Origin of the sequence: Planococcus sp. PAMC 21323 (assembly GCF_000785555.1) — a bacterium.
Lineage (GTDB): Bacteria > Bacillota > Bacilli > Bacillales_A > Planococcaceae > Planococcus.
Window position 1 is genome coordinate 2,075,892 of sequence record NZ_CP009129.1, and the last position, 57,671, is coordinate 2,133,562.

The following is a 57,671-nucleotide window of genomic DNA, read 5'->3' on the forward strand; positions in this document are numbered from 1 at the left end:
GACGACAGCTGCAGTAAACTGCAAAAACACCATTGCCATAAAAAACAAAACAAGTAGAAAGCCGAGTACCCATTTCAAATTTTTAAAATCGTCGTCATGGCGCATCCAGATCATCTAAAATGCCTCTACCGGTGAAGAAACTGAATTTACAATATCACGTAAAACTGCTAAAGGCTCATGAATGAGCATGCCTTCAGCTGTTAGCATTAATCGGTGGACAGCTACCGGTTCTACTATGTATTTAACGTCATCTGGTGTAACAAAATTTCGCCCTTCTATAAATGCTCTCCCTTGCGCTGCATGAACAAGTGCTAAAGCGGCTCTTGAGCTTAGTCCAAGTTCAATTGATGGATGTTCACGCGTCGCTCGGACTAGCGATAATATGTACGTTTCAATGTCTTTATGTACTGCTACTCGACCTGCATCTAAATGCCATTGTTGAACATCTTCAACCGAAGCAACGGGAAGAATTTGTTTTTTATGAGATACGTTATCTCGAAAATTTTGGATAATCAAGAGCTCTTCTTCATATTCCGGATAACCAATTTCTAGTCGAAATAAAAAACGGTCTAGTTGTGCTGCAGGAAGCGGAAAAGTTCCTTGTTGTGACTCGACAGGATTTTGCGTTGCAATGACAATAAATGGGTTTGGCAATTGCAATGTATCGCCATCGATCGTTGCTTGCTTCTCTTCCATTGACTCTAAAAGACTTGATTGTGTTCGCGGCGTGGCTCGATTGATCTCATCAGCTAACAATAAATTAGTTTGTACAGGACCAGCCCGAAGTTCAAATTCTTGTGTTTTCGGATTAAAAAAGCGAATGCCTGTCACGTCTGACGGCAAAACATCCGGTGTAAATTGAATGCGTTGAAACTGACCTGCAAAAGATCCTGCAAATGCTTTAGCCATCCATGTTTTGCCTGAACCTGGCACACTTTCAAGCAACACATGCCCCCCTTGAATTAAAGCAATTAACATAAAGTCAATTTCCTTTTCTCTGCCCACTACTAATTGATTTAATTGATCTTTAACTTTTGTTAATTTTTCCACATATTCTCCCCATTTCCCATTTTGCTTATTATTTTGATGGTTCTACCGTATATGTGTAAATGGTTTTACCATGATGGTACGCTGTTCCACGAAAATGCTTGAAATCCTCACGCGCTATTAAAACTGTACGAAAATCCAAAAAATCTTCTTTTGGGATTGTAATGGATTCGATCGTTCCATTTTTTAACTCTTCTAGTTGTTGATTGTAATCAGTCATAAATTGTTCTCCTTTTGCCTTAGTATTGATAAGTTCTTCTGTTATAATACTAAACGAATGATATAAATTGATGATATAAAAATAAACAGTCTATAAAAACCTGTTCTAGGCACTAGTATACAGCAACAAAACGACTTAGACATCTTTGTCAATATTTGTCTCCATGGTTTTAAATTTAGGAGGATTTACATGATTAACTTTTTTAAGCGGCATCCTTTGATTTTGATGCTGCCGTTAGCTTTCTTTTTATATGATCTAGCCTTTGAAAACACTGCGATCTTTTGGTATATGTACACATTTGCGACGTTGATCCTTATGTCTCTCGCTATCATATTCGTCAAAATTTCCGACGAGCTTACTACTTGGAAATCTTTAATTTTCGGCATATTGTTTGGCTCGATTTTATACGGTCTTTTTGTTGTAGGTTATCAATTATTGCTTTTGACCCCATTTAATGCAGCCGGCTCGATTGATACATTTCTTTCTAGATTTTCTCCTGTTTCGATTTGGCATTATTTACTCTTAATGTTTATTATCGTTCCAGGTGAAGAAATTTTTTGGAGAGGGTTAGTTCAACAAAAATTAAAACAATATACTTCTACCCCCATCTCTATTTTAGTTAGCTCATTTTTATTTGGTTTAGCGCTTGCATTAGGTGGATTTTGGTCAGGGGCTTTAGCTGGAATCGTTGCCAGCTTGATTTTAGGATTTCTTTACGAATGGAAAAAAAGCTTACCGGCTATTATTGTTGCTCATCTGGTCATGATTGTTTTGCTGTTCCTAATTATGCCATTATCTGTTTAAAGTGAAACATTCCTCCCATCTGGACGTCTACTAGATAAACCAGCTTAAGGGAGGAGTTTTTTTATGAGAAAGAACTTATTTTTAGTATCATCCGTTTTGATGATTAGTTTGTTATTAGCAGCTTGTTTATCTCCTGAAGAAGAGGGAGTTTCTGAGCCTGTAGAATCTACAGATCCAGCTCCCACAGAAGAGCCGTCAACTCCTGATGAAGGCGAATCGTCAGAACAACCTGAACCAACAGGCACATTGACACAAAGTGATAGTCAAAATTATGAACTTTATGTTCAAGATGGCTACGAACTCACTGCAGAAGAACCAAATAAAGATATTCTGTATGTAGCAGACAACACAGGTGTATCTATGCGAATTGAAACCTTCTCACTTGAAGAAGCTGACTATGACTTTATAGTAGATTCAATGATGCAAGGGTTAGCAGCTGTAAACCCTGATCAAGAGCCTGATGAAATCACAGATTTCAATCACTCTGCCGCTACACAGACTATAGCTTATAACGTGCCAAGTACTGAAGGCACTGTCACTGGGATTGTTTATGAACTAGAAAATCTTATCGTCCGCTTGACCATTTTTGACGACAGCACAGTAAATGCGACCGAAGATTTTATTGCTATGAGTAAAACTATACAAGCAATTCAGTAGATAAATATGTAAAAGGCCTTCCGGAATTTCCGGAAGGCCTTTCTAATTAATAGGATAAATCTTTAATCGACAAACCTAGCTTTTTCATTAATTCGATAGCTTGGTCTTTTTCTTCGCTTGTTAAAGCTTCTGTTAGATCATGTAGTTTTTTTTCATGTTCAGGAAAAACTTTTGCCATAAATTCTTTACCAGATTCCGATATTTCAGCATACGTGATACGTCGGTCGCTTGGGCTGTTGACGCGTGTAATGTATCCTCTTTTTTCAAGTTTATCAATCACATACGTAATTGACCCGCTTGCTAAAAGAATTTTCCCACCTATTTTCTGTAACGGTTGTTTACCTTTATGATATAACAGCTCCAAGACAGCAAATTCAGTAGGATTTACTCCACTTGTTTGAAAAAACTGATTAGTCTGTTCTGTAATGGCTTTATGTGCGCGTGATAGTACAATAAATAATTTTAGCGATTGTTTAATATCTTCGTCCATTCAAATCACTCTTTCTACTGCTAAAGTTGTATTACACTAATTATAGTCTTTTTTCGTATATATGACATCTTTTAGGAGTTAGCCAATGATTACGCGTTCTTTTGGATAATGGAATTTGGTCGGATCTGTTTTCCCACCAATTGTGAATAAGAAAGAAATTAAACCTACGCGACCAACAAACATCAATGCCATTATAATGAACTTCCCGATTTCTGATAAATCACTTGTGATGCCTAGAGACATTCCACATGTTCCAAAAGCGGAAGTGATTTCAAATATAATTTCAACGATTGTAGCAGTTGGTTCAGTAATGAGTAGTGCTAACGTAGATGCAAAGACGATGAAAAATGCTAAAAAGATAACGGCGAACGATCGGAAGACATCGATTAACTCGATTTCTCGATTAAATATTTGAATCGTATTTTTTCCTCGTGCAAAGTTAATTAAAAATAAAATTGCAATCGCAAAAGTTGTTGTTCGAATTCCTCCACCTGCTGAACTTGGTGAAGCACCTACAAACATTAATGCACTCATGAAAGCATTTGTAGCATCGCTAAATTGTGTAATATCAACTGTTACAAGCCCACCTGAACGCGATGAAACTGAATGAAAAATTGATGCAAACATAGATTCATGCCACGTCATTCCTTTAAACGCTTTTACAGATTCTAATAGGAAGATACCGATAGCTCCAACAGCTAACAAAACAGCAAATATAGTTGTTGTAATTTTAGTAAACAAAGAAAAACGGAAATATTTTTGCTTGTTGGAGATAAATTCTTTTACCTCAATTAAAACTGGAAAACCTATGGCACCTAGAATAATGAGAATCATATTGATAATTTGAACAAAATAATCATTAAAATAGGGCATTAATGATTCGCCCGTAATATCAAATCCTCCATTAGTCGTAGCTGTTATTGAGCCAAAAACTCCGTGAAGCAGGGCTTCTTGGAATGTAGGGAAATATTGAGTAAAGTAAATTGTTAGTATAACCGCTCCAACTGCTTCAATTAATAACATGATTTTTACAATTTCACGAATAAGTTTGACGACACCTGACATGCTCGATTGGTTATGGTCGACCATAATGAGCTGGCGTTCTCGCAGTCCAATACGCTTGCCAAAAAGAAGCCAGATAAACGTACCGATTGACATAATTCCAATGCCGCCTAGCTGCAGCACAATCATTAAGACGATAATACCAAAAACAGTATACGTATCAACAACATTAATAACAGTCAATCCTGTCACACTAACAGCACTCACTGCAGTAAATAAGCTGTCGATTAAAGGGATTGTCATCCCCGGTTTATGGACATTTGGTAACCTCAGTAATAAGAAGGAAACAGCAATTGCCACAAAATAATACGAAACAATTGCCTGTGCAGGTGTGAGATTCCGTACTTTTTGAAATGATTTATTCATAAGACATTGATTCCCTTCGGCGTTTTACTCTCTTCTCATTCTATGAAAAGAATCAACAAAAAGAAAGAGAAATCGATAATCTAACTAAAATAGATTTTCGATTTCTCTCTTTTCTGCTTTATTGTAAGCTTTACATGTTGACGATAAATTTTTGTGCGCATCATCAACACCTAGTTTTCTTCACTTTTACTGTTATGACTTTCTTCCTTCTGATCTTTATTTCGCTCTTTACCTTTTATATCGGATAGGCTGTCTTTAGTCGAGTCGCCTTTTTGTATGTCTTTTTTTAAAGCTTTATTTTCTTTTTGCTCTATCTTTTTCTCTTTCTTATTAACCTTTATTTCTTTTTGATCTTTCTGTATTTCTTTTTCTTCTTTCTTGACCTCTTTTTCTAAATCTTTGTCATCTTTCTTAATCTCTTTCTCTATATCTTTTTCTTCTTTCTTGATGAGCTTGTTTTCTGAATTTGCCTTTGTTGGTTCTACTTTTTTCTGTGGCTTTATTAGAGTTGATTTTTCAGGGTTGTTTGATGACTCTTTGCTATTGCTTTTTTGTTTAGGTGTATTTTGAGGTTGTTTTTCTTTGAGTGATTTATCCTCTTTTTTCTCTCCTCTGAGATTAGAAGGTTCTTTAGATTTACTTTCCGTTTCTTCTTTCTTTTCTTTCATGCCTTTTGGTTCTTTTACTTGTAGAGGGATTGACTGCTTTTCTTGTTGCAATAATTGCTCTTTAGGTTCTACTTGATTCTTAACAGTTTCCGCTTTCTTAATCATTTGCCCAACTGGTATTTGATTTTCTTTCGCATGACGCCATTGTTCTTTTGTCGCTTGTTTCATTTGAATGGCAACTTGCTTGTTTTCAAGTTCGAGTGAAAGTGCCAAAATAATATTTTTTATCGTTTTTTCGGCTTTATAATTACCCTCTTCAACAGCAGTTATGGTAATGTCTCGCGTTTCATCCTTTACCGCTAAATGAAGAACACGGTTTAAAACCGTCGATAAGGAATCATTTTCCCAGTCCCCCATTTGATGAATCAAATCCCGACCATCATTATTTAATTCGCGAATAGATATCACTTTATAGTCCTTATCTATCCCAAGCTCAACCCCTGGATTAATCTGTACTTGTACATAACCATATGCTTCTTCTACAGGAAATACTAAAGCAGACATAAACAAAACAATCGCAGCAACAGCGGCTGTAATTGGAGCTAATGTGGGCAGTATACGAATAGCTGGTCTTTTTTCAAGCGGATAAAAAAAGGCTTCTTCTCCTATTGCTGGATTGCCTACAGGAGTTCCTTTTACAAATTGTCCATCTGACTTTAAAAAGATTGAGCGATTTTTTTTTGATTTAATACATATTCCAGATTGTTTTCGCATCAGTTTAACCGCCCTTTTAAATAGTCTTTCAGGAAATACAAATCACTCATTTGTAATAATGCCATTGCAATTATGTATTTCCGGTTTCGTTCAATTGTTTTACGAGATACCTTTACCAGGCATTCAATTTCTTTTATCGGCAATTTTTTTTTGTCTAATAAGTATTGTTTATACTCATCTGTTTCTGCCACTAACTGAGCGATTTGGATTGCTGTGATTCTCGCATCTAAGTGAGTGGGAGAAACTTTGACTAATATTTCAAATGATAAATTAAATTCTTGTAAAATTTCTTCATAACGTACGATTTCTTCGCGTCTTTTCTGGTTTTCTTGCTCGCTGCTATATGCAAAAGATGCGGCGTTGTCTGCGATGCCATTATGTTCTTCTGTCTCTGCTGCTGGCATAAAATCGTGACTAAATTCATCGCGCCGGCTTTCTTTTCGAATAAAATCGATTATACGTCTTCGAATGACCATATGAGCAAACGTTAAAAACGATGCATTGTTATTTTGGTCAAATTTGTGAATGGCTTCGTTAAATGCAGATAAGGCAATACTATATTCATCATCATGATCATCAATAAACCGCTTGCATACTTGGGATGCGGTTTTTTTCATAAAAGGTGAATAGTGAGAAAGTAAATCATGTAATGCCTGCTCATCGCCGTCTTGCACTTGCAGTACCATTGTTTCAGCATCAACTTTCTCGATACGTCCAAATTTCCAGCCCAATGTAGCTAACAGCACACCATTCACCCCTTTTCAAAGTCACTATCTATTTGATTGTAACTTTGCTTAGCAAATTTTAAAAGAGGGATGTTTTGCTTTCCTTACCATTATTCGCTTATAATATGATTCTTTTGTCCGTAATTACATAATTACTTTTGCACAGAAAAAAGATGCATTGAAATGAATTCAATGCACCCTTTGTTTCTTCTACTTTTAAGTTGTTATTTAGCTTCGTTTTCTTTAGCTTGTTCTTTATTTTGCTTAACTCCAAGAATTCCGCCAACAACAACAATTCCAAGTAATACAGACCAGAAAACTAGCGTCCAAGGTGTAGAATGTGGGAAGCTTTCAGGTAATATACCTACATTTTCATGAGATAAAGTCATAACCAATAACTTCACTCCAACCCATCCAACAATAACAAATGCTGCTGTTTCAAGTTGTGGATATTTTTCTAGTAATTGTACAAATTTATGTGCTGCAAATCGCATGATAATAACACCGATCAAACCACCAGCAAGCATGACCATAAACTGACCCGAGTTAATCCCACCAATATCCTTCATACCGAACACATCTAAATGTGGCAATGTAACGGCTAATGCTACGGCTGCAAGCATCGAATCAATTGCAAAAGCAATATCTGCTAATTCAACTTTCAACACGGTCATCCAGAAGCTAGAGCCTTTTTTCTTCGGCTTTTCATCCATACCTTCTAAACTTTCATCTGTATCGCCTTTACGTTGGTCATATATACTCTTAATCGAAATAAACAAGAGATATGCCGCACCAAGTGCTTGAATCTGCCAAATATTAACTAGTAGCGTAATCATGAATAACGCTGCGAAACGGAAAACAAATGCTCCTACTAATCCGTAAAACAAGGCTTTTTTCTGTTGCTCTTTCGGTAAGTGCTTAACCATTACCGCCATAACTACTGCATTATCTGCAGCTAATAATCCTTCAAGTCCTACTAAAACTAATAGAACCCAAGCATATTCCAATAATACTGCTTCCATTTTTCTTTCTCCTCCTGTTTTTTGCCAACAAAAAAGACCCTTGCCTAAATAAAGGCAAAGGTCTCGCTAAGCAAATTTCGTTTGCTATCACAACCGATGGCTACTAACCATGTATTGACGACTGTGAAATAGGTTTCCCTATAGCTACTCCCCCTTGACTGGAAGTCAAAGTGTATTGAGTTGTAATGTTAGTATAGCATCTTTTTAAATCATGGCATAGTTTAACGTATATTGATTTGAAAGTTTTTGTCATTTTTATGTACGTTATAAAACTCGACCATCGCTGGCATTGTTTCTAGGAAATCTGCACATCGAACGTTGCTACCCACTAAAAGCTGCTCTGCATTTTGCGTATCGAAATCTGCTGACCAAGTTAAATAATCCAAAGTTTCAATTTCAACACCTAATAACTTTCTTACAGGCGCAAGAGACAATGAGGCTTTGGCTACACTATGTGGTAGACGTCCTTTAGGACTTTTTCCCGTTATTAAAAAGACCATATTTCGATACACTTCTTCTACTGGGTGGGGATTGGGATCTGTTAAATGAACAGTTTGTCCTGCTGCCTCATCTAATTTACTAAGGTAAATAGAAGCGTCTAAAACATAGTCAACCGGCACAACATTTAAGTAAGATTGAGAACGTCCAACAAACGGGATGAACGGCAAAAACTTAACGCGTTCAATCAAATTAAGGAAAAAATAAGGTCCGTCAAACTTAATCGTTTCACCTGTAACTGAATGTCCGCGAACAATTCCTGGTCGAATAATCGTCACAGGCAGTGTTTGTTTTAAATCTTCGACCAATAATTCTGCTTCAAACTTTGTTTCTTCATAAAAATTCTTGAAAGCTTTTGGACGTTTTAAATCTGTCTCATAAATAATTCCTTCTCGATTTCCAGCTACATAAGCCGTACTAAAATAAACATAGCGTTCAAGATTTGGTAATTCTGACAAAAATTCATTAACAAAGCGTGTTCCTTCTACGTTCACTTGCCAAGCAAGATCTCGCGGAACAGCTAAATCATAAATAGCTGCCAAATGCCAAAAAACAATATTTTTACTTTTGAGATACACTTTATCTTGTTCATTTAATGCTAATCCTGACTCGGTGATGTCACCTTCAATTAAGTTGATTGCTCGACAATTCGTTTCTTTTTCTATCCGTCTTGCTTCTTTTTCTGCTTTTATTCTCTCTGAAGGTAAAATAATGGCGGAAATCATTTCGTGTTGTTGTGCATGCTTATAAATTAATTGACTAGCTATAAATCCTGGAAATCCAGTAAAAACGATTTCTTTCATATTTTCAACCCCTTTTATTCATCATACTAAATTTTCTGGTAATATACAGCAAAAAAAGTAAGCCCGAGGGCTTACTTTTTATTCATTCTTCTTGTTTGTCGATCAAAAAGGCTGTAGACAATTGGGACAACGTAAAGTGATAGTAAAGTTGAGCTGATCAATCCACCAATCACTGTAATTCCCATCGGTTGATTAATTTCAGTACCCTCTCCTATACCAATTGCTAAAGGCAGTAAGCCTAGTATAGTCGTTAATGCTGTCATCAAAATCGGACGTCTACGATCATGGACTGATGTAATAATTGCATCATAAGAGTCCATGCCATCTTCTTTTCGTTGATTGATATAATCAACTAAAACAATTCCATTATTGACGACTATCCCTACTAAAACGAGCAAACCAATAACAGCGGTAATGCTGACTGGAGTTTGCGTAACAAACAAAGCAATGGCTACACCGATTGCCATTAATGGTACGGTAAACATAATAACGAGTGGATATTTAAAAGATTCGAATTGTGCTGCCATCGCAATATAAACCAGCACGATAGCTAGTAAGACAGCTAGAAGCATATCGTTGATCGAGTTATCAAGCAGTTCTCGGTCTCCACCAAACGAAATTAATGTATTTTCATCCAAGTTTAAAGCTTCAAGTTCTGCATCTACTTTGTCTGACATATCACCTAAAGTAATATTCGACTGATGTTGTAATGTAAAGGACACACTGTCTGCCTGATTTACTCGCTGGATACTGACAGGACCTTGTGCGATTTTAATATCTGCTAGTTCCTGAAGCTCAACAAATTCTCCTGCAGGAGTTCTTAGCGATAAAGTACGAAGCTTTTCAAGGCTGTTTCTTTCTCCTTCTGCATATGCTACATAAACACTTAGAACTTCATCATCTTCCGTTAATACTTGACTAGCCAAAACGCCTCGCGTGATGTTATTGACTGTTTGCGCTATTTGAACCGGTGGCAAACCATATTCAGTTGCCGCGTCACGATCAATCGTCATTTGAATTTCGTCAATGGTTTCTTGACGATCATTCGTAAGTTCCGTTACTTCTGGGAGCTCTTCTAATGCCTCTTCAATAGATACGACTGCTTCGTCTAATCGTGAGCGATTCGTATCGGTTACTGTAAAGGATAAGCTATTTGGCGAAGATCCTGCAGCCGTTTGTAAGTCAAAGCTGACTAATGCAAGGTCTCCAACCGTTTCACGAACACGAGGTTGCACATCGTCTACAAAGTCAAAAATAGAGCGATCGCGATCTGCCAAATCAACTAGTTTCACATAAATTTCAGCGACGTTCGCTTGCCCAGACCCCTGTGCTATTCCTTGCTGTGTAGAGCCTACTAAACTAACGTATACATCTACATCTTCTTCAAGTTTTAATTCATCTTCTATCAAGTCAACCACTTCGTTAGTAGCTGTTCTAGAAGAACCATTTTCTAGTTCGACTGAAACACTAACAAAACCTTCATCTGTAGCTGGTATAAATTCTGTTCCTACTTGCATTACACCAAATGCTCCAACGATTAATAATACAAACGCTGTAAACAAAACAATAATTCGATTTCGTAGCGCCCAAACAACGGATCCTTCAAAAGCTTTAATGCTCTTTGACGTATCCTTTTTAACTTTCGGCTTGCTTCCTGGTTTACCTAGCATTCTAGAAGCCATCATCGGGATGACGGTTAATGCCACGGCTAAAGAAGCAAAAAGACTAAACGAAATTGTCAATGCAAATTCAAAGAAAATCTCTCCGATTAACCCTGATATAAAGATAACTGGGATGAATACGGCTACGGTTGTTAAGGTAGATGCGATGATTGCACCTGAAACTTCTTTAGCACCTTCTGATGCTGCTTTTTTGGAATTTTTGCCCATCGCTAAATGACGTTCAATATTTTCAATAACGACAATGGCATTATCGACTAGCATCCCAATTCCTAAAGCAAGTGCCCCTAATGTTAAAATGTTCAAAGCGAAATCTGCAAAAAACATCAATACAAACGTTACGATAACTGAATATGGAATTGCGACTCCGATAATAATTGGACTTCTGATACCTCGTAAGAAATAGAAAAGAACGAGCATCGCAAAAATCCCACCAAGCACTAATGTCTGGCCAATATTGCCAATGGCAAGTTTGACATAATCACCTTGGTCAAACAGAATATCGGCTTGTACGCCTTCAAAACGATCTTCACTCAAAAGTTCATCGAGTCGCTTCTGGAACGCATCCGATACATCTGCTGTATTTGCTTGGGACTCTTGCAGAGCTGACAATAACACAGCAGGCTCTTCGTTCGTTCGCGTTTCACTATTGCTTTGTCGTTCACTAATACCTACTTTTGCAACATCACCAATAGTTACGTTATCACCTTCTAGTGGATCAATTGTTAGGACTAAGTTCTGTATTTCTTCTATATTTGTTAACGTACTGATGATGCGCGTTGTTAAGTTGCGCCCATCTTCTGTTTCTATTGATTCTCCTGGCAATGAAATATTATTTGCTTGAATGAGTTGCACAACATCTGATTGCTGCAAGCCACGTTCTTCTAGAGCTGCTTGGTCTAGCTCGATTTGAATTTCCTCTATCAAAGAACCTGAAATGTTTACACTTGCGACGCCTTCTGTTTGACGGAGTTCTGTCTCTAACTCTTCTGCAATTACACGCACGTCTGCATTTGGATCACTCGAACGTAAAGATAATTGCAAAATCGGAAATTGTGCAGGGTCAAATTTCAAAAAACGCGGATCATTCGAATCATCAGGTATTGGCGTTTGATCGATTCTTTGCGCAATATCTGATTGGACATCATCGATATCTGTAGACCAATCAAATTCTAGAAGAATAAAATTTGATCCTTCCTGGCTATTTGATTGAATCGATTTAATCCCTGGTAATGTTGCTAAATTCGCTTCTAATGGCTTAGTTACTTTTTCACTTACTTCTGTAGAGCTAGCCCCTGGATAATTTGTTACCACTACACCAATCGGTGGATTAAGTTCTGGAATTAATGTAATTGGAATTCGTGTAAATGACACAACGCCTAAAATAATAACCAAAAACATGATAACGATAGTAAAGACAGGTCGCTTTATGGAAAAATCACTTATTTTCATTTTTTTCAAACCCTCTCTTTACTTTGTTCTTTAATCATAAGAAAAATCTCCTATAACCGCAAATTTAACAGAGCGTGTTCACCTACCTGGCAATTTTAAAAAAGAAAAAAACTGTAAACAAATCGAATTAATCGAGTTTGTCTACAGTCTGAATCCGCAAAAGTAGCGCTCTATTTTTATAAGAGACTATATAAGCGAATACCTGGATTTTTATCTTGGAACCAGCGTGTTGCAAACTCGTTCTCGAACAAGAAGACATAATTATCGAAACGATCGCGTACTAGCATCGAGCGTCCGCTAGACATCGATTCTTTCACATCTTCTTCATTCTCAATCCATCGTGCGATTTTGTTGCCTACTGGCTCCATGCGTACATCTACATTATATTCGTTTTTCATACGGTGTTCGAACACTTCAAATTGAAGTTGACCGACTGCACCAAGAATCACTTCTTCTAAATGCAATGTTTTGTAATATTGAATAGCGCCTTCTTGTACTAATTGAAGGATTCCTTTATGGAAATGTTTTTGTTTCATGACGTTTTTAGCTGTTACTTTCATAAACAGTTCTGGAGTAAATTGTGGCAAGCTCTCGAATTGGAATTTCTTCCCGCTCGTAATCGTGTCTCCGATTTGGTAATTCCCCACATCATGTAAACCGATTATGTCACCTGCTACTGCCTCATTAACCATTTCTCGATCGTCTGCTAAAAATTGAGTCGTCTGTGACAGTTTAATATTTTTCCCTGTACGCGCTAAAGTTACGTTCATCCCTCGTTCGAACTTACCCGAAACAATACGAACAAAAGCGATACGATCGCGATGGGCTGGATTCATATTGGCTTGGATTTTGAAAATAAATCCTGAAAACGGCATTTCAAGTGGGTCCACTATTTCTTCCTCTTGTGTAATACGTGGTTGCGGTGGTGGCGCAAATTGCAAATACGTCTCAAGGAATGTTTGTACACCAAAATTAGCTAATGCACTACCAAAGAAGACAGGTGTCAATTCCCCTCTTTTTACACGGTCATATGAAAACTCATTGCCCGCTTCGTCCAATAAATCAATATCATCCATTGCTTGTGTGTAATAAGATGTTTTCTTCATTTCATGATCTTCGATTAATCTGCCGTTATCGTCTAGTTCAAGGAATCGTTCTCCTTCTGAACGGAAAGGTTCTACACGTTTATTAAAACGATCATAAATCCCAAGGAATTCTTTCCCCATGCCTATTGGCCAGTTCATTGCGTAAGATTGTATTCCAAGTACTTCCTCAAGTTCTTCCATTAATTCTAATGGCTCTTTTCCTTGGCGGTCCATTTTGTTGATAAATGTAAAGATTGGTATACCGCGCATTTTACATACTTTAAATAATTTGACGGTTTGCGCTTCAATCCCTTTAGCAACATCGATAATCATAACTGCGCTGTCTACTGCCATTAATGTGCGATACGTATCTTCACTGAAATCTTGGTGTCCAGGTGTATCCAAAATATTGACACGGTGACCATCATAATCAAATTGCATAACGGAAGAAGTTACAGAAATCCCCCGTTGTTTCTCAATCTCCATCCAGTCAGAAGTTGCGAACTTGCCGCTTTTCTTCCCTTTAACTGTCCCGGCATCACGAATGGCTCCACCAAATAACAGTAATTTTTCTGTTAACGTTGTTTTACCAGCATCTGGGTGGGAGATGATGGCGAAAGTTCTTCTATTTTGAATTTCATTCTTTAATTGGTCTGACATGTTTATACGCTCCTTTAATCTACTCTCTTCATATTAGAGAAGGGGACTGAAAAAAACAAGGAATTTTAATAGCTGCAGAGAAAAAAGAAGCCATTAGAGGCTCCTTTTTACTGAAACTTTTTCATTGCTTGTTGTATTGCAATTTCTTTATCACTATGTGGATATTTCGTGTTCCCAATAATTTGGTAATCTTCATGCCCTTTTCCAGCAAGAATGATGATGTCACCAGCTTCAGCTTGCTCGACTGCATGCTCGACTGCTTTTGCGCGATCACCGATGCAAGCAAAATTACTGTGAGTCATGCCCGTTTTTAAATCTCCTAAAATACTGTCATATGTCTCATCACGTGGATCGTCTGTTGTCAAAACAACATAATCAGCAATTGATGCTTTTTCAGCCATGATCGGACGTTTCGTCTTATCACGATTGCCTCCTGTTCCCACTAAGAAAATAATCCGGTTTTTTTTGAAATCTCGAACGGCTTCAATCGCTTTTTCAATAGCATCAGGTGTATGAGCATAATCGATAAAAATAGATATCGGCGCTTCGACTTCTACTTTTTGCATACGTCCTTCTACTGGTGCAATTGTAGAAAGCGTCTTTAAAATTTCGTCAAGCTTATAGCCTTCTGCATATAAAGCTGCAATTGAAGCAAGCGCGTTCGATACATTAAACTCGCCAAGAAGTTTCATCGTTACTGGAAATTCGCCTTCTATACATTTCAGCGTAAAGCTCGTGCCCGTATGCATCAACTGAATGTCTTTTGCCTGAAACTGCGCATCATTTTGAATGCCGTAAGTATATACAGGGTGAGGTGTCATTTTCGCGATTTCATGAGACCAAGGATCATCGGCATTTAAAATCGCTTGCTTTTGATTGGCAAGATCTTGTCCAAGCTGTGAAAACAACAATGCTTTGGCATGACCATACTCTTCCATCGTTCCATGAAAATCTAGGTGGTCATGCGTCAAATTAGTAAAAATAGCGGTATCAAATTCCACTCCAGCTAAACGACCAAGAACTAAACCGTGAGATGAAACCTCCATTGTCATATGCGAACAATCTTCATCACGTGCACGTGCTATCATTTGTTGAGTTGTTAGCACATCGTTCGTTGTATTAGCTGATGGATGTAATTGTCCATTCAAATTAAAGCCAATTGTTCCCGTCAATGCTGATTTTTCTCCTAGCTCCATCAGCATTGAATGCAAAATACCTGCTACACTGGTTTTTCCATTTGTGCCGGTAACGCCTATCATATGCAACAGTTTAGAAGGATATCCGTAAAATTTAGCAGCTAATAGCCCCATTGTTCGCGAGGTACTTTCGACTTCTATCACTGTTGCATTATCGATGGTCATTGGCTTTTCAGTAATGATTAATGTTGCTCCTTGATTGGCTGCTTGTTGCGCAAAATCATGACCATCAACTGTATAACCCGTAATACAAATAAATGCTGAATCAGCTTTGATTTCACGAGAATCGATTATTAAATGTTCAATACGTTCTGGCAGTGGTCCTTTAATTTGTTTATAAGGAACTGACGCAAGTAATTCTTTGCTGTACATGAAAATCCTCTCCTAACTCTTATGAAACCAATGGAGACAATACATATGCATGAAGCAATGCTGCCGCCGCTTGTAATGAATCTATGTGTGTACGTTCATACGAATGGGAAGCTTCAATTCCCGGACCAAACAAGGCGTGCTTTATATCATGTCCTGCACTAATCGCTGCTGATGCATCTGAACCGTAATATGGGTATATATCTACTTTATAATCGATTGAATTTGTTTGTGCTAAAGCAATCAAATGACGAGTTAGGCCGTAATGGTAAGGGCCACTTGAATCTTTTGCACAAATAGAAACTGTGTATTCATCTGATTCTTGCCCATCCCCAATTGCGCCCATGTCGACAGCAATATACTCTTGCGTTTCTATGGGGATACTCGCATTACCACCATAACCAATTTCTTCATTATTGGAAATGTAAAAATGAGTAGTATGTGGCAATAGCTCTTTTGTTTCACTCAAGTGCTTTACTAATTGAAGCACTAAAGCAGTACTTGCTTTATCGTCTAAGTGGCGGGATTTAACGTAGCCAGACGCAGTTGATTCAAACCTTGGTTGAAACGAAACAAAATCTCCCACTTCTATACCCAAACCTTTTACGTCTTCTTTTGAAAAGGCTTTTTCATCTAAACGAACTTCCATGTTATCAGCATTGCGCTCAGCTGTACCTGCATCTTTATAAACATGAACTGTTGTTTGATGCAACAAGATTGTTCCTGAAACTGTTGACCCGTCTGCTTTATGTATAAGACAGTTTTCACCTTCGATGGCATTAAATTTAAAGCCACCCACTAAAGATAATTTCAAACGACCGCTCGGTTTAATTTCTTTTACCATTGCACCAAGCGTGTCAACATGCGCAGTCAGCAAACGATGTTGCTTTTGGTTTTCACCAGGGATCGTCGCAATAACTGCTCCTTTGTGTGTCGTCTTATATTCAACATTCCACTGTGCCAATAATTCGCTGATTTTTGACATCACGTCCATTGTGTATCCTGATGGACTTGGAATTTCTACTAGCTCTTTTAATAACTCCACTGTTTCGGTTTGATTCCATTGATAAGTCATCTATATCACTCCTAGGTTCTTTAATCATATCAAAATCATAGATGTTCGCACAGTCCCGACTTATAGTATTATAGTATAAGTTGGTCTGGAAATTATATTTCTAGGTGTTAACCAACATATCTTTTAACAAAAAACATGTGTATGTTGCTAATCCCAGCTTATTAATTTAATTTATATTGTTAAAATTATTGAGGTGTCAAATGGAAAGTAAACTTATCAACCGGAAAAGAAGTCAGCTATTTATCCATATATATGGAATCTTAAGTATTTTCCACTTTTTACTCAATCAAATAACGGATATAAACGCAGCTATTGTTTCTCCAATATTCGGAGTTTCCACATATTTGTTGCTACTTTTATTCATCACAAAAATGAACGAGCGCATGCTACAATATGCGATTCTATCTGCTATGAATGTGTACATATTTATTTTGAACTTCGAAGCTTCTGCTCCCATTACGCTTATTTATTTTGTTGTACCTATCATTATTTGTGCATTATATAACGAAACAAAACCCATCTTATTTCTTGGACTCATAACGGCAATTGAATTTGTACTTTTTTACACCATATATGATCGCTTTGTGCCAGGAGCTGTGCTTTCTTATACTCAATTATCCATTGTCGTTTTTGCTTTAAGTGTATTTTTACTTACTTTGCTTCATAGTATCTACTTTAGTCGTTATTGGAAACAATTAGAGAGTAAAAATGCCTCGATGGAGAAGGCTTTATTATCAAAAGAAGGCTATTTGCAGCTTTTTTTCGAAACCGCAAAAGATGCCATTGCTGTTTTTGATCGAGATGAAAACATTATCGCGGTCAACCCTGCTTTCGAAGAGCTATATGGTTGGACTTTAGAAGAATGTATAGGAAAAACCTTACCCATTTATTCACTAGAAAATACATTGGCGGTTAAAATGCGTGCACAACAAGTTCTTAGTGGAAAAAGCTACTCTTTATTAGAAACCGAAGATATACGAAAAGACGGCAGACGCTTTCACTCCCAAGTTACGTTGTCTCCTATTTTTGACGATTCAAAAAAAGTCATTGCAACTTCTATGATTTCTCGCGACATCAGCTACCAAAAAGAATCAGAAAAGCTAATTATACAAGCTGAAAAGTTAAAGCTAGCTGGTGAAATTGCGGCTGGGGTCGCTCATGAAATTAGAAACCCGATGACGGTTATCTCTGGATTTATTCAAATGATGCATCATGATCCGAAACACGCTTTTCCAGAGTATACGGAATTGATCCAGTCAGAGTTAGACCGGATTAACTTAATCATTAGTGAATTTTTGGTACTGGCTAAACCTCAAGCCGCAACTCTAAAAAACTTTAGTATCCAGAAAGCTTTGGATGATATTCTTCTATTATTTAGTTCTGAATTGAACATGAATGGCATCACACTAGTAAAAGACTGGGAAAAAGATTTTCAACTCAATGGTGAAGAGCATCATTTAAAACAAGTTTTCATTAACTTATTAAAAAATGCAGTAGAGTCGATTCAGGAGTCAGGAGAAGTTCGTGTTTCTTTAAAAGCAGAAGAGGGTGACATGTTTTCTATTTCTTTTGAAGATAGCGGAAAAGGTATTTCCAAAAATGATTTGGATGAGATTTTCGAACCTTTTTATACGACAAAAGCGAGCGGTACGGGATTGGGATTAATTGTGTCTCAAAAAATCATTCAAGAGCATAGTGGGAAGCTTTCCATCTCAAGCACAGAAGGTATTGGTACAGTTGCTACCGTTCTTTTAAAGCACAATGATTAATAAAAAGAAAGCGAGCAACCAAATGGTTGCTCGCTTTTTGTCGTTTATTTCAATACTGTTTTGACCCATTTTGCTTTATTTTTATAAGGTGGGAACAATAGATTTGTCGATAGTTTTGTCGACTTTTTCAAAATGGCTTTGGCGTGCGTAAACGTTTCAAAGCTTGTTTTCCCGTGGTAAGAGCTCATTCCAGATGTACCGACTCCACCAAATGGCAAGTACGCACTGCCCACATGAGAAACTGTATCGTTAATACAACCTCCACCGAATGGCAATTGGTCTAAGAAAAACTGTGTAGCACGTTCATTTTCCGAGAAAAAATACGCCGATAACGGTTTAGGTAATTTGCGAATTTGGTGCACTAATACCGGTAAATCGGTGTAACCAATAATCGGCAAAATCGGTCCAAAAATTTCATCTTCCATTGATGGGCTGTCCCATCCAATACGATCGAGTAAAACCGGTTCGATATACAAATCATCACGATCCATTTTGCCACCATAAACGATATGATTGCTTTCTTTTTGAACTATTTCTGCTAAACGGTCAAAATGTTGCGTGTTAACGATGCGACCATAATCGGGACTTTTTTGGGCGTCTTTCCCATAGAAGTTTTGTATTGTTTTTGTTAATTGTTTTATAAATTCGTCTTTTATTGACTCATGCACACAAATGTAATCAGGGGCTACACAAGTTTGTCCAGTATTCATCAATTTACCCCACGCAATTCGTTTTACAGCCAAATCAATATCTGCCGTTTGATCCACTATCGCTGGACTTTTACCACCAAGTTCTAATGTAATCGGTGTTAATCGTTCAGATGCAGCTTTCATGATAACTTTTCCTACATTGACGCTTCCTGTAAAGAAAATATAATCAAACGACGCATGGATCAATGCGGTTACTTCTTCTCTTTCTCCTTCAACTACACGAACATAGTAAGAAGGAAACGCTTCTTCCACGATGGTTCGGATAATTTTCGCTACGTGCGGTGTTGCTTCAGACGGTTTGACGATGGCACAGTTTCCACCCACAATCGCACCAATCAATGGCTCCATTACTAATTGAAACGGATAATTAAAAGGTCCAATGACTAAAACAGAACCATAGGGCTCACGGATAACAAAGCTTTTTGATGGCTGGAGATGAAGTGGTGTTTTAACAGACTCTGGCTTCATCCAATCTTCTAGATTTTTCACCATATGGCCAATGCTATCGAGAACAAATCCGACTTCTGTTGCATAAGCTTCAAATTCACTTTTTCCTAAGTCTTTTTTTAATGCATCGATTACATCTGCCTCGTATGCTTGAATAACACTTTTTAGTCGGTACAATTGCTCGATTCGGAAACTTGCTGGTTTCGTGTCCCCTGTATAATAATAATTGCGTTGTTCTTCAATCATGCGTTCTACATCAGTTGCAGTAAAGTTCATTGTCCAACCTCCTCTAAGTCTCTTTACTATACCCATCAAAACAACTTATACACCAAGTTAATGACTTTGACTTCTTTCTATTCAGCCAGTAAATGATCGATATAACGTTGAACAATCAATCCTTCTTCAAAATTAACTAACAACGTCGATTGTTCATTCATTTCCTCAAAAAGCGAAGGGACATCTTCAAAGTCTCTAATCAATTGACGGTCTTCCCCTTTTGTCGACTCGTAAAGAGTTGTCCAGTTTTCCAAAGTCAGCACGCCTTGTTCTCCATACACTTTAAACTGCAATAACTCTTTTTGACCAATGTCGCTAATCCCAGTCAAAAGGAACGGGATTTGTTCTTCCGTAACTCCATGAGCAATTATTGCCGTTTCACATTTATCCGTCTGTTTTGGATAAGTAATATGATGCGATGTAAATGATAGTTCCCCGAACAATCGATTCATTAATTGAAAATAGTGTGGGAAAACTTCACGAACAAATCCCCCTTGACTTCTTGAGCCTATCCATGGGTTTTGCTGCCAAAGTCTTGGCCAGTCTGGGAAAAAAGTTTGAAGTTCAATGCGGACAATTTTTCCAATATGTCCATTTTTGATTCGTTTGGACATTTCGCGAATAACCGGTTTATACATTAAAGGAAAGTGCATAGCCGTTTGTACTCGATTATTTTGCACAGACTCTACCATTGATTCGCCGCCTTCTACATTATGGGCTAACGGTTTCTCGCATAATATATTAATTCCTGCACTCGCTGCAAGCGCAGCAATTTCTGCATGGAAAGCGGGCGGGGTCGCAATATAAACCCAGTTAATATTTGAATGAAGTACATCTTCAATCGACTTTGCCATTGGGATGCCATAAGTCTGACTAATTTCTGTAAGTCGTTCGGTTTGTTCATCGTAAACGGTTTTTATTTCTACGCGGCTCTCTTCTTGTTGCAGTTGTTTAATAATGCGTTCTCCTATAATTCCCGCTCCAATAATACCAATTGAAATCATTCATTTTCTCCCCTTTAAATCTTTTCGATTTTTTCATAATGTTTGTTTATTAGTGTAACCTTTAGGGGTATAGCATAGTCAAACAATACCATTACAAGTTCGAGGAGGAACTTTTATGAATGAGCAGATCCATTGGTGGGAACCTATTTTTACAGGTGAATTAGAAGTTGGTGTCAATAAGGAAAAGCTCGAAAGCGTAACCGAAGAATCTCTTTTGTATTACACTGAAACTCAAGTGTCTTTAGAGTCTACACGTTAATTGATGCAGTTAATCCATATTCATCACACACTTACATAGCGACGTCTTTTCAATTAATGATTGAAAAGACGTTTTATTATGCAATAAAGCGCGATTGCCAGGTCAGATGATTATTCGTATAATGTAAGAACGAAAGCAGGGATTGCAATGAAATTAAAAATTATATTATTAGCTTTATTTTTTCTATCGGGCTGTGGAATGGTCGACTCCATCGACACACCTAACACAACAGATCAAATAGATGTCGAAGTGACGCAAGTCATTGACGGTGATACCATTAAAATTATGTATGAAGGGAACGAAGTAACCGTTCGCTATCTTCTAATGGATACACCGGAAACCAACCACCCAAGCTTAGGCGAACAACCGCTTGGCAAAGAAGCTACTGCAGAAAACAAACGAATCATTGAATCTGGTGATGTTTCTATTGAATTCGATGTCGGCGATCGCTTTGACGATTATGACCGATTGCTCGCTTATATTTATGTCGACGGTGAAAGTGTTCAAGAACAAATGATTAGCGCAGGCTTAGCCAGAGTTGCTTATGTATTCCCACCCAACACGCGTTACCTTGATCAATTTGAACAAGCAGAACAAATCGCTAAAGAAAACGATTTGGGCATTTGGCAATATGAAAATTATTCAACCGACCGTGGCTTTAATGCAGACGCATACGGACAAGAACCCGTTACTAATACGAATCCTTCTACTTCGGGACAACAAACAGGCGATTGCGATATTAAAGGCAATATCAACCGCAACGGCAATAAAATCTATCATTTGCCTAGTGATTCTTCCTACGAACAAACCAACCCTGAAGAATGGTTTTGCTCTGAACAAGATGCACAGGACGCGGGCTTTAGAGGCGTTGGACAGTAGACTGGCCTGCCTTTCTCTCTATTTTATATCGTATTGACTTTTTCTGTGGACGAGCTATAATTAAATTTGTCCTGGAAATTAAGGTCTGTTAGCTCAGCGGGAGAGCACTTCGTTGACATCGAAGGGGTCGCTGGTTCGATCCCAGTACAGACCATTGATTAATGCATTGTACTTTATTTGTTTTACGCAAAACTCCTCATTCTGCAAATTGCAGAATGAGGAGTTTTTTTATGAATCTAATCAATGATCACAATCGAAACCACTCGATCTATCGACAATCTATGTGTTGTTCCACCTTCTCTACATACAATTATGCGACTTCTTGCATCGATGCCTTCAATCGTCCCTCTATGCTCATATATTACTCCCGCTTTCCAACTTTGCATCACTACTTCACATTGACGCTTTAATGCAATGTCTAGTTCTTCTTGTAGTAGCTGCAGATCATCTTCTGTCAATTCAGGCTTTGCCACTAGTTCGTCTTTTGCATACCATTCTCGAATCATTTCAACATGCTCTGGCAACATTAATGCTGTCCATTTAATACGTCCACGATCTTTAACATCTCCTACAACCTTTAAATACTTATTGCGCTTCATTGGACTCATCTCCCTTATTCTTTATTGTGTCCGCCGATTAATTTGGTTCTTGCAATGGCAGTGCCTGCTTGTGTAGCAGAAATGCCCCGGTAGATTGCTGAATAGCCATATCGTTTTCGTATAGTGTCCATCGCTTCTCCAAGCTGTCTGTTTTCAAATTTCTTTTCATCAAAAAGACTCAACTGCATCGATGACTCTTCTTCCAAGTTGCTGATAGCCAGTGAAATCTGCCGCACCGGTTTGTTTTGAAAATGCTCGCGAAATAGACTTTGGCAGACACGGTACATCTCCATCGTGTCATTTGTTGCTTCGTCAATAGAGCGCGAACGGGAAAATCCTCCTCCAAAAGCTGTCTTGCTATAGGCAACACCCAAGTGGATGGTACGTCCTGCACGCCGAGCTTGACGCGTGCGCATTGCAACGTCTTCACACATTTCCAAGATAATCGTCATGATGTCTTGTTCTTCTATGTAATCCCGGTATAAAATTTGTCCTTTTCCATAACTAATTTGCCCTTCGACTAGGGGTGATCCCATATCCGAAAGATCGATGCCATTAGCATGTTGGTAAAGTTGATTGCCCATAATTCCAAATTGTGTTTCCAAAACAGTAACGTCGGCACACGCCAAATCGCCAACAGAAAAAATTCCCATGCTGTTTAAGGTTTTTTCTGTTCGAGATCCAATCCCCCACATTCGACTTAACGGCTGCACAGGCCATAACTTCTTCGGTACATCACTATAGCTCCAAAAAGCAAATCCTGTTTCTTTTCCTTCTAAATCTAATGACAATTTCGCTAGCAACATATTCGGACCTCCCCCTACTGAAGACGGCAGTTTAAAAGAGTCTAATAATTCTTGCTGAATGCGACGCATAGTAGATTCCGGTGGTCCCCACAGCTTTTCCGTACCTGTCAGTTCAATAAAACTTTCATCCACACTGTAAATATGAATCGATTCTTTGGGTACATAGCTTGCTAATAATTCGGTAATGTTCATAGATTTTTGTAAGTACAATTTCATTTTTGGCTCTACTAATAAAATATCTTGATGATCTGGAATTTCAAAAAGCCGAGTACCTGTCTTGACGCCAAAACGCTTTTTCATCATTGGCGATGCAGCCAGCACGACACTCCCTTTTCGTTCCTGATTCCCGACAACTGCAAGACAAACTTCTAGAGGGTTTAGTCCAAGCTCAACCGCCGAAACACTCGCGTAAAAGCCGCACATATCGATGCAGAAGATAGAAGCTTCCGGTAGTTCCTGCTTCCTCATCATACTCACCTCTCAAAAGGGAACGTTTGTTCTTATTTTATACCACGATTTGCCCATCGGCAATCCTTTTTGAAAAATAAAAAGTCTAAATCGAATAAATGAGCAAATTTTTCTTCATTCGCCAAAATTTCTAACAACTTTACATTTCCTGATGAACAAGATATGATGAATCTAGTAACAAGTTCGACATCCATCGTTCTTATGAGATTTCAACAATCAGTAGGAATTATTGGGTGCCAAACCCACTGCAAGCTTTAGGAACAAAGTTTGCTTTGAAAAAAGTCATCGCCTTCGGGTGATGACTTTTTTCATTTTACGTAAAAATTACAGAACGCAAAAAACCGGTCAGGCATTAGCCCGACCGGTTTTCTTTTTATTTATGCTTGTGCTGTTTTACTCGGTTTTTTATCACGTGCCATCCATTGGATACCAAACAAAATAACAAATAATATAGCCCCAATAATATCTGTCATGCCTTCTGGATAAATTAATGCAAGTCCAGTTGCAAATGTAATAATACGCTCGAACCAGTTAAGCTTACGATACCAATAACCGATCAACCCGGCACCAATTGCAACCATACCGGATAATGCGGTAATCAATACCCAAATTAATTCTGGCCAAGTTGTATCAATCATTAATAACGATGGAGATAAAACAAACATATACGGAATGATAAAGGCTGCTGCGGCTAATTTAGCGGCAGTAAAACCGGTCCGTATCGGCTCGCCGCCTGAAATACCTGATGCGGCAAATGCTGCAAGTGCAACAGGAGGTGTAATATCAGCAATAATCCCAAAGTAGAATACAAAGAGATGGGCTGATAATGCAACCACTAGTGGCACCGCTGCTCCAACTGGCTCATCTAACATCAACAGCGTAATAATAGCAGGTGCTGCGATTGTAGACGTAATAACGTAGTTGGCTGTTGTTGGCGATCCCATTCCTAGAACGATCGCTGCTAACATTGTGAAGAATAAAGTTAACAGGACATTGCCGCCTGATGCGGAAACCAATCCATTTGCCAAACTTAAACCAAGTCCAGTCTTTACGACGACCCCAACAATAATACCAGCTGCTGCGGTTGCTGCTGCCACAGCTAACGCCGTCCTTGCACCATCAACTAAAGCTAGAATCATATCTTTAAAACCAAGGCGCGTTTCTTTGTTAAAAGCACTAACAAAAATCGTTAATAATATTCCGTAAAGTGCCGCTTGCATTGTTGGCACACCAATCAATAAAAAGACGATGATGGCAAGAATTGGCGTCAATAAGTAGATTTTTTTCAATACTTCTTTACGATCCGGCATTTCTTCTGGCGAAAGCCCTTTCAAGCCAATGCGCTTGGCTTCAAAATGGGTCATAATCCAAACACCTGTAAAATACAACAGTGCTGGTATGGTTGCCGCTTTGGCAATTTCCCAATAAGTTACGCCTCCGATAAATTCTACCATCAAAAAGGCTGCTGCTCCCATGATTGGTGGCATTAATTGTCCACCTGTTGAGGCTGCTGCTTCTACCCCTCCGGCAAACTCTTTTTTATAACCTAACTTTTTCATCATCGGAATTGTATAAGAACCCGATGTAACAACGTTAGCAACCGAACTACCAGAGATTGTCCCTTGCAGCGCACTTGAGAAAATCGCTACTTTTGCAGGGCCCCCAACTAGGTTTCCGGCTAACGATACGGCCAAGTCATTGAAATACTGTCCAACTCCTGTTTTGACCAAAAACGATCCAAATAACAAGAAGGTGAATATGAAGGTAGCCGATACGCCGATTGGTGTTCCGAGTACTCCGTCTGTTGTATAGAACATCAATTGAACAAGTGATTCCAGATCCTGTCCTCTATGGCGCAAGAACCCTGGGAAATAAGGTCCAAAAAAAGCATACGTCAAAAACAAACTGGCAATAACCGTAATCGGCATACCAACTGCTCGCCTTGTCGCTTCTAACGTTAAAACAACCGCTAAAATACCGACGATCAAATCTAGTTCAGTAACACGTCCAAGACGGAAGACTAAATCATCGTACATAATCGGCCAATAAGCAGCTACACCAATCGATAATAGCGCCAATATATAATCATACCAAGCAACTTTATGGCGAGCTCCTTTACGTTTGCGAGCTGGGAATAATAGAAAGATTAAGGATAAGGCAAATCCTAAGTGAATCGATCGCTGAATATAAGCGGTATACTGTCCAAAGATTGCAGTATAGAGCTGGAATAAGGAAAAAGCTAATAATCCAAAAAAGACCACATGTTTTATTATTCCGCTTAAATCCCGTGTATTGGATTCAGGATCGTATTTCTGTAAAATTTCTTTTTGTTTTTCTTCTGAGATGTAAGACTCGTCCTCTGGCGGAAGCTTTTGCTGCGTGTGCTCTTCTGGAGGCAACTTATCGCTCATCAATTTTCACTCCTTTTCTTAATTGAAACAGGGATACATTTTCTACGCGAAACGTATAAGACTTCCCTCTTTCAAGCGTCTTTTTTAAATCTATCCGGTGTCCTTTAGTTTTGAATGATAAGTTCGCATCTACATCCCCAACAAATAAACGGAACTCCGGAATTTTTCTGGTCATATTTTTAATAAAGTATTTACCATCCTTTTCGACAAAGGTCTCGCCTTCTCCTGCATTTGAAGGCATACCGATATTAAAATCTTCATACTCAAGCTCTGTCATCATCAACTGTTCGTTTCCTACTATTTTGTAGCTTTCAATAACTTCTGATAAGTGAATCGAATGGGTATATATTAACTGGAAAAACTGACTTTCCACCGGAACATATGCCGCAATGTCTTCAGTCTCATTATCGATAAACACATAATATTTTTTGGAAGGGGTGAATGCGATTAAGGAGCTGATCAAGATGAGGGCAATGATTAAAAGAAGGATTTTTTGTATCCGGGTAAACCGCATATGCTATTCTCCTCCACCTAAAAAAATAAATAACTGACGACAAGCTTTCGCTTTATCGTCAGTTACTCGCTCATTCAATTAATTTACTTCGTCAAAATACTTTTGTGCTCCAGGGTGAATGTCAATGCCGATTCCATCAAGAGCTGTTTCTGATTTGATGAAATCTGCTTTTGCATGCTGGATTTGATCTGTGTTTTCATAGATTGCTTTTGTGATGTTGTAAACAAGATCTTCTGAAAGATCGTTTTGTACAACTAACATTGCTAAAACTGAAACCGTTGGAACTTCTTCAGTTAATCCGTAAATGCCAGACGGAACAGTATCATGCGCGTAGTAAGGATATTTCTCGATTAATTCATCGGCTTTATCCTTTTCTACAGGAACAATCACCACGTCTGAAGTAGCTCCAAGACTTTCAACCGCGCCTGTTGGCGTACCAGCAGTAATGAATGCTGCGTCAATTTGACCTGACTGCAAGCTTTCTTGTGACTCACCAAAGTCAAGGTTTTGTGCATCGATATCGTCCATTGACATACCATGAATTTCTAATAATTGTTCAGCGTTAATATAAGTTCCTGAACCAGGAGCACCAACTGAGATTTTCTTACCTGCTAAATCATCAAATGAAGCAATTCCTGAACTTGAAGTTGTAACTAATTGAATTGTTTCTGGATAAAGTGCACCGATCGCAGAAACTGTATCGATTACTTCGCCTTCAAACATATTCGATCCTTCAGACGCGTAAAATGCTGTATCGGTTTGAACAAATGCAATTTGCGCATCTCCATCAGCAAGTGCTGTCATGTTTGCAGCAGATGCCTGTGAAACTTCAGCAGTCGTATCTAAACCTGTTTCAGTTTCAATGATGTTGGCCATTGCGCCACCTAGTGGATAATAAGTTCCTGTCGTACCACCTGTTAGAATGCTAAGGAATTCTGGATCTGATGAAGCTCCACCTTCGCCTTCGCCTTCTTTAGCTGCGTCATCTCCGCAACCTGCTAAAAATACAGATCCTGCAAGAGTTACTGCCGCAAATAAACCAAATTTCTTGTTCAACATAAAGTGACCTCCCTTTTCTGTAATAACGTATAATGTTTCAACTTCATAATACCATTCCTTTCTGACTAGTTTCAATGCATTTCGCAAATACAACCGCTTACAGAAAGAACATTTAGAATACTTGTTTACGTATCCGTACCTTCAATATGAGATTCTGGAACTGTTTCTTCTGGAGCCAGGTCTTCAAATGTTTGACCTTGTTCTTCTAAATCCCTTGTCCGGTGAGCAATACGTGCTGATGCGCACGCAGCAATACTTGCTACTAAATCATCAAGAAACGTATGAACTTGTCCGCCAATTTTTGTATCTAGCTGATGGATAATTCCCGTCTTATTTTTATCTAGGTGACCAAATGTTGTTACTGCAATACTGCCGTAAGTTAACACTGCACCTAATCCAATCATTTCATCAACACCAAACAGACCTTCATCTGATCCGATAATCTGCTGAAGTGGACGGGATAATTTTCCCTGTTCTGCTAATTCATCTAATTCTATCCCCACTAGAAGGGCATGTTGCATTTCACGTTTACGTAAAACGCTTTCAACTGATTCAAGGCAATGTTCGATTTTCAATCCTTCGTTATAAGGCAATTGCATATCCAAGACGATTTTGGCTATGTCTTCATTTGTTACTCCTCTTCGTTCTAGTGCTTCGTGTGTCGCTTTAATAACGTCGTCCGAGTGAACTTGAAACTTTGCACCCTCCATATCAAAAACCCCTTTCAATAAAATAATCGCTGTGCTCTTGTCATTATACCTTGAACATTCATTATGGTACAATTTTCTTATAGAATCATAAAGGAGGCACGTACATGACTACTGGCAAGGTAGAAGATTTATCCATCTATAGCAAGGAACTTCAAGAAGATATGCAATTGCTCGTCTATCTTCCATCGAATTTTTCACCCTTGTATAAATACACGCTCGTCATTGCATCTGATGGCAAAGACTATTTTCAATTAGGACGAATTCCTCGAGTAGTTGACGAGTTATTAGAAAATCGAGAAATCGAAAACATCATCGTTGTCGGTGTTCCATACAAAAGTGTAGAAGACCGAAATAAAAAATACGAGCCTACTGGTGAACAACACAGCGCTTATCTACGGTTTCTAGCACATGAACTGGTGCCTTTCCTTGACGAAAAGTATCCGACTTATCAAGTAGGTATGGGACGTGCGTTAATCGGAGATTCCTTAGCGGCAACGGCATCATTAATGGCTGCTTTAAAATACCCAAACATTTTCGGTCGTGTGATTCTTCAATCACCAAAAGTTGGCGAAGACATGCTGACCGCAGTAGAAGCTTTTAAATCCGCCAATTCTTTTACGGTTTATCACGTTATCGGAAAAGAAGAAACAGCTGTAAAACTAGGGTCTGGCGAGACCGCAGATTTTCTCGAACCAAATCGCCAATTAAATAATTTAATGAAAAATAAAGGGTTTTCGGTCTTTTATGAAGAATTTGAAGGAGACCACACTTGGAAGCATTGGCAGCCCGATTTGAGACGTGCACTTATTCAGAACTTTGGCATGTAGAAGCTAAAATTGCTCCAAGGCACAAAAATGGTTATTACAGACAAGGAGGTCGTTTAGATGAAATATGGAGTAGCAGCATTTCCATCAAAAAAATTACAAGACATCGCAAACTCGTACCGTAAACGTTATGACCCGCATTATGAATTGATTACCCCTCATATGACATTAAAAGAACCATTTGAGGTGGATGCATCGGACGTTAAGGATATGGCAGCAGAAATGCAAAACATTGCAAAGCGCCACAAGCCTTTTAAATTACATGCGACACGTGTCAGTACATTTTCACCGGTCACTACTACCTTGTACTTTAAGGTAGAACCGAACGAAGATATTGTTTCTTTACACGAAGACTTGCATTCTGACTTTTTCGGCGGGATGCCAAAGCACTCTTTCGTGCCACATATTACAATTGGACAAAAATTGTCTGACACGGAGCACGCAGATGTTTATGGTCAATTGAAAATGGCTGGCATCGATCATGAAGAAGTTATTGACCGGATGCATTTACTTTACCAATTGGAAGATGGTTCATGGACAGTATACGAGACATTCCGTTTAACGGGAGATGATCAGTAAGTGTTTAAAGTGAAAATAGCTGAAAGCCAGTTGGAAAAAGAACAAGCTTTTGATGTTCGTAGAAAAGTATTCGTAGAAGAGCAGCGTGTTCCTATTCATATTGAAATGGATGAACACGATGACGATGCGATTCACTTTGTTGCTTATCAACTTGAACAACCAATTGCTGCCGGTCGTATTCGCGAAGTAGAGGTCGGTTTAGGCAAAGTAGAACGAGTATGTGTTCTTCCTGAATACCGCGGACAACATATTGGTGTCCTGATAATGAATGGTATGGAAGACTATGCTCAATCTAATGGCATTTTTAGGCTAAAATTAAATGCGCAGACCCATGCTCTTGCCTTTTATGAAAAGCTTGGTTATGAAGTTACATCGGAAGAATTTATGGATGCAGATATTCCCCATAAATCGATGGAAAAAGCCATTACAGTAGAGTAAAACAAAAACAGATCAGCCGATGTAAATTGGCTGATCTGTTTTTTTCATTTTTATAAAACGTGGTATCCGCTATCAACGTGAATTGTTTCTCCTGTGATTCCGCGAGACATATCACTAAATAGGAATGCTGCTGTATCGCCAACTTCTTCTGGTGTTGTGTTGCGACGCAATGGCGCTTTTTCTTCAATTTCACGTAAAATCGAGTTGAAATCACTAACACCTTTTGAAGACAACGTGCGAATTGGACCTGAAGAAATCGCATTCACACGAATATTGTGCTTGCCAAGGTCTGCTGCTAAATAACGCACCGACATTTCAAGAGATGCTTTTGCAACACCCATAACGTTGTAGTTTGGCATTACACGTTCGCCACCAATGTAAGTTAGTGCAACAATACTGCCGCCTTCTGCCATCAATGGTTTTGCATTTTTCGCAATGTTTGTTAGCGAGTATGCACTAATATTATGCGCCAACAAAAAGCCGTCTCGTGATGTATCTGAAAAATCGCCTGCTAATTCTTCGCCTTTTGCAAAAGCGATACAGTGTGCAAGTCCGTGAATCGTTCCTACTTGTTCTTTAATCGTCGTAAAGCATGTAGCGACTGCTTCATCGTTTGTTACGTCACACGGCAAAATCAGTTCATGGTTGCCATCTAATGTCGCAACTAAATCTCGCACCGACTTTTCAAAACGTTCACCTGCGTATGTAAAAATCAAATTAGCTCCCGATTGATCTAGCGAACGTGCGATTCCCCAAGCAATGCTACGTTTGTTTGCTACTCCCATAATGACAAAAGTCTTTCCTTTTAATGATATTGACATGTCCATTCCTCCTGCATACATAATTATTACCTGGTACTAATAATACCTCATAAAAAAGAAAAGTGCAATTTGCACTTTTCTAAAGTCGACTTAAAAATGTCGTAGCTAAACCTAAATAAATTAAAATTGAAATAATATCATTTAACGTTGTAATAAAAGGTCCTGAAGCAACAGCAGGGTCAATTTTCATCCGGTGAATTAATAATGGGATAAACGAACCCGCTAATGTCGCAACAAAAATAGAACTCATCACAGCTGTCCCAACGAGCATTCCGATAAGCAATTCACCTTTCCAAAAGTAAACCAAGCCTACAACAACAATTCCACAAACTACTCCCGTAATAAGACCCGTACCCGCTTCACGTAATAATAATTTCATTTTACTTTCTTCTTCAATATCTCCTGTCGCAATTCCTCGAACTGCTACAGCTAGAGCTTGCGTTCCACTATTACCCGCCATACCCGCAATAAGTGGGATAAACACAGCAAGTAACGCAACTTGATCTAAAGTTGCTTCAAACATGCCCATCAAGTTAGCCGTTAACATTCCTAAAAACGTCAGCAAAATTAACCACGGCAATCGTTTTTTAGCAGCTGTTAATGAACTTTTATCAAATGTATCCATATCAGATACGGCTGCGAGCTTCGAGTAATCATCTGAAGCTTCTTCTTCTAATACATCGATGATATCATCGACTGTAATAATCCCTAGCAAATGCTGTTGAAAATCAACAACCGGTAAAGCTAGGAAATCATAATCTTTAATCATACGAGCAACTTCTTCTTGGTCTTCACTAACCGAGACACTAACCACGCGCTCGTTCATGATGGCACTAATCAATGTGTCTTCTTCTGCAAGAATTAAATCTCTCAATGTAACAATACCTGAAAGTTTCTTTTCATCATCAACAACAAATACATAATAAATCGTTTCAGCATTTGGTGCAGCGTTACGAAGAATATTCATCGCCGAACGAACTGTTGAATTTTTAGGAATCGCAACAAATTCAGTGGTCATGATTGACCCGGCTGTATATTCCTCGTAATGAAGCAAGTCTTTAATTTGCTGAGCTGATTCTTTGTCCATAATGGTTAAATAGCTTGCAACTTGTTCTTTAGTTAATTCGTTTAAAACGTCAACCGCGTCATCTGTATACATATACGACAGTAAATCTGCAGCATAACGAGCATCCATTTCGCGGAATAAATCTTCGTAGTCGTCATCGTCTAATTCAATTGCTTCAAATAAATCTGCCATCTCTTTAGGAGAGAGATACTGATACAGCAATTGCCTTGTTTCGGAATCAGCCTTTTCATAAAAACTTGCTTGGTCGTATGGATGGTGTGATAGGAATTCTTCACGGAAATCTTTGACGTCTCCGCGTATAAGCATTTCAGCAAATAAAGCTTCGTTTAACTCTTCGTCCCGTACTACTTTTTCGTCCATCATGTATACTCCCTCCTTTCGAAGTTCTTCTAGGCTTGCTATAGTAGTCTATACGTTACACGATGGTTATGTATAGTAAATTTTTAAACAAAGAGGTGTGTAAGATGAAATTTGATATTATTGGAGATATTCATGGGTGTTATCAAGAGTTACTGCTACTCATCGAAAAATTAGGTTACCAAAAAAATGGACCGATTTTCGTTCATCCTGATAATAGGAACCTGGCTTTTGTTGGTGATGCAACAGACCGCGGTCCGGAATCATTAAATGTATTGCGCTTATTATTCGCATTACAAGACGAAGGCATTCTCTATTATTCTCCAGGAAATCATTGCAATAAACTTTACCGTTTTTTTAAAGGACATCAGGTTCAATTAGCTCACGGGCTAGAAATGACTGTAGCTGAATGGGAACAATTGCCTCAGGTGGAAAAACAGCAATTCAAAAAGCGCTACATCCAATTTTATGAGCAACTCCCGCATTACCAGCAGTTTGATAATGATTTAATCATTGCTCATGCTGGCCTAAAAGCCGAAATGATTGGACAACCACTGAGTAAAGGCATTGCCGTATTTGTACTATACGGCGATACTACAGGGAAATTCCACGCTAACGGTCGACCTGTCCGGCGCAATTGGGCTAAGTCTTATAAAGGGAACAAATGGGTTGTGTATGGCCATACACCAACTCCAGAGCCTTATATTATTAACAATACGGTTAATATCGATACCGGTTGTGTTTTTGGTGGTGCACTCAGCGCATTTCGTTTTCCCGAAAAAAACATCGTTTCTGTATCTTCTTTGCAACCCTATCAGCCTGATCGCTTTTATATTTACGATTAAACTAAAGATTGCATATCATCATTTAATGCTGAATGAAAAATAAGCGGTCTTCCTGAAACCGGATGAATCAACTCGAGTTCTGTGCAATGTAAAGCTTGACGATTCACCAAATCCCGTTTGCCGCCGTACAAATCGTCACCAACTAAAGGATGACCAATATGAGCTAAATGAACCCGTATCTGATGTGTCCTGCCCGTATTCAATTGCAATGATACGTGCGCGTATGCTTTAAGATTCTGAAGTACACGCACGTGCGTTTCTGCAAACTGTCCATCATCACGTACTTCTCGCTCGATAATGCTGTTGCTTTTCCGTCCGATCGGAGCCGTTATCGTAAATTCGGGTTTGTCGATTTGGCCATGAACTAGTGCTTCATACCGTCGTTTCATCTTTTTTTCTTGCTGTTGTTGAGAAATCATATGATGAATATGGCGGTTTTTTGCAATGCAAACAAGTCCCGAAGTATCTCGGTCAAGTCGAGTTGCAATATGCAAAGTAGAAGGAATTCCATTGTCATTAAAATGTTTTGCGACAATATTCGCTAAGCTGCCAAAAGGATGCTCGCGAGACGGAATGGTGTTTTGTAGCGGTGGCTTTTCCACTATGAGCAACACTTCATCCTCGTACACAATTTCTAAATGCCCATCTTCTGCAAGTAAGCCCTTGCCATGTTCCTCGTTCGGAAAAATAACGGTTACAGCATCGCCTTTTTCTAGGATATGCCTAACCGTCACTTCTTGATCATTAACTAAAATCTGACCACCGCCATATTTAACAGAGGCTAGCGTCCGTTTTGAAATACCCCAAGCTCCTAACGCTTCGCGCAGCATGCCTGGATATTCAGCGGTGTATGTTAATTGAAAAGGCTTCATCTTATTCACTCTGAGAGCTCACTGTCGATAAAGGAATCATGAACTCGCTGCCAGAATGGAAATGCACGGAAACGAGCAAAGCGAACTTTTTCGTCAGCCACTCTATATTCGATTGATTTTACGTCTTTATGAAGCAATTGCAGATGATCAACTGTTACCATAAAGTCAGGAGCTTTAACTGGTCGTAATGCACATCTGTGATGAGCAGGCAAAACTAATGGCGATCCAACTGTTCGGAAAACCCGGTTGTTAATAGATGCCATCTCCGTTAATTGCATAGCTTGTAATGATGGGTGAATAATTGCTCCGCCTAGTGCTTTATTATAAGCTGTACTGCCGGAAGGAGTTGACATGCACAGACCATCTCCTCTAAACCGTTCAAAATGACTTTCGTTTAAAAAGACATCCATTACCAAAGTAACGTCAGGTGATTTAACAGTAGACTCATTTAAAGCTAAGTAAACCGCAGGCTCGTCTAAGTTTTGATAGTGAATACTCACTTCTAGCAATGGATACTCGATAACTTCATATTCTTTCTTTGCGATAGACAAGACGAGTTTTTCAATTTCGATTGGTTTCCAATCGGCATAAAACCCTAAATGACCAGTATGTATTCCTACAAAGGCCACATCCGCTAGTTTTTCACTGTATTTATGGAAAGCGTGAAGTAAAGTTCCGTCCCCGCCAATCGACAACACAACGTCTGGAGATTCCTCATTCCATTCCATGCCAAAATCTTCTAAGTAATCCTTTGCAGTGGCCATCAATTCATTGGATAATTTGTCTGTCCTCGATATGATATGAAATTTCATCGCTCTGTTCGACCTCCCTCTCTATCGTTTCGAAAATGTGTTCCAGGTGAGTCTTTAAACTCAGTGAAATAAGCTTGCGCTTCTTGTATTTCATCCCGTATTTGAGACATTTCTTCGTCTAACTGGAATGCCGCTTCTGCAGCACGTTGAAGCCTATTTTTTATCTCTTCTGGAAAAACACCTTTATATTTATAATTCAAGGAATGCTCAATTGAAGCCCAAAAATTCATCGCTAATGTGCGGATTTGAATTTCAGCTAAAATTAACTGCTCGCCATTAATTGTTTGAACAGGATATTCCACAATCACATGATACGAGCGATAGCCGCTTTGTTTTTCGTTCGAAATATAATCTTTTTCTTCAACAATCCGCAAATCTTTTCGCTGCTTTAACAAGCCAACTACCGTCTCAATATCTCCAACAAACTGACACATCATTCGAATTCCTGCGATGTCTTGCAATTGATATGCTAGTTTTTCAGAAGGTTCAAATGAAATGCCTTTTTCTAATGTTTTATCATAAATACTAGCCAATGGTTTGACGCGTCCTGTCACAAATTCGATTGGTGAATTTGTGTTGTCATTTTCAAATTGACCTCGCATTCCTTTAAACTTTATCTTTAATTCATCTACTGCCTGTTTGTATGGCGCTAAAAACCGATTCCATTGACCCATCTCAAGTCCTCCTCACTTCTAGTAAGATCGTGAAGCAAGTGCCTCATGAAATGTTTGCTCTACCGCAGTACGAAATTCTTCGCCATAATTGTCATTACCTTCAATATTATCCACGAGCATCAGTAATTCCTCGTGGAACTCTGACAGTGGCATAATTTGTTTGCCCCATTTTAAAAGTGGAACGTTTTTCATTTCGAGCGCATTGGTCATCGCTGGCCATGTATGTATCGGAAATTGAACATATATATAATCCGTACCCGTGTCTAATAAATAAACAAATGCTTTTTTATCGGAATCTGTAAGCATTTGACCAGCTGCCTCAAGCGCCTCTGTCGGTTCATTTTCTTCGATGATAAACTCGATTTCATTATTCGTAATTTTAGTTGTATTTACTGCAACCAATTTATGCAAATCGAACCTTCCTTTCTAGCTTCTTAATAATGATATTTTACCACAGCTCTGTCATTCGTTGCAGTTTGCGCTGAACTATCCGATAATGAAATTACTAGAGAGGTGCTTCCAATGACAAAAGAACTCGAAATTGAATTTAAAAACATGTTAACCAAAAAAGAATATAGCCGTTTATTAGAGGATTTTTCCGATTCTCATAACGGACCTGTTACACAACACAACCATTACTTTGATACCCCTGATTTTCAATTAAAAAAACAGTTGAGTGCACTTCGTATTCGCAATAAAAACGAGCGCTTTGAATGCACATTAAAAATCCCTGCTCCTATCGGTCATTACGAAATTACTGATCCCTTAACTAAAGAACAGGCACAAAGCATGCTGACATTAACAAGCTTTGATGCAACGGAAGTATCAGAAGCCCTTTTGAAACTCGATGTTTCTCCTGAACAATTGGATCTTATTGGGACATTAACAACTCATCGCGTGGAATTTGAATTTCTTGGCGGCTTGTTGGTAATCGATCATTCCGAATACAACGGACAAGAAGATTTTGAGTTAGAATATGAAGTTACTGATGCTGAAACCGGTCACCAACATTTTCTAAACTTCTTGAAACATCAAGAAATTCCCGAACGTCCAGCTAACAAAAAAATAGCACGTTTTATGAATTCTGCCCTAAATTCTACTAAAGACCACTAGTTTTTTATCCTATTCTTCCCATGTCATCAATCGATTTGTTTGAGATATTCGAGATCCGTTGGTAGAATGAATTTACAGCTAAAGCAAAGGAGACACGATGATGACTGGAAAACCGATTATTCCGTACGATGAGATTGGTGCGGAAACATTATCACAGTTAGTCGACGCATTTTATGCTCGCGTAGCGGCACATCCAAAGCTGCAGCCTATTTTTCCAAATGACCTTTCAGAAACCGCCCGTAAACAAAAACAATTTTTAACTCAATATTTAGGTGGTCCGAATATTTATTCAGAAGAACATGGACACCCGAGACTAAGAGCTAGACATAACCCATTCGCTATCACACCAACCAGAGCTCAAGCTTGGTTAGAGTGTATGAGTGAAGCAATGGATGAAGTGGGACTAAGCGGGAAATTCCGTGAAACCTTATTCAACCGACTCGTTTTAACTGCCCATCACATGGTCAACGAGTCTGATAGTGAGGAGGAGTTGGAGTGAACAACTTAGATTTGGTTGAAGCAGTTCACGAACCTGTGAATACTTTCAAACCAATGGAACTGTATGTCTTTGTAGATCCCTTAAACCCAGATTGTTGGGAAATGCAGGGTGTCATCCGGAAATTGCAAATCGAATATGGTCATTATTTTTCTATGCGTATTGTACTAAGCACGCAATTATTAAATTTAAACAAAACCATTCTATCTGCAAATATAGATACTGAGAATTTGACTCATCCTGTCTTGCCTTCTGTTGCCATCAAAGCAGCAGAGCTTCAAGGAAAACGTTCAGGAAATCGTTTCTTGCACAAATTGCAGGAACATTTATTTCTTCAATCAAAAGATGTTTCTTCTTATAGCGTTTTGTTAGAAATCGCGGAAGAGGCAAATCTTGATCAAGAAGAGTTTAAATCGGACTTCCATTCTGTACATACCGCAAAAGCGTTCCAATGCGATTTACAGATTACCCGTGAAATGGAGATTAACGAAGTGCCGAGCATCGTCTTTTTTAACGAATGCATTGAAGATGAAGGTGTAAAAGTATCCGGACTTTATTCATACGATGTGTACCAAACGATTTTACAGGAGATGATGGGAGAAGAAAGCTTGAATCGTCAAACTCCACCTCCTTTAGATGATCTTTTCACCAAATATACGACAATGGCTACGAGAGAAATTGCTTCTATATATAATATTTCTGAACAAACAGCAGAGTGCGAACTGAAAAAACAAGTATTACAACAAAAAATAGAACGCATTTCCATGGCAAAGGAAACTTTATGGAAAGCAAAATAACCTATCTCCCAGTTTTGGGAGATAGGTTATTTTTTTATGGCTTATATATAGGGAGCAAATTGGCTTTCGACAGTATTTTTCGAATCTGGACAGTATCTTGCGTGATTTCGACAGTATTTGACCGATTCGGACAGTATCCGAGCCAACATGGACAGTATATCCAATAATTGGATAATCAACACAAAATGAAAGACGCCTTCCACGTCCGGAAGGCGTCTTTCTATATTACACAAAGGGGATGGGAGAAATGTTCACGCTCAAACAAAGGGGTGTATGTTTGTATGTGATTTATTTCACAACATAATCTTATCACGGAATAATAGTTAAATCAATAATTCACAAGTTGTTTCACAAATTTGTCATAATTGCTTATTCCTCTTACCTTCTTTCTCAACCAACAATTATCTTGGTATAACAAAAGAAACAACCTTAAGTAGGTTGTTTCTTTTGTTATACGCTTTAGTTATTCAATAAAAGCTTTTCTAGTTCATTTAATTTTTCTTCAAAAACCATACATGCTTCTTCAATTGCTTTCGACTGTGTCATGTCGACACCCGCTTTTTTCAACACTTCAATCGGATAATCTGAGCTTCCCGCTTTCAAAAACTCATTGATGTAACGATCGACTGCAGGTTGTCCTTCTTCAAGGATTCCTTTACTTAGTGCCGTCGCAGCACTAAACCCTGTTGCGTATTGGAAGACGTAATAATTATAGTAAAAGTGTGGAATACGTGCCCACTCCATCCCAATTTCTTCGTCGGACACTACATCAGGTCCATAATATTTTTGGTTTAGTTGATAATAAACTTCGGTTAAACGATCTGCTGTTAATGCTTCCCCGTCTTGGTCCATTTTGTGAATCAAGTGTTCGAACTCTGCAAACATTGTTTGGCGGAATACGGTTCCGCGGAAGCCATCTAACCAATTGTTTAATAAATAAATGCGCTCCTGGTCATCATCGGTAGCTTTTACCATGTATTCATTTAATAAAGCTTCATTTGTCGTTGATGCAACTTCTGCAACAAATATTGAATAATCACCATAAACATATGGCTGATTTTTTCGTGTGTAATAACTATGGACACTATGTCCAAACTCATGTGCCAATGTAAACAAATTGTTTACATTATCTTGCCAGTTCATCAAAATATATGGATTAGTTCCATACGCACCTGATGAATAAGCTCCACTGCGTTTGCCTTTGTTTTCTTTCACATCTACCCAGCGATTGTCGATGCCTTCTTTAACAATCCCTACATACTCCTCACCTAAAGCTTCAAGGCCATTAAGCATGACGCCTGTCGCTTTTTCGTATGGCATTTCCATTTTTACTTCTGGAACTAACGGTGTGTGTAAGTCCCACATATGAACTTTATCGAGACCCAGTACTTTTTTGCGCAAAGCTGAATAGCGGTGCAATAGATGAAGATTTTTATTAACCGTTTCAACCAAATTATCATAAACTGCTTCTGGAATATGATCGTCCGCTAAAGCCGCCTGACGTGCCGAGTCAAATTTGCGAATACGAGCATTTACATTATCACGTTTGATGTTTCCAGATAAAGTCGATGCAAACGTATTGCGGAATTTTCCATAAGTCGCGTAAACTGCTTTAAATGCATCTTCACGCACACGGCGGTCGTTGCCTTCAAGGAAACGGATATAATTGCCGTGCGTAATTTGGACTTTCTCACCTGACTCATCTTCGATTTCTGGAAATTCAAGATCCGCATTATTTAACATACCGAAAGTTTCTGATGATGCTTGGCTTACTTCAGATAATTGAGCTAATAACGATTCTTGCTCTGCAGGTAAAACATGCGGACGCATTAAGTTTAATTCTTCAAGAGCTTGTTTATATAAGCCTAACCCTTCATGACTCGCTACGTATTCATTTAATATGGATTCTTCAATCGATAATATTTCTGGAGTCATATACGACAATCCTGCTGATACTTTAGCGAATAATGATTTAATCCGGCTATCTAGCGCCTGATATTTAGAATTAGTTGTATCCTGATCGTAACGCATATGCGAATACGTATAAAGACGTCTTAAGCGCTCTGTCAATTCATCTCGGTAAACCATTACGTTGTAAAGCGCTTCAGCACTTTCATGCAAGGTTCCTTGGAATGACTCGGCTTTGTCGCTAAGTGCTGCGACTTCTGTAAATTCTTTCTCCCAAAGTTCATCAGTTTCAAATATATCCTCTAACTTCCACGTTAATTCTGTTGGAACTTCTTCTCTTGTTAATACTTTCTCAGCCATTTAATTTCCTCCTCTATCCCGTTCTTTCGGGAAACGAACTACATCTTATTTTCTCAATTTTCTCACGTTTTTGCAATAGTTATCATAGACAATATCCAAAATATTGGAATAATCCAAGACCGAGTCCTTGTATTTCAAATAAAGAGCTAAATAATCTGAGACAAGGCTTATTGCTTGCTGCTCTTTTTTCAGATCGCTTAAGGTCAATTTTCCTGTTCGAATCATTCGGTCAACCCTAATTCCTTTTTCATATGCTTCCACTACTTGCAATTGCCACAAAACAGCAGGTTGTTTAAAACATTCGCCGCCTAGTAACGGTAACCCAAATAGCCCCGGCACGTTTGCAACATCTAAACGTAATTCATAACACAATCGACAATAAAGATTTCCTACTCGATTGCCAGCATACAGCTGACTGCGAATATACTTCTTTTTAGCATGATAAAAAATTCCCATCACTTGATTAAATTCATCTTTGGACAAAGTCTTTGGCAATGCAAATGGAAAAACTTGATTTGCGGCAGACAGTGACTTGGTTTTCCCAACCCATCGACTCGAACTAACATAAAACAAATTAGAATAATAATAAAATTGATTATTAGATGGGCAAAATAATAAAACGTACGGAAGTTGTCCCGTTTGCTGAAACATAGCTATCTCATAAGACTTAATTTGTAATTGTCCAATCCCTTCACAACAAGGCTCTTTTAAGCCTTTTATCCACAGGGGATATATATTAAGTTGCCGATAGCCTTTGGATCGTTGTATAAGCTGCTGAGCAGGGATTAAACTGCATTGAAATTCAATAGCGTATTTTTTATCAACGAGTAAATCGGCTCGTTGTCGAATTTCTGATAAATATTTTTCTAATTCTACTTTGGAGTTTAATCGATTGAAGAATTGATAAAGAAGAAGTTTTCCTTGTAGATGTAAAGAGGACTCGGGTTCGTTGGAATGATGACAATCCGATAGCGTTTTGTGTGCAAAGTGAGGGATATTGATTTCTCCAATTTTCAAAAGCAATGGAGCCTGACAAGACGGACAGAAAAATTGCTCGTTCGAACGAATTTCTTGCAATTCTTTTCGCGTATGCTGCCCCGTTAAATAAACCAACTGTTTTTGTGCAGTTGTAGCAACTAATATATAAATCACTCTCCTTTCATTAAGTTTATGAAACACAGTGGATTTTGGCAATAAAAAAAGATCTCCTATATAGGAGATCTTAGCCGAAATAATGTAGGATATTTGCGAGTGCATCTTCTTTAAACACGGGTTTTCCATATTCTTCAAGACGGTGAATCGTCACTGGAGATGAACGCAAGTACTCAGAGATAATACTAACATTATTTTTAATGTCTTCCTCTGAATGTAGAACTTCGTCAAAACTTGTATGCAAGTAATACTTATTTTCGAAATGATACACTGAAGATTCAATCGGCACATAAATTAAACGACGTGCAATTGGTAATAACTCTTCAACTTCTGAAAAAATAAATGTATATTCAAGTTTTTTCACATCAGGTTCATCAAAGACTGGTTCAAATTCATCGAACTCCGCTGTCTCCGTTTCTTCACTTGCAAACATTTTGCGACGTTCTTCTATATCATCAGGCAAGTCGAGCTTTTGCCCATCTTTTGTTAGTTGAGCGCGTGTCACAGTTACTTCTAGACCTTTTTCCATGGCCTGAACTTGAATCCAAAGTGGACCTTCCATTACGAAATCGGCTTCTTCGTTGACTTCATCCATCATTTCCCAAAAAAGCTCTTCACTTTTATCTCTGTTAAACCAGATTTCGTCACGGCTAAACCCTCGCTCTTCAACGTCGAGATAGGAAATGTAAAATTTAACTGTGTTGTCGTTTATGCGTTCTATTTCCATTTTACACCTCTCCTTTACGGTTGGACTAAGAGAACATTACTCAGAGCCGTGCTTTAGTACTTCTACCTAGTATATCTTTATTTGTAGATAAAGAAAAAGTTTATGCCTATTATCCGAATTGGATGTAAGTACATCGAGTTTAATGTATTTATCTGATAAATGCAATTAAATTTATATAAAGAAAAGCTGCCCGAGATCTCTTATGAAATACCATAAAGACCGGACAGCTCGTGTGATTATTGTTAGTTTACCATTCGCTGAGCTTCTAGCAATTGATAAGCTCTAACTTTACGTGGCAAGAAGCGACGAATTTCATCCTCATTGTACCCGACCTGTAGACGTTTTTCATCCATAATAATTGGACGGCGTAGCAATCCAGGGTGTTCCTGGATTAACTCATATAAACGCTGAAGTGGTAAACTTTCTACATCTACATTCAATTTTTGGAATATTTTAGAACGCGTAGAGATAATTTCATCTGTACCGTCTTCAGTCATACGTAAGATTTCTTTGATTTCACTAATTGTAAGTGGCTCAGAAAAAATATTGCGTTCAGTATATGGAATGTCGTGTTCCTCAAGCCAAGCTTTTGCTTTTCTGCAAGATGTGCAGCTCGGAGAAGTAAATAATGTAACCATCATAGTGGAGCACTTCCTTTCGGATTCATGAAAATTTAATGTAATTCATTTTCCAATTTAGAATCATTATAGTTTAGAGGCTCTACATTCATTATACAATGTATGCAGTTATTTTAATAGTGTATCTCAGTAATTAATTTAATAAAGGAGCTTTTTGTCACAATTTGACTATATATTCATTATATTTTTATTGCTACATTCTAAATTTACCCCATTTAAAGTTGTCGCAAACTTCTAAACTAACATTTTTATTCTCATTTACAAAATCTTTTTGAAAATAAGTTCTACACTTATATATTACGTTTGAAATCAGGAAAAGTTTCATATCTGTATAATTTTAATGAAATTATCACATATCGGTTAAGGAGTATAGTCTACACCTTTTGAATATGAATTTCCTGCGTTCCAAAGAAGATATTCTTCTATTCCATGTTCGTTCAATGCTTTGATTTGTGCTTCTACTTCTGCTTTTCCATAGCTCTTGTAATTACCTGCACCTAAGTAACTTGCAGTGAAATCTTGAAGCCAAGGTCTTGATACAGGTGGATTTTTTAATTTACCTAATACCTTATTTTCTGCTTTTGCATATTCACTGACTAGTTTATAAGGTTGTAAATCAGGATTCGAAATACCAAAATAAGCAGTTCCCCAATGACTTGGGTATATCATTGACGAAATAACATCTACGTTCTCAGAGATTTTCGAAAAATTTTGTCCAATACCAGGTGCTTCAGGTAAAGTAGCAGCATATCCGAATATATCGACTGATACTTCTATTCCATAAGGCTCTAATTGCTCTTTAGCATAGGCTACGAAGTCTGTTACCGCCTCTACTCTTCTTTGTATTGGATCAGCTTTAGAGTCTTCGTACTCGCCAAAAGAATAAGTTAAATCATCTGCACGATTTTCAAACCCTTCTGGAAATCTCACATAATCAAATTGAACTTCTTTAAATCCAAGTTTTGCAGCCTCAATGGCAATTTGAACGTTATAATCCCATACTTCTTTAAGAAAAGGATTAACAAATGAATCACCACCGTTATTTTTCCAAACTTGATCGCCTTCCATAAACGTTAGCTCAGGCCGCTTTTCCGCTAACAAGGTATCTTTAAACACAACGACGCGTGCGATCGGATAGATCTCTTTTTCTTCTAATCTTTCTAGCATTGCTCGCGGATTTTTTATCAATGCTTGACCAATTTCTAGCTCTGCTAATGAAGAGCCTTCTTCAGGTATATACGTTAAGTGCCCTACATCTTCCTTTATATCAATTACCATTGCATTTAAGTCTGTCGTCTCTACAAGATTAATCAATGAATCGAATCGTTCTCCTCCAGCAGAATGAGCTGTAACGAAAATTCCTCGAACAGCATCCGGATAATTAAATTCTAGTCCTGAATCAAATTTAAATAAGCCAGAGGAAGCTAACACTTGTGAGTCTAGTTGAACTGTATGATAAGTCCTCGGCGTAAAATCAGGCGTTTTTTCTTTCTCAGCTGCATATACGTTCCCTGCACCTACTAATCCAATACTTACTGTACAAATAGCTAACCACTTCCAGGTTGTTATCATTACCCGCACCCCTTTTTCTACTTTAGCAATAGAACTGTTATCAATTTTTTATGGATTAAAAATCCATTTGATTCATGTTATCCATTGTTCTTCCATTCTATCATTTTTTTGACTTCTTAAAGTGAAATAATTATGTTAAATCTAAAGATGTTTGAACATAAAAAAACAATGTCCCGAAGGACATTGTTTTTTTATTGATTTACTGCTGCTGCTTTGATAGATTCAAACTCACGCTCTGAACATTGGACAAAATGGCCAGGGCTGATTTCTCTCATCCGAACATCATCAGCTTTTGTATATTCGTGAACGGCAGGATCATATGATTTACGAACCCGATTACGCTCATAGTTTGGATCTGGAAGCGGAATCGCTGACAACAATGATTGCGTATATGGATGCAATGGATTCTTGTATAACTCTTCTGCAGGAGCCAGTTCGACTAATTTACCAAAGTACATAACTCCAATACGATCAGAGATATACTTAACCATCGATAAATCATGCGCGATGAATAAGAATGTTAACCCTTTTTCAACTTGAAGTTCTTTTAGTAAGTTTACAACTTGTGCTTGAATGGAAACGTCCAAAGCCGAGATTGGCTCATCGGCAATGATGAAATCAGGGTCCACCGCTAAAGCACGGGCAATTCCAAGACGCTGACGTTGTCCACCAGAGAATTCATGCGGATAACGGTTTGCATGCTCTTTGTTAAGTCCAACTGTTTCTAACAAATCATAAACCATCTTTTTACGTTCTGTTTGATTTTTTGCCAAACCATGAATATCAATGCCTTCAGCAATAATGTCCATAACTTTCATACGCTGGTTTAAAGACGCATACGGATCTTGGAAAATCATTTGCATTTTGCGATTGAATTTCTTTAAATCCTGTTTTGATTTTTTTCCATGAACATTTTCACCTTCATAGAAAACATCACCATCAGTAGCATCGTACAAACGAATAATCGAACGACCGGTTGTAGATTTCCCACAGCCTGATTCGCCAACTAATCCTAAAGTTTCTCCTCTATAAATATCGAAGCTAATATCATCTACTGCGCGGACTTCATTTGCTTTACCGATATTGAAATATTGCTTCAGGTTTTTAATTTCGAGTAATTTCTCAGCCATTACACCGCGCCCCCTTCATAATATCTGCTTCCTGGGAATTTCTTCATGCGTTCAATAACAGTTAAAGGTGGCTCTACTTGAGGTGCGTCTGGATGCAATAACCATGTAGCAGCCGAGTGCGTCTCACTAACTTTAAAGAATGGAGGGTTTTGCTCCATATCAATTTTTAGTGCATATTCACTTCGAAGTGCAAATGCATCTCCTTTTGGTGGATCCAATAAATCAGGAGGCGTTCCAGGAATTGCATACAATTTAGCATCTTCCGTGTCCAAAGAAGGCATTGAACTTAATAAGCCCCATGTATACGGATGTTGCGGGTTGTAGAATACCTCATCAACCGTTCCAATTTCAACAATTTTCCCACCGTACATAACTGCTACACGGTCTGCTACGTTAGCAACAACACCAAGATCATGTGTGATAAAAATAATAGATGTATCGATTTTTTTCTGCAAATCTTTCATCAATTCAAGAATTTGCGCTTGAATCGTCACATCAAGTGCAGTTGTAGGTTCATCTGCAATCAAGATTTTTGGATTACAAGCCAATGAGATGGCAATTACAATACGTTGACGCTGTCCACCTGAGAATTGGTGTGGATATTGCTTCATACGCAATTCTGGTTTTGGCATACCAACTAAACGCAATAAATCAATTGCTACTTTTTTCGCTTCAGTTTTGCTGATTTTTTGGTGCTTTAACAAAGGTTCTGTTAATTGACGCCCAATCGGCATTGTTGGATTCAATGATGTCATGGGATCCTGGAAAATCATCGAAATTTCTTTTCCGCGAATTTTTTGCATCTCTTTATCGCTTAACTTCGTTAAATCACGGCCATCAAATAAAATCTCACCATTTTTAAATTCTGCTGATTGCTCTGGTAACAACCGCATGATCGATTTCGTCGTAACAGATTTCCCTGAACCCGACTCCCCTACAATTGCCAAAGTTTCACCTTTATTTAAATCAAAGTTAACCCCACGTATCGCTTTAACTTCCCCAGCTTGGGTGTTAAAGGAAAGTTCAAGGTTTTTTACTTCTAAAATTTTCTCCATTTTTAACTTTCCTCCTTAATCTTTCATCTTCGGATCGAGGGCATCACGAAGTCCATCACCAATTAAGTTGAATGCAATCATGATTAAACTCAACAAGACGGCCGGGAATGCTAAAATATGTGGCGCAAATTGAATTAATGCATACCCATCGTTGATCAATGTTCCAAGCGATGCATCTGGCGCTTGAAGCCCCAGTCCGATAAAGCTTAAGAAAGCTTCGAAGAAGATAGCACTTGGAATTGTGAACATTGTGTTGATGATGATTACACCTAAAACGTTTGGCATTAAATGCTTCCAAATAATACGGCTATCACTAGCGCCTAATGTACGTGCTGCCAAAACGAATTCTTGGCTCTTGTATTTAAGAACTTGTCCACGAACAACTCGGGACATTCCCGTCCATCCGGTGATGGTTAAGGCAATGATAATGGCCAATATCCCGGGGTCCATAATCAAGATAAAGAGAATTACGACAACCAAGTTTGGAATACCAGTTAAAATTTCAACGATACGCTGCATAAAGTCATCTACACGCCCACCGAAGTAACCTGAAACGCCTCCGTAAATTACCCCGATTAGCATATCAATTGCTGCTGCTACAAAAGCAATAAACAAGGACACTTGCGTTCCTTTCCAAACACGAGAGAACATATCGCGTCCGAGTCCATCTGTTCCGAACCAGTAATTTACTTCCACATTTTTTAATTCATACAAATCAACTTTTTCTCCACCCAATGTTCCAACTCCATTTAAAATTCCTAGTTTTTCAACACCTGGAATTTTTGGCGGTAAGTTTGCGTGAGTAATTGTTTGAGCATTCGGCTCATATGGACTAATAACTGGACCTAAAAAAGACATGATTACGATTAGGCCAAATAAAATTAAACTAAATAACGCACCTTTATTTTTACGAATACGATACCAAGCATCTTGCCAAAAGCTGACGCTTGGTTTTGTAATACGTTCAGCTTGTTTAGCGTCTAACGTAATACGTTCAAACGAACCTTTCGGCAATTCTGGGATTTTATCAAAGTTCTGAGTCATTAACTTTTACCTCCTGAAAGACGGATACGAGGATCAATGATGCCATACAAAATATCTACTAACAGGATGATCACTATTAGGAATACCGAGAAGAAGATAGTAGTTCCCATGATGATTGCGAAATCATTAACCATAATCGATTTAACAAATTGCTCACCGATTCCTGGAATTGCAAAAATCTGTTCGACAACTAAAGATCCTGTAAGAATCGCTACAGCCATTGGTCCTAACACCGTGATTAACGGTATCAATGCGTTACGAAATGCATGCTTAAATGCAATTTCAGAGCCACTAGCACCTTTAGCTTTTGCTAATGTAATATAATCTGAGCCTAAAACTTCAATCATTTCAGTGCGAATAAAACGTGCCGCAGTTGCGAGCGGGAACATTGCTAATGCGATAGATGGTAACACACTAGACATAAAGCCATCTTTCCACAAAGCTACCGGGAACAAATCCCATTTTAAACCGAACCAGTACTGTAATAAAGAAGCGAATACGAAAGAAGGAATTGAAATTCCGACAATCGCTATAAAAGTACTTGTATAGTCGACCCAAGTATTTTGTCTTAAAGCCGCAACCATTCCCAGCAAGATTCCTAGGACTGTCCCTAATACCATTCCCTGGAAACCAATTTGAGCTGAAGGACCCATTCGGCTTAAAATGACATCTGTAACATCTGCGCCTTTAAATTGGTTAATGGAAATACCTAAATCACCTTGCACTAAACCAAACATATAGTCGAAATACTGAACCGGAAGTGGTTTATCCAATCCGTATCTTGCTTCAACGACTGCCCTTTGTTCTGGAGACAATTTATCTGCGGAAGCCACGGGGGAGCCAGGTAATATTTTCATTAAGAAAAATGTAAATGTAGCAATCAATGCCAAAGTGATGATCATATAAATTAAACGTTTGCCTATATACTTCGCCATAGTGCACCTCCAAAATAATTCTATTTAACAAGTCTGTCTAATAAACGCCAGACTTGCAACATTCATGAGTTAGCAGAAAATGGTCAATTTTCGGTTAATTCCTTTGCATTAGAAAAGAGAGTATATCAATCTAAAAATGCGATATACTCTCTCTCTATTTTGTTTTCACAGTAGCGGGATTAAGTTATTATTTACCCGAAATGTATGCCCATTTGTAAGAGAAATCTCCACCGAATGGGTGTTTGATAATGTCGTTAACATATGGTTGTTGAAGAGCCATAGCTCCACGCTGATAGATTGGTGCGATTGCAGCATCGTCAGCTAATAGAATTTTCTCAGCTTGAGCCATTGCTTCCCAACGTCCAGCTGCATCTGTAGCCAATTCGCCTTTAGCAGATTCAACTAAAGCATCATATTCTGGGTTTGAGTAACCCATTTTGTTTTGAGGAGATCCAGTAACAAACAAATCGATGAATGTCATAGGATCCTGGTAATCTGGTCCCCATCCAGCAGTTTGAATGTCATAGTCCTGAGCTTCGTCAAGTTCTAAACGAACACCGAAAGGTACTGCTTTAAGATCGATAGTTAGACCTTCAAGGTTTTCTTCAAGTTGTGCTTTCAAGTACGCATCCATGTTTTTAGCAGTTTCAGTATCGCCACCCAAGATTTCAAGTGTAACTTCTTCTACTCCTAGTTCTTCAAGACCAGTAGCCCAAAGCTTTCCAGCTTCTTCAGCATTAAATTCAATTAGGTCTCCGTTAACATCACGGAAATCAGCTTTGCTTTCATCAAAAGAAAACTCAGTTGGTACTAAGAAGTTAGCTGGTAGAGAACCGTTAGCTAATACTACGTCAACTAGATCTTGCTTGTTGAAACCTTGTGCAATTGCTTTACGGATGTTGACGTTAGCAAGTGCGTTTTTCTCGCCTTTACGTTCTTGGTTAAGTTTAAAGTAGAAAAGAGTTGGTTCTAAATCAGTTACTAGGTTTTCATCATTTGCATATTGTCTTGCAAACTCACCAGCAAGACCAGCACGATCTTTTTCACCAGAGTTGTAAAGGTTAACTGCAGTAGCAGGTTCTTTTACAACGTCTACGTTGATTGTATCAAGTTTAACTGTTTCAGCATCCCAGTATTCAGGGTTTTTCTGCATTTTCCAAGTTAAACCAGTTCCGTCCCAATCAGTTAATGTGAATGGTCCGTTAAAGATTAAGTTTTCAGAATTAGAAGCGTAAGCGTCACCTTTTTCAGTAACGAAAGCTTCGTTCTGTGGGTAGAAAGTTGGGAATGACATTAATGACATAAAGTAAGGTACTGGACGCTCTAATTGAACTTCTAGAGTGTTATCGTCAACAGCCTTAACTGCCAATTCAGTCGGTTCCATTTCTCCTGCAGCAATTTCAGTAGCATTTACAATCGAACCAGCCATCATGTAAGCTCCGTATGGAGAACCAGTGTCAGGATCAATTGAACGTTGCCAAGAGTATACAAAATCTTTAGCAGTAACTGGTGTACCATCTGACCAGTTAGAATCACGTAATTTGAATGTGTAAGTTAGACCATCTTCGCTGACTTCAGGCTCGCCATCAGCAAGTGCTGGTTCAGCAACATTTTCTTTGTTTAAACGGAAAAGTCCTTCGTTAACATTATTGAAAATGTTAAACGCAACTGCATCTTCAGCTAGTGAAATATCCATTGTTGGAATTTCAGCGCTTTCCATCAAGTTTAAAACTTGTTCTGCGTCTGGTTCCCCAGCTGTTTGATTTCCTTCTTTTTTGTCAGTTCCTGTGTCTTCTTCATCACTGCCACCACATGCGGCTAGAAAAGCACTAAGAACTAAAACTAGGCTTAGTAGCCAAAAAATCTTACTATTCTTCACTAAATTGACCCCCTCGAATTTTCTGAAAAATTGGTACACAGTTAATTATACATAATATTTTTTTCTTGTACAGAACTTTTTTGCTAATTTTTACACTCTTGTAACAATTGCGTTACATTAACATTACACAAAGTCTCTCGAATGTTGGATTTGTAAGCGTTTTCGCCGTCTACGATAAATATAGTTTTTTTGATTTTTTTTTATATTTCTTCTACAATTGATAAGAATTGAGGTGCACAAATTGAAAAAGATGATTTTTTCATTTTTAATTATTCAACTATTAATATTTATAACGACGATTCTACGAGCAGATGGTTTCACTTTGTTAACCTATATTAACAACTCATTTATTTACGGAGGCATCTTACTTTTTTTAGGATTATGGGTTTTTGTCATCCGGACAGGAGTTTTTGATATATTTACAATGAGTATGAGAAAAGCTTTTAAAATGAAATCAACATTAGAAGATGACGAAATGCGTCCTCCTTCAGAAGCTTTAGCTTTCTCTAGTTCCTTTTTACTCGTCACTGGTAGCCTTACCTTACTAATTATGTTGATTTGTTTAGTCGTTTATAGCATCTAATATTGCTTAAGAAATTGTTTATGTATTATAATAAGACTATATAAAATGGGCAATGATAAAGAAGAGTAAATGCAGTTCCTTCTATAATAGAGAGTCTGTGGTTGGTGTAAACAGATGGAGTGCTGCATTGAATGGACTTTGGAGCTGAATTGGCGAATGTATAGTAGTCAATTCCGTGTTCTTCACGTTAAGAAGAAGAGTGGCCGGGAACGGCAACTAGGGTGGTACCGCGGAAACACATCATTCGTCCCTTTTTTTAGGGATGTGTGCTGTGTTTTTAATTTGAGGAGGAATATTAGATGAAGAAGAAAATTTTTTCAGGCGTTCAGCCTACCGGTACGGTCACACTCGGAAATTACATAGGTGCGTTTAAACAATTTACTGAGTTGCAAGATGAATATGATTGCATCTTTTGTATTGTTGATCAACACGCTATCACTATGCCTCAAGATCGATTAGAACTACGTAAAAATATTAAGGCATTGGCTGCGCTTTATCTTGCAGTTGGAATCGATCCAGAAAAAGTAACTTTGTTTATTCAATCAGAAGTTCCAGCGCACGCACAAGCTGGCTGGATGTTGCAATGCGTCTCGACCATCGGAGAACTTGAACGCATGACACAATACAAAGATAAGTCGGCAAAAAACACTTCTGTTTTAGCAGGATTATTAACCTATCCACCTCTAATGGCTGGTGATATTCTATTGTATCAAACTGATATTGTGCCAGTTGGCGATGACCAAAAACAACATATCGAACTGACACGCGATTTAGCGGAGCGCTTTAACCGCAAATACAATGACATCTTTACGATCCCTGACATTCGCATTCCAAAAAACGGGGCGCGTATTATGTCCTTGCAAGACCCTACAAAAAAAATGAGTAAATCCGATCCAAACAAAAAAGCCATCATTACTTTGCTTGATGACTTAAAAACTATTGAAAAGAAAATCAAGAGTGCTGTAACAGATTCAGAAGGAATTGTTAGTTACGATCCGATCAATAAACCTGGAGTAGCTAATTTATTGACTATTGAAGCTGCCTTAACTGGTGAAAGTATTGATAACTTAGTTTCAAAATACGAAGGTTCTGGTTACGGTGACTTTAAATCCTCTGTAGCAAAAGCTGTAACAGAGCATTTAGCGCCGATTCAAGAACGCTACAAAGCCCTATTAGATTCCGATGAATTAGATGCAATTTTAGACGCTGGAGCAGAAAAAGCAAATTTCCTTGCAAATAAAACCTTAAAGAAAATGGAAAATGCAATGGGCCTTGGTCGAAAAAGAAAGTAAGAAAAAGGAGCTGCGAAATTCGCAGCTCCTTTTGATTTATTTTATTTATTCTGCAGTAACAGGTTTTTCACTGCTTACAGCTAAATCAGACAAGTACATTTCAGTACCATCGCCAATTGCGTAGTTTAATACACGGTCATTGACTGGACTTAGTATTGCACGGTATAAAGTTGGGAATACCGGTACTTCATCTACCATTAATTGCTGCCACTCATTGTAAACGTCTTGACGGAACGCTAAATCAAACGCTTCTGCTGAACGTCCTTCTTTTAGAAGACGTTCGTTTTCTTCGTTATCCCAACGCGGGAAGTTGTATAAAGCTTCTGCTCCGTAAAGTCCTGAAGGATCTACATCAATTCCAACACCCCAAGCTGCTTGATAAACATCAACGTCTGGGTTGTCTTCTCCGCCGTTACCAACACGGTCGTAGAAAGTGTTAAATTCGAGCATTTCTAAATTCACTTTTAAGCCAACTGTTTCCCAAGACTGAACATAATACTGAGCTAAAGGTTCAGCCGTATCCCCACCAGTCATTGAAATAAAGTTGATTTCTAATGGATTGCCTTCTGGATCTTCGCGGAAACCATCACCATCTGTATCTTCATAACCTGCATCATCTAGAAGTGTTTTTGCTACTTCTGGATCGTATGCTCTTCCTTCGTTTGTATCATCATGGAATTCAGGATGCGACGGTGGAATTAATGTTGTTGCATTCCAACGCAATCCATTATAGAAGCGTTCGCCAACAGCTGTATTGTCAACCGCATGCCACATTGCTTTACGAAGTTCTACATCTCCCATTTTCGCATCTGGATTAGGTTTTACCCGATTTTCCTCTGCATCCCATGTTCCTAGTTTAAATCCAACGTACGTATAAGCACGATCTATTGCTCCTAAAAATTCTACATTGGACATTTCCGCGTTATCTGGGAATTGATCTACTGGGAAATCACTGATCAAGTCTACTCCACCCGTTTCCAGTTCTTGAACAACTGTTGAGCTGCTGATGACTTTGATTGTAACACCATCAAGTTTTGGTTCACCGCGCCAGTAATCTTCGTTCTTTGTAAGTGTTACAGATTCTCCTGGAACAATGCTATCTACTTTAAATGGTCCAAAACCGATTGGATTTTCCCGTACTTCTGGAGATGAAGAAATATCTGCTACGGCCATGTCTCCAAAAATATGCTTAGCTAATGGGTATGACCAAATGCTTCCTGTTAATAGAGAAGGAGTTGATTCGATATACGTAATTTTCAATGTCTTCTCATCAACTACTTCAATACCTGAAATCGTATCCGCTTTCCCGCTATTATACTCTTCCATTCCTTCGATATTAGTGAAATCTGAGTTGTAGCGAGGGCCGTCATAATCTTTATTGCCGATTACTTCATGAGCAAATAACCAATCTTCTGCAGTAACAGGTTTACCGTCATGCCAGTTTACATTGTCGCCAATTTTAAATGTAAATGTGCGTCCATCTTCAGAAACTTCATATGTTGCAGCTCCATCATTTGTGTACACATAGTTTTCATCCCAAGTTAACAAACCTTCATCAAACCAGTTTAAAATTTCTGCATCGGGTGCACCAGAGTAAAAGTTCCAGTTTAGTGTTCCTTCAAATACTGTATCCGATACTAAACCAAATGTGATCTTACCACCATCGATAGCTTCGCCTTCGTTTGTTTTTACATTGCTAAAATCATCGATCGAATACAGCCCATCATCTTTTGCTTCCTGTTTGCCATCAGCGTCTTTTTTGCTACCGCTATCTTTTGTTGCCTCATCATCTCCACTACATGCTGCTAATAACAATGCTAATGACATAACCAATAATTTAGGCTTATTACTTTTCTTCATTTTTTATTTCCCCCTTTAGTATGAGATAAAATAATTGCTGTTTACATGTTTCAGAATAAAATGTTGAATCCACTTTCAGACTTTTATCCCCTTTCTCCCGCTATTTATTACCCTCTTCGTTGTCGGGCATCAGTAGCTCGTTTTAAAGCTTGCCCAACGTTATTTATACTAAGCATCAATACTAAAATTAGAATCGATGCAGGTAACCAAATCCACCATCTTAATTCCAAAGTTTGAGGGTTACGTGCATAACTAATTAGCGTCCCTAAACTAGGCGTCGATTCTGGAAAGCCAAATCCTAAAAAGGATAAGCCAGACTCTATTCCGATATTTGCTGCCAAATTTAGCGTCATTGTAACGATAATGATTGAACTTAAATTTGGAAGCACTTGGAAAAACATGATTTTAAAATTTGATGTTCCCAATGTTTTAGAAGCTTTTACGTAGTCTAGCTCTTTTTCCTGCAGCGCTTTGGATCGTATGAGACGGGCGATTCCCATCCATAAGAACGCTGTCATTATTAAAGAAAATGAGACAATGCTATAACCAGGTACAGCCGTAACAAATGCGATAACTATCATCAACGTAGGCAATACCATGAAAAAATCAACAAATCGCATAAAAATATTATCAACTGTGCCACCATAATATCCGGACACGAGTCCTACTAATATACCGATAATTCCTGTTAGTAAAGTGATTAAAATACCGATAGCTAATGAATTTCGCGTACCAATGATTAATTGACCAAAAATATCACGACCACCGTAATCAGTTCCTAACCAATACATAGAAGATGGAGCCTCATAAAGAGCAAACAAATCAACTTTGATGATATCGTCTTGGTCGAGAATAACTGAAGTTCCGAAAACGCCTACAATGGTTAAAAACAAAAATGCTAACGAAACTAGTGCAACTTTATCCCGTATTAATTCTCTTAGTAATATACTAAATCCGGATGGGCTTTTAGCGAGATCCACATCTGGGATTTGTGTTCCACCGTCTTTATCAAGTCTCATATTTACACCTCAAAATTATCATTTATTATTTAATTCGAATACGTGGATCTACTAAACTCAAGATAATATCTGATAACAACGCTCCTATGATTGCGGCAAGTCCAAACAAAAGTACAAGCGCTGTCATTACACTGTAATCACGCAAACTGATTGAAGAAAGGAATAACTCTCCCATCCCTGGATAACCAAAGATACTCTCTATGAATATCGTTCCACCAATCAATCCAGTTATTTCGTATCCAAAGAACGCCGCGATTGGAAGCAGGGAATTTCTTAATACGTGACGATTATAGACACGTGATTCGGATGCACCTTTCGCTCGAGCTGTTACGATAAAATCTTTTTGCTTTGTATCAATAATCTCACTTCTCAAATACTGAACTGTCGAAACAGTGGTAATCAATGCCATCGATAAAGCTGGCAATAATAAATGATTTATTTTGCTGATAAAATATTCGAATGTTCCTGGTGTAGTACCAGGTGTGACACTACCGCTAGTTGGGAACCAGCTTAATTGGAAGCCGAAAATAAATAACATAACTAATGCAAAAATAAATAATGGTGCTGCAAATCCAATATACGTATAACCCGTAATTGCACGGTCTAACCAAGTATCATTAAACCGGCCACTAATAATCCCAAGTGGAATTGCGATTAAATACGTTAAAATTAATGTTGCTAAAGATAACCATAGCGTATTGATCATTCGGGCTCCGATTAAATCAGCTACTGGCATTTTAAAACGGAATGATTGCCCAAAATCTCCTTGTACAACGCCTTTAATCCAGTCTATGTACTGTACATACCAAGGATTGTTCAATCCAAGACGTTCTCTCATTGCCTCGATTGTAGCCGGATCAATACTTGGATCAATTAATCCAGTTAATGCATCACCAGGCATAGCCTGAGCTAAAATGAATACTAACAGACTTAAGACAATAATTTGCGGGATGGTGATAAGTGTTCTCCGAACAATTAATTTCCACATATCCCCAAGCTCCCTTCTGCAATAGCTACGTGGTGAGTAGCTGATATTGGTTTTAAGGAGAATGGCAAGCCATCTTCATCAAAAAAGTCTTTTTCTAAATTATCGTATTCAGATTTCACCCGTTTTCGATTTTCGTAATGCATTTCTCGTTTGCGCGGATCGCTATCAGGGATTGCAGCGATTAACCGTTTCGTATAAATATGTTGTGGATTTGTAAATATCTCCTCTGCAGTTCCCTGCTCAACATATCGACCTTTGTACATAATGCCAATATGATCACACATATGACGAATAATTCCTAAATCGTGACTAATAAATAGATACGTTAAATTGAGTTCTTTTTGAATTTCACGCATAAAATTCAATACTTGAGCTTGTACCGATACATCTAAAGCCGATACTGGTTCGTCAGCAATAATCAATTTAGGTTTTAAAGCAATTGCTCGGGCAATACCAATCCTTTGTCGCTGTCCTCCAGAAAATTCATGCGGATATTTATAAATTGCTTCTGGACTAAGCCCAACCAATTCCATAAGTTCTTGAATGCGTGTATGTTCTTCTGCTGCAGATAGGTTTTCATAATTACGAAGCGGTTCTGCTACAATATCTATTACTCTTTTTTTAGGATTTAACGATGAAAATGGATCTTGGAAAATCATTTGTATATCTTTTCGGACGTCGATATACTCTTTTTTACTAACCGTCGCCAAATCTCTTCCTTCAAACATTACTTTTCCTGAAGTAATATCATTTAAGCCGATAATGGCGCGCCCTGTCGTTGTTTTTCCTGATCCAGATTCTCCAACGAGCCCGTAAGTTTGACCTTGTTCAATCGAAAATGAGACGCCATCTACCGCGCGAACATGATCCTTCACAGTTTGAAATACACCGCCACGGATAGGAAAGTGGACTTTCAAATTTTCAACTTCAATTAGCGACATAATTGCGCTCCTCCTTGGCTTGTTCTGGGAAGTAAAAGTCTTTATAGCAGGTGCAGCGCACAAAGTGACCAAGACTGATTTCGTGCAGTTCTGGTGAAGCTTCATGAGATGACTCTTCGATCCATGGGATACGGCTTGCAAAGCGACAGCCTGTTCTAGGCAAATTTTGAAGTGATGGTACAACACCTTGAATGACGTGAAGATCAGATTTTACTTCTGCCAATGTTGGAATTGAATTTAAAAGAGAGCGTGTATATGGATGTTGCGGATTTTCCATTAATGTATAAATATCTGCAATTTCTACAATTTGCCCCGCATACATAACCGCCACTCGGTCAGCCATTTCAGCGACCACTCCTAAATCATGCGT

At 38.3% G+C, this 57,671-nt stretch carries 56 protein-coding genes, 1 tRNA gene and 1 other annotated feature (2 of these 58 cut by a window edge); of the genes, 15 read left to right on the top strand and 42 right to left on the bottom strand.

Going from position 1 to position 57,671, the window contains the following annotated elements:
- The 3 genes in view from PLANO_RS10500 to PLANO_RS10510 are tightly spaced (at most 28 nt apart) and all read right to left on the bottom strand, a layout consistent with a single transcriptional unit that may run on beyond the window.
- A protein-coding gene (locus PLANO_RS10500) for a DUF58 domain-containing protein (protein WP_038704400.1) crosses the window boundary here: on the bottom strand, window positions 1-114 show its 5' portion. 1,041 nt of this gene lie to the left of the window's left edge; 114 of the gene's 1,155 nt are visible here — the first part of the coding sequence; the start codon lies at window positions 112-114; the stop codon falls past the left edge of the window.
- Window positions 115-1,050 (bottom strand): AAA family ATPase, encoded by a 936-nt coding sequence (locus PLANO_RS10505; protein ID WP_038704401.1) that lies wholly within the window; start codon window positions 1,048-1,050, stop codon window positions 115-117.
- Window positions 1,051-1,078: 28 nt separating this feature from the next.
- Entirely contained in the window at window positions 1,079-1,267 is a 189-nt protein-coding gene (locus PLANO_RS10510) for a hypothetical protein (RefSeq protein WP_038704402.1), read from the bottom strand.
- A 189-nt stretch (window positions 1,268-1,456) separates the two neighbouring features.
- On the opposite strand from PLANO_RS10510, the gene PLANO_RS10515 reads away from it, so the two are divergent.
- Together PLANO_RS10515 and PLANO_RS10520 are read left to right on the top strand one after the other, a co-directional pair.
- Window positions 1,457-2,071 carry a CPBP family intramembrane glutamic endopeptidase gene (locus PLANO_RS10515; protein WP_038704403.1) on the top strand — a complete coding sequence of 205 codons (615 nt, stop codon included), beginning with the start codon at window positions 1,457-1,459 and terminating at the stop codon, window positions 2,069-2,071.
- 63 nt (window positions 2,072-2,134) lie between these two features.
- Complete coding sequence (locus PLANO_RS10520; protein ID WP_038704404.1) at window positions 2,135-2,728, top strand: hypothetical protein; 594 nt, start codon at window positions 2,135-2,137, stop codon at window positions 2,726-2,728.
- Between the two features lie 46 nt (window positions 2,729-2,774).
- On the opposite strand, the gene PLANO_RS10525 is transcribed toward PLANO_RS10520, so the two are convergent.
- The 10 genes from PLANO_RS10525 to PLANO_RS10570 all read right to left on the bottom strand — a co-directional run bounded on the left by PLANO_RS10525 (window position 2,775) and on the right by PLANO_RS10570 (window position 16,592).
- Window positions 2,775-3,218: a MarR family winged helix-turn-helix transcriptional regulator gene (locus PLANO_RS10525; RefSeq protein ID WP_038704405.1), complete on the bottom strand. Its 444-nt coding sequence runs from the start codon at window positions 3,216-3,218 to the stop codon at window positions 2,775-2,777.
- Between the two features lie 78 nt (window positions 3,219-3,296).
- A complete protein-coding gene (locus PLANO_RS10530; RefSeq protein ID WP_038704406.1) occupies window positions 3,297-4,646 on the bottom strand; it encodes a TrkH family potassium uptake protein in 1,350 nt (449 codons plus the stop codon).
- Between the two features lie 170 nt (window positions 4,647-4,816).
- Window positions 4,817-6,028, bottom strand: a complete 1,212-nt coding sequence (locus PLANO_RS10535; RefSeq protein WP_038704407.1) for an anti-sigma-I factor RsgI family protein — start codon at window positions 6,026-6,028, stop codon at window positions 4,817-4,819.
- Complete coding sequence (sigI, locus tag PLANO_RS10540; RefSeq protein ID WP_038704408.1) at window positions 6,028-6,774, bottom strand: RNA polymerase sigma-I factor; 747 nt, start codon at window positions 6,772-6,774, stop codon at window positions 6,028-6,030. Before sigI ends, PLANO_RS10535 begins: the two co-directional genes overlap by 1 nt.
- A gap of 203 nt (window positions 6,775-6,977) precedes the next feature.
- A complete protein-coding gene (locus tag PLANO_RS10545; RefSeq protein WP_038704409.1) occupies window positions 6,978-7,775 on the bottom strand; it encodes a TerC family protein in 798 nt (265 codons plus the stop codon).
- A gap of 221 nt (window positions 7,776-7,996) precedes the next feature.
- A complete protein-coding gene (locus PLANO_RS10550; RefSeq protein ID WP_038704410.1) occupies window positions 7,997-9,076 on the bottom strand; it encodes an SDR family oxidoreductase in 1,080 nt (359 codons plus the stop codon).
- 71 nt (window positions 9,077-9,147) lie between these two features.
- Window positions 9,148-12,207, bottom strand: coding sequence for an efflux RND transporter permease subunit (locus PLANO_RS10555; RefSeq protein WP_038704411.1), 3,060 nt, complete (start codon window positions 12,205-12,207; stop codon window positions 9,148-9,150).
- Window positions 12,208-12,383: 176 nt separating this feature from the next.
- Window positions 12,384-13,952 (bottom strand): peptide chain release factor 3, encoded by a 1,569-nt coding sequence (locus tag PLANO_RS10560; protein ID WP_038704412.1) that lies wholly within the window; start codon window positions 13,950-13,952, stop codon window positions 12,384-12,386.
- A 107-nt stretch (window positions 13,953-14,059) separates the two neighbouring features.
- A complete protein-coding gene (locus tag PLANO_RS10565; protein ID WP_038704413.1) occupies window positions 14,060-15,520 on the bottom strand; it encodes a UDP-N-acetylmuramoyl-L-alanyl-D-glutamate--2,6-diaminopimelate ligase in 1,461 nt (486 codons plus the stop codon).
- Window positions 15,521-15,539: 19 nt separating this feature from the next.
- On the bottom strand, window positions 15,540-16,592 hold the full coding sequence (locus tag PLANO_RS10570; RefSeq protein ID WP_038704414.1) for a M42 family metallopeptidase: 1,053 nt from the start codon (window positions 16,590-16,592) through the stop codon (window positions 15,540-15,542).
- 200 nt (window positions 16,593-16,792) lie between these two features.
- Here PLANO_RS10570 and PLANO_RS10575 point away from each other — a divergent pair, with 200 nt between their 5' ends.
- Window positions 16,793-18,361, top strand: a complete 1,569-nt coding sequence (locus PLANO_RS10575; protein ID WP_038704415.1) for an ATP-binding protein — start codon at window positions 16,793-16,795, stop codon at window positions 18,359-18,361.
- Between the two features lie 44 nt (window positions 18,362-18,405).
- Here PLANO_RS10575 and PLANO_RS10580 read toward each other — a convergent pair whose 3' ends face one another.
- A complete protein-coding gene (locus tag PLANO_RS10580) occupies window positions 18,406-19,794 on the bottom strand; it encodes an aldehyde dehydrogenase (protein WP_038704416.1) in 1,389 nt (462 codons plus the stop codon).
- 77 nt (window positions 19,795-19,871) lie between these two features.
- Window positions 19,872-20,798 (bottom strand): Gfo/Idh/MocA family protein, encoded by a 927-nt coding sequence (locus PLANO_RS10585; protein ID WP_038704417.1) that lies wholly within the window; start codon window positions 20,796-20,798, stop codon window positions 19,872-19,874.
- Window positions 20,799-20,913: 115 nt separating this feature from the next.
- Between PLANO_RS10585 and PLANO_RS16100 the strand changes: the two genes are divergently transcribed.
- The 3 genes from PLANO_RS16100 to PLANO_RS10595 all read left to right on the top strand — a co-directional run bounded on the left by PLANO_RS16100 (window position 20,914) and on the right by PLANO_RS10595 (window position 22,090).
- Complete coding sequence (locus PLANO_RS16100) at window positions 20,914-21,057, top strand: hypothetical protein (RefSeq protein WP_197053084.1); 144 nt, start codon at window positions 20,914-20,916, stop codon at window positions 21,055-21,057.
- A 147-nt stretch (window positions 21,058-21,204) separates the two neighbouring features.
- Complete coding sequence (locus PLANO_RS10590) at window positions 21,205-21,936, top strand: thermonuclease family protein (protein WP_038704418.1); 732 nt, start codon at window positions 21,205-21,207, stop codon at window positions 21,934-21,936.
- 82 nt (window positions 21,937-22,018) lie between these two features.
- A tRNA-Val gene (locus tag PLANO_RS10595) sits at window positions 22,019-22,090 on the top strand.
- An 82-nt stretch (window positions 22,091-22,172) separates the two neighbouring features.
- Here the strand turns inward: PLANO_RS10595 and PLANO_RS10600 are convergent.
- The 6 genes from PLANO_RS10600 to PLANO_RS10625 all read right to left on the bottom strand — a co-directional run bounded on the left by PLANO_RS10600 (window position 22,173) and on the right by PLANO_RS10625 (window position 28,503).
- A complete protein-coding gene (locus PLANO_RS10600; protein ID WP_038704419.1) occupies window positions 22,173-22,535 on the bottom strand; it encodes a YolD-like family protein in 363 nt (120 codons plus the stop codon).
- 14 nt (window positions 22,536-22,549) lie between these two features.
- Window positions 22,550-23,809: a Y-family DNA polymerase gene (locus PLANO_RS10605; protein ID WP_197053085.1), complete on the bottom strand. Its 1,260-nt coding sequence runs from the start codon at window positions 23,807-23,809 to the stop codon at window positions 22,550-22,552.
- Window positions 23,810-24,186: 377 nt separating this feature from the next.
- Window positions 24,187-26,220 carry a TRAP transporter permease gene (locus PLANO_RS10610; protein WP_038704421.1) on the bottom strand — a complete coding sequence of 678 codons (2,034 nt, stop codon included), beginning with the start codon at window positions 26,218-26,220 and terminating at the stop codon, window positions 24,187-24,189.
- Window positions 26,210-26,734 (bottom strand): DUF1850 domain-containing protein, encoded by a 525-nt coding sequence (locus PLANO_RS10615; RefSeq protein ID WP_038704422.1) that lies wholly within the window; start codon window positions 26,732-26,734, stop codon window positions 26,210-26,212. The genes PLANO_RS10610 and PLANO_RS10615 overlap by 11 nt, the downstream gene beginning before the upstream one ends.
- Window positions 26,735-26,812: 78 nt before the next feature.
- Window positions 26,813-27,793 (bottom strand): TAXI family TRAP transporter solute-binding subunit, encoded by a 981-nt coding sequence (locus PLANO_RS10620; protein ID WP_038704423.1) that lies wholly within the window; start codon window positions 27,791-27,793, stop codon window positions 26,813-26,815.
- A 125-nt stretch (window positions 27,794-27,918) separates the two neighbouring features.
- Window positions 27,919-28,503, bottom strand: a complete 585-nt coding sequence (locus PLANO_RS10625) for a phosphatidylglycerophosphatase A family protein (RefSeq protein WP_038704424.1) — start codon at window positions 28,501-28,503, stop codon at window positions 27,919-27,921.
- Window positions 28,504-28,607: 104 nt separating this feature from the next.
- On the opposite strand from PLANO_RS10625, the gene PLANO_RS10630 reads away from it, so the two are divergent.
- Genes PLANO_RS10630 through PLANO_RS10640 form a run of 3 tightly spaced genes read left to right on the top strand, consistent with a single transcriptional unit; the run spans window position 28,608 to window position 30,344 of the window.
- Window positions 28,608-29,330, top strand: coding sequence for an alpha/beta hydrolase (locus PLANO_RS10630; RefSeq protein ID WP_038704425.1), 723 nt, complete (start codon window positions 28,608-28,610; stop codon window positions 29,328-29,330).
- 57 nt (window positions 29,331-29,387) lie between these two features.
- Entirely contained in the window at window positions 29,388-29,906 is a 519-nt protein-coding gene (locus tag PLANO_RS10635; RefSeq protein WP_038704426.1) for a YjcG family protein, read from the top strand.
- Window positions 29,907-30,344 (top strand): GNAT family N-acetyltransferase, encoded by a 438-nt coding sequence (locus tag PLANO_RS10640; RefSeq protein WP_038704427.1) that lies wholly within the window; start codon window positions 29,907-29,909, stop codon window positions 30,342-30,344. It begins immediately after the preceding gene.
- Between the two features lie 50 nt (window positions 30,345-30,394).
- Here the strand turns inward: PLANO_RS10640 and fabI are convergent, their stop codons facing one another.
- Window positions 30,395-31,165 (bottom strand): enoyl-ACP reductase FabI, encoded by a 771-nt coding sequence (gene fabI / locus PLANO_RS10645; RefSeq protein ID WP_038704428.1) that lies wholly within the window; start codon window positions 31,163-31,165, stop codon window positions 30,395-30,397.
- A 79-nt stretch (window positions 31,166-31,244) separates the two neighbouring features.
- The gene (gene mgtE, locus PLANO_RS10650) at window positions 31,245-32,615 is read right to left on the bottom strand and encodes a magnesium transporter (protein WP_038704429.1); all 1,371 of its coding nucleotides are present in this window, start codon (window positions 32,613-32,615) and stop codon (window positions 31,245-31,247) included.
- Between the two features lie 101 nt (window positions 32,616-32,716).
- On the opposite strand from mgtE, the gene prpE reads away from it, so the two are divergent.
- On the top strand, window positions 32,717-33,454 hold the full coding sequence (prpE, locus tag PLANO_RS10655; protein ID WP_038704430.1) for a bis(5'-nucleosyl)-tetraphosphatase PrpE: 738 nt from the start codon (window positions 32,717-32,719) through the stop codon (window positions 33,452-33,454).
- Here the strand turns inward: prpE and PLANO_RS10660 are convergent.
- Genes PLANO_RS10660 through PLANO_RS10675 form a run of 4 tightly spaced genes read right to left on the bottom strand, consistent with a single transcriptional unit; the run spans window position 33,451 to window position 36,223 of the window.
- On the bottom strand, window positions 33,451-34,326 hold the full coding sequence (locus PLANO_RS10660; RefSeq protein ID WP_038704431.1) for an RluA family pseudouridine synthase: 876 nt from the start codon (window positions 34,324-34,326) through the stop codon (window positions 33,451-33,453). The genes prpE and PLANO_RS10660 overlap by 4 nt on opposite strands.
- A gap of 5 nt (window positions 34,327-34,331) precedes the next feature.
- Window positions 34,332-35,138: an NAD kinase gene (locus PLANO_RS10665; RefSeq protein ID WP_038704432.1), complete on the bottom strand. Its 807-nt coding sequence runs from the start codon at window positions 35,136-35,138 to the stop codon at window positions 34,332-34,334.
- Window positions 35,135-35,812 carry a GTP diphosphokinase gene (locus PLANO_RS10670; RefSeq protein ID WP_038704433.1) on the bottom strand — a complete coding sequence of 226 codons (678 nt, stop codon included), beginning with the start codon at window positions 35,810-35,812 and terminating at the stop codon, window positions 35,135-35,137. The genes PLANO_RS10665 and PLANO_RS10670 overlap by 4 nt, the downstream gene beginning before the upstream one ends.
- An 18-nt stretch (window positions 35,813-35,830) precedes the next feature.
- The gene (locus PLANO_RS10675) at window positions 35,831-36,223 is read right to left on the bottom strand and encodes a UPF0738 family protein (protein ID WP_038704434.1); all 393 of its coding nucleotides are present in this window, start codon (window positions 36,221-36,223) and stop codon (window positions 35,831-35,833) included.
- 111 nt (window positions 36,224-36,334) lie between these two features.
- On the opposite strand from PLANO_RS10675, the gene PLANO_RS10680 reads away from it, so the two are divergent.
- The 3 genes from PLANO_RS10680 (at window position 36,335) to PLANO_RS10690 (ending at window position 38,218) form a co-directional block, all read left to right on the top strand.
- Window positions 36,335-36,925, top strand: a complete 591-nt coding sequence (locus tag PLANO_RS10680; protein WP_038704435.1) for a CYTH domain-containing protein — start codon at window positions 36,335-36,337, stop codon at window positions 36,923-36,925.
- A 100-nt stretch (window positions 36,926-37,025) separates the two neighbouring features.
- A complete protein-coding gene (locus tag PLANO_RS10685) occupies window positions 37,026-37,424 on the top strand; it encodes a globin domain-containing protein (protein ID WP_038704436.1) in 399 nt (132 codons plus the stop codon).
- The gene (locus PLANO_RS10690; protein ID WP_038704437.1) at window positions 37,421-38,218 is read left to right on the top strand and encodes a ClpXP adapter SpxH family protein; all 798 of its coding nucleotides are present in this window, start codon (window positions 37,421-37,423) and stop codon (window positions 38,216-38,218) included. The genes PLANO_RS10685 and PLANO_RS10690 overlap by 4 nt, the downstream gene beginning before the upstream one ends.
- Window positions 38,219-38,677: 459 nt before the next feature.
- Here the strand turns inward: PLANO_RS10690 and pepF are convergent, their stop codons facing one another.
- From pepF to PLANO_RS10740, 10 genes are all read right to left on the bottom strand, one after another.
- Complete coding sequence (gene pepF / locus PLANO_RS10695) at window positions 38,678-40,486, bottom strand: oligoendopeptidase F (protein WP_038704438.1); 1,809 nt, start codon at window positions 40,484-40,486, stop codon at window positions 38,678-38,680.
- A 45-nt stretch (window positions 40,487-40,531) separates the two neighbouring features.
- Window positions 40,532-41,680 carry a competence protein CoiA gene (locus PLANO_RS10700; protein ID WP_052124311.1) on the bottom strand — a complete coding sequence of 383 codons (1,149 nt, stop codon included), beginning with the start codon at window positions 41,678-41,680 and terminating at the stop codon, window positions 40,532-40,534.
- 28 nt (window positions 41,681-41,708) lie between these two features.
- Window positions 41,709-42,365, bottom strand: a complete 657-nt coding sequence (gene mecA / locus PLANO_RS10705) for an adaptor protein MecA (protein WP_038704439.1) — start codon at window positions 42,363-42,365, stop codon at window positions 41,709-41,711.
- Window positions 42,366-42,607: 242 nt separating this feature from the next.
- Window positions 42,608-43,003, bottom strand: a complete 396-nt coding sequence (spxA, locus tag PLANO_RS10710; RefSeq protein WP_008429739.1) for a transcriptional regulator SpxA — start codon at window positions 43,001-43,003, stop codon at window positions 42,608-42,610.
- A gap of 360 nt (window positions 43,004-43,363) precedes the next feature.
- Complete coding sequence (locus tag PLANO_RS10715; RefSeq protein WP_038704440.1) at window positions 43,364-44,575, bottom strand: putative glycoside hydrolase; 1,212 nt, start codon at window positions 44,573-44,575, stop codon at window positions 43,364-43,366.
- A 191-nt stretch (window positions 44,576-44,766) separates the two neighbouring features.
- Window positions 44,767-45,705, bottom strand: coding sequence for an ABC transporter ATP-binding protein (locus PLANO_RS10720; RefSeq protein ID WP_038704441.1), 939 nt, complete (start codon window positions 45,703-45,705; stop codon window positions 44,767-44,769).
- Entirely contained in the window at window positions 45,705-46,760 is a 1,056-nt protein-coding gene (locus tag PLANO_RS10725; RefSeq protein WP_038704442.1) for an ABC transporter ATP-binding protein, read from the bottom strand. Before PLANO_RS10725 ends, PLANO_RS10720 begins: the two co-directional genes overlap by 1 nt.
- 15 nt (window positions 46,761-46,775) lie before the next feature.
- Entirely contained in the window at window positions 46,776-47,804 is a 1,029-nt protein-coding gene (opp3C, locus tag PLANO_RS10730) for an oligopeptide ABC transporter permease (protein WP_038704443.1), read from the bottom strand.
- A complete protein-coding gene (gene opp3b, locus PLANO_RS10735; RefSeq protein ID WP_038704444.1) occupies window positions 47,804-48,739 on the bottom strand; it encodes an oligopeptide ABC transporter permease in 936 nt (311 codons plus the stop codon). Before opp3b ends, opp3C begins: the two co-directional genes overlap by 1 nt.
- A gap of 187 nt (window positions 48,740-48,926) precedes the next feature.
- The gene (locus PLANO_RS10740) at window positions 48,927-50,618 is read right to left on the bottom strand and encodes a peptide ABC transporter substrate-binding protein (protein ID WP_038704445.1); all 1,692 of its coding nucleotides are present in this window, start codon (window positions 50,616-50,618) and stop codon (window positions 48,927-48,929) included.
- 250 nt (window positions 50,619-50,868) lie between these two features.
- Between PLANO_RS10740 and PLANO_RS10745 the strand changes: the two genes are divergently transcribed.
- Window positions 50,869-51,201, top strand: coding sequence for a DUF3899 domain-containing protein (locus tag PLANO_RS10745; RefSeq protein ID WP_231554785.1), 333 nt, complete (start codon window positions 50,869-50,871; stop codon window positions 51,199-51,201).
- A gap of 43 nt (window positions 51,202-51,244) precedes the next feature.
- Window positions 51,245-51,456, top strand: a binding site (T-box leader).
- 44 nt (window positions 51,457-51,500) lie between these two features.
- Window positions 51,501-52,493 carry a tryptophan--tRNA ligase gene (trpS, locus tag PLANO_RS10750; RefSeq protein WP_038704447.1) on the top strand — a complete coding sequence of 331 codons (993 nt, stop codon included), beginning with the start codon at window positions 51,501-51,503 and terminating at the stop codon, window positions 52,491-52,493.
- A 45-nt stretch (window positions 52,494-52,538) separates the two neighbouring features.
- Here the strand turns inward: trpS and opp4A are convergent, their stop codons facing one another.
- The 5 genes from opp4A to PLANO_RS10775 form a co-directional block, all read right to left on the bottom strand.
- Entirely contained in the window at window positions 52,539-54,353 is a 1,815-nt protein-coding gene (gene opp4A / locus PLANO_RS10755) for an oligopeptide ABC transporter substrate-binding protein (RefSeq protein ID WP_038704448.1), read from the bottom strand.
- Between the two features lie 107 nt (window positions 54,354-54,460).
- Window positions 54,461-55,372, bottom strand: a complete 912-nt coding sequence (locus PLANO_RS10760; RefSeq protein ID WP_038704449.1) for an ABC transporter permease — start codon at window positions 55,370-55,372, stop codon at window positions 54,461-54,463.
- A 25-nt stretch (window positions 55,373-55,397) separates the two neighbouring features.
- Window positions 55,398-56,360, bottom strand: coding sequence for an oligopeptide ABC transporter permease (opp4B, locus tag PLANO_RS10765; RefSeq protein WP_038704450.1), 963 nt, complete (start codon window positions 56,358-56,360; stop codon window positions 55,398-55,400).
- Window positions 56,348-57,301: an ABC transporter ATP-binding protein gene (locus tag PLANO_RS10770; RefSeq protein WP_038704451.1), complete on the bottom strand. Its 954-nt coding sequence runs from the start codon at window positions 57,299-57,301 to the stop codon at window positions 56,348-56,350. Before PLANO_RS10770 ends, opp4B begins: the two co-directional genes overlap by 13 nt.
- Window positions 57,288-57,671, bottom strand: partial view of an ABC transporter ATP-binding protein gene (locus PLANO_RS10775; protein WP_038704452.1) — the end only. Its footprint extends 633 nt past the window's final position; only the last 384 of its 1,017 coding nucleotides appear in the window; its start codon lies beyond the right edge, outside the window; the stop codon is at window positions 57,288-57,290. Before PLANO_RS10775 ends, PLANO_RS10770 begins: the two co-directional genes overlap by 14 nt.

Excerpts from the sequence above, each read along its gene's own strand:
- trpS (WP_038704447.1), top strand. The coding sequence starts at position 51,501 with ATGAAGAAGAAAATTTTTTCAGGCGTTCAGCCTACCGGTACGGTCACA.
- PLANO_RS10600 (WP_038704419.1), bottom strand. The coding sequence starts at position 22,535 with ATGAAGCGCAATAAGTATTTAAAGGTTGTAGGAGATGTTAAAGATCGT.
- PLANO_RS10670 (WP_038704433.1), bottom strand. The coding sequence starts at position 35,812 with ATGGGTCAATGGAATCGGTTTTTAGCGCCATACAAACAGGCAGTAGAT.
- PLANO_RS10560 (WP_038704412.1), bottom strand. The coding sequence starts at position 13,952 with ATGTCAGACCAATTAAAGAATGAAATTCAAAATAGAAGAACTTTCGCC.
- PLANO_RS10725 (WP_038704442.1), bottom strand. The coding sequence starts at position 46,760 with ATGGAGAAAATTTTAGAAGTAAAAAACCTTGAACTTTCCTTTAACACC.
- PLANO_RS10745 (WP_231554785.1), top strand. The coding sequence starts at position 50,869 with ATGATTTTTTCATTTTTAATTATTCAACTATTAATATTTATAACGACG.
- PLANO_RS10575 (WP_038704415.1), top strand. The coding sequence starts at position 16,793 with ATGGAAAGTAAACTTATCAACCGGAAAAGAAGTCAGCTATTTATCCAT.
- PLANO_RS10660 (WP_038704431.1), bottom strand. The coding sequence starts at position 34,326 with ATGAAGCCTTTTCAATTAACATACACCGCTGAATATCCAGGCATGCTG.
- pepF (WP_038704438.1), bottom strand. The coding sequence starts at position 40,486 with ATGGCTGAGAAAGTATTAACAAGAGAAGAAGTTCCAACAGAATTAACG.
- prpE (WP_038704430.1), top strand. The coding sequence starts at position 32,717 with ATGAAATTTGATATTATTGGAGATATTCATGGGTGTTATCAAGAGTTA.
- fabI (WP_038704428.1), bottom strand. The coding sequence starts at position 31,165 with ATGTCAATATCATTAAAAGGAAAGACTTTTGTCATTATGGGAGTAGCA.
- PLANO_RS10610 (WP_038704421.1), bottom strand. The coding sequence starts at position 26,220 with ATGAGCGATAAGTTGCCTCCAGAAGAGCACACGCAGCAAAAGCTTCCG.
- PLANO_RS10760 (WP_038704449.1), bottom strand. The coding sequence starts at position 55,372 with ATGAGACTTGATAAAGACGGTGGAACACAAATCCCAGATGTGGATCTC.
- PLANO_RS10605 (WP_197053085.1), bottom strand. The coding sequence starts at position 23,809 with ATGAGGAAGCAGGAACTACCGGAAGCTTCTATCTTCTGCATCGATATG.
- PLANO_RS16100 (WP_197053084.1), top strand. The coding sequence starts at position 20,914 with ATGAATGAGCAGATCCATTGGTGGGAACCTATTTTTACAGGTGAATTA.
- PLANO_RS10620 (WP_038704423.1), bottom strand. The coding sequence starts at position 27,793 with ATGTTGAACAAGAAATTTGGTTTATTTGCGGCAGTAACTCTTGCAGGA.
- PLANO_RS10535 (WP_038704407.1), bottom strand. The coding sequence starts at position 6,028 with ATGCGAAAACAATCTGGAATATGTATTAAATCAAAAAAAAATCGCTCA.
- PLANO_RS10545 (WP_038704409.1), bottom strand. The coding sequence starts at position 7,775 with ATGGAAGCAGTATTATTGGAATATGCTTGGGTTCTATTAGTTTTAGTA.
- PLANO_RS10580 (WP_038704416.1), bottom strand. The coding sequence starts at position 19,794 with ATGAACTTTACTGCAACTGATGTAGAACGCATGATTGAAGAACAACGC.
- spxA (WP_008429739.1), bottom strand. The coding sequence starts at position 43,003 with ATGGTTACATTATTTACTTCTCCGAGCTGCACATCTTGCAGAAAAGCA.
- PLANO_RS10525 (WP_038704405.1), bottom strand. The coding sequence starts at position 3,218 with ATGGACGAAGATATTAAACAATCGCTAAAATTATTTATTGTACTATCA.
- PLANO_RS10625 (WP_038704424.1), bottom strand. The coding sequence starts at position 28,503 with ATGGAGGGTGCAAAGTTTCAAGTTCACTCGGACGACGTTATTAAAGCG.
- PLANO_RS10635 (WP_038704426.1), top strand. The coding sequence starts at position 29,388 with ATGAAATATGGAGTAGCAGCATTTCCATCAAAAAAATTACAAGACATC.
- PLANO_RS10630 (WP_038704425.1), top strand. The coding sequence starts at position 28,608 with ATGACTACTGGCAAGGTAGAAGATTTATCCATCTATAGCAAGGAACTT.
- PLANO_RS10685 (WP_038704436.1), top strand. The coding sequence starts at position 37,026 with ATGACTGGAAAACCGATTATTCCGTACGATGAGATTGGTGCGGAAACA.
- PLANO_RS10715 (WP_038704440.1), bottom strand. The coding sequence starts at position 44,575 with ATGATAACAACCTGGAAGTGGTTAGCTATTTGTACAGTAAGTATTGGA.
- PLANO_RS10570 (WP_038704414.1), bottom strand. The coding sequence starts at position 16,592 with ATGACTTATCAATGGAATCAAACCGAAACAGTGGAGTTATTAAAAGAG.
- mgtE (WP_038704429.1), bottom strand. The coding sequence starts at position 32,615 with ATGATGGACGAAAAAGTAGTACGGGACGAAGAGTTAAACGAAGCTTTA.
- PLANO_RS10665 (WP_038704432.1), bottom strand. The coding sequence starts at position 35,138 with ATGAAATTTCATATCATATCGAGGACAGACAAATTATCCAATGAATTG.
- mecA (WP_038704439.1), bottom strand. The coding sequence starts at position 42,365 with ATGGAAATAGAACGCATAAACGACAACACAGTTAAATTTTACATTTCC.
- opp4B (WP_038704450.1), bottom strand. The coding sequence starts at position 56,360 with ATGTGGAAATTAATTGTTCGGAGAACACTTATCACCATCCCGCAAATT.
- PLANO_RS10510 (WP_038704402.1), bottom strand. The coding sequence starts at position 1,267 with ATGACTGATTACAATCAACAACTAGAAGAGTTAAAAAATGGAACGATC.
- PLANO_RS10555 (WP_038704411.1), bottom strand. The coding sequence starts at position 12,207 with ATGAAAATAAGTGATTTTTCCATAAAGCGACCTGTCTTTACTATCGTT.
- opp4A (WP_038704448.1), bottom strand. The coding sequence starts at position 54,353 with ATGAAGAAAAGTAATAAGCCTAAATTATTGGTTATGTCATTAGCATTG.
- opp3b (WP_038704444.1), bottom strand. The coding sequence starts at position 48,739 with ATGGCGAAGTATATAGGCAAACGTTTAATTTATATGATCATCACTTTG.
- PLANO_RS10770 (WP_038704451.1), bottom strand. The coding sequence starts at position 57,301 with ATGTCGCTAATTGAAGTTGAAAATTTGAAAGTCCACTTTCCTATCCGT.
- PLANO_RS10585 (WP_038704417.1), bottom strand. The coding sequence starts at position 20,798 with ATGATTTCAATTGGTATTATTGGAGCGGGAATTATAGGAGAACGCATT.
- PLANO_RS10680 (WP_038704435.1), top strand. The coding sequence starts at position 36,335 with ATGACAAAAGAACTCGAAATTGAATTTAAAAACATGTTAACCAAAAAA.
- PLANO_RS10615 (WP_038704422.1), bottom strand. The coding sequence starts at position 26,734 with ATGCGGTTTACCCGGATACAAAAAATCCTTCTTTTAATCATTGCCCTC.
- PLANO_RS10565 (WP_038704413.1), bottom strand. The coding sequence starts at position 15,520 with ATGTACAGCAAAGAATTACTTGCGTCAGTTCCTTATAAACAAATTAAA.
- PLANO_RS10515 (WP_038704403.1), top strand. The coding sequence starts at position 1,457 with ATGATTAACTTTTTTAAGCGGCATCCTTTGATTTTGATGCTGCCGTTA.
- PLANO_RS10530 (WP_038704406.1), bottom strand. The coding sequence starts at position 4,646 with ATGAATAAATCATTTCAAAAAGTACGGAATCTCACACCTGCACAGGCA.
- PLANO_RS10520 (WP_038704404.1), top strand. The coding sequence starts at position 2,135 with ATGAGAAAGAACTTATTTTTAGTATCATCCGTTTTGATGATTAGTTTG.
- PLANO_RS10550 (WP_038704410.1), bottom strand. The coding sequence starts at position 9,076 with ATGAAAGAAATCGTTTTTACTGGATTTCCAGGATTTATAGCTAGTCAA.
- PLANO_RS10720 (WP_038704441.1), bottom strand. The coding sequence starts at position 45,705 with ATGGCTGAGAAATTACTCGAAATTAAAAACCTGAAGCAATATTTCAAT.
- opp3C (WP_038704443.1), bottom strand. The coding sequence starts at position 47,804 with ATGACTCAGAACTTTGATAAAATCCCAGAATTGCCGAAAGGTTCGTTT.
- PLANO_RS10590 (WP_038704418.1), top strand. The coding sequence starts at position 21,205 with ATGAAATTAAAAATTATATTATTAGCTTTATTTTTTCTATCGGGCTGT.